The organism is Spirillospora sp. NPDC048819, from assembly GCF_040650055.1.
Classification (GTDB): domain Bacteria; phylum Actinomycetota; class Actinomycetes; order Streptosporangiales; family Streptosporangiaceae; genus Spirillospora.
In genome coordinates, this window is the sequence record NZ_JBEZGN010000048.1 from 1 (window position 1) to 54,357 (window position 54,357).

Annotated in this window: 61 protein-coding genes (1 of these 61 only partly in view); 34 read left to right on the top strand and 27 right to left on the bottom strand. The window is 70.4% G+C overall.

Annotated elements, in window-relative coordinates:
• The 3 genes from AB0C35_RS40440 to AB0C35_RS40450 all read left to right on the top strand — a co-directional run.
• Positions 1-1,062 (top strand): ATP-binding cassette domain-containing protein (locus AB0C35_RS40440; protein ID WP_358467978.1); only part of this gene is annotated, 1,062 nt, incomplete at its 5' end.
• Between the two features lie 350 nt (positions 1,063-1,412).
• The gene (locus AB0C35_RS40445; RefSeq protein WP_358467981.1) at positions 1,413-2,021 is read left to right on the top strand and encodes an RNA polymerase sigma factor; all 609 of its coding nucleotides are present in this window, start codon (positions 1,413-1,415) and stop codon (positions 2,019-2,021) included.
• Positions 2,018-3,064 carry a CU044_5270 family protein gene (locus tag AB0C35_RS40450; protein WP_358467984.1) on the top strand — a complete coding sequence of 349 codons (1,047 nt, stop codon included), beginning with the start codon at positions 2,018-2,020 and terminating at the stop codon, positions 3,062-3,064. The genes AB0C35_RS40445 and AB0C35_RS40450 overlap by 4 nt, the downstream gene beginning before the upstream one ends.
• Positions 3,065-3,535: 471 nt before the next feature.
• On the opposite strand, the gene AB0C35_RS40455 is transcribed toward AB0C35_RS40450, so the two are convergent.
• Positions 3,536-4,117, bottom strand: a complete 582-nt coding sequence (locus AB0C35_RS40455) for a barstar family protein (protein WP_358467987.1) — start codon at positions 4,115-4,117, stop codon at positions 3,536-3,538.
• 1,127 nt (positions 4,118-5,244) lie between these two features.
• The gene (locus AB0C35_RS40460) at positions 5,245-5,733 is read right to left on the bottom strand and encodes a hypothetical protein (protein WP_358467990.1); all 489 of its coding nucleotides are present in this window, start codon (positions 5,731-5,733) and stop codon (positions 5,245-5,247) included.
• Between the two features lie 590 nt (positions 5,734-6,323).
• Between AB0C35_RS40460 and AB0C35_RS40465 the strand changes: the two genes are divergently transcribed.
• Complete coding sequence (locus AB0C35_RS40465) at positions 6,324-6,518, top strand: hypothetical protein (protein WP_358467992.1); 195 nt, start codon at positions 6,324-6,326, stop codon at positions 6,516-6,518.
• Positions 6,519-7,283 (top strand): Crp/Fnr family transcriptional regulator, encoded by a 765-nt coding sequence (locus AB0C35_RS40470; protein WP_358467995.1) that lies wholly within the window; start codon positions 6,519-6,521, stop codon positions 7,281-7,283. It begins immediately after the preceding gene.
• Between the two features lie 175 nt (positions 7,284-7,458).
• On the opposite strand, the gene AB0C35_RS40475 is transcribed toward AB0C35_RS40470, so the two are convergent.
• The 4 genes from AB0C35_RS40475 to AB0C35_RS40490 all read right to left on the bottom strand — a co-directional run bounded on the left by AB0C35_RS40475 (position 7,459) and on the right by AB0C35_RS40490 (position 10,254).
• On the bottom strand, positions 7,459-7,731 hold the full coding sequence (locus tag AB0C35_RS40475) for an antibiotic biosynthesis monooxygenase (RefSeq protein ID WP_358467998.1): 273 nt from the start codon (positions 7,729-7,731) through the stop codon (positions 7,459-7,461).
• 175 nt (positions 7,732-7,906) lie between these two features.
• Entirely contained in the window at positions 7,907-8,149 is a 243-nt protein-coding gene (locus AB0C35_RS40480; protein ID WP_358468001.1) for a hypothetical protein, read from the bottom strand.
• A gap of 18 nt (positions 8,150-8,167) precedes the next feature.
• Positions 8,168-8,863: an NAD(P)H-dependent oxidoreductase gene (locus AB0C35_RS40485; protein WP_358468004.1), complete on the bottom strand. Its 696-nt coding sequence runs from the start codon at positions 8,861-8,863 to the stop codon at positions 8,168-8,170.
• Positions 8,860-10,254 carry an MFS transporter gene (locus AB0C35_RS40490; protein WP_358468006.1) on the bottom strand — a complete coding sequence of 465 codons (1,395 nt, stop codon included), beginning with the start codon at positions 10,252-10,254 and terminating at the stop codon, positions 8,860-8,862. The genes AB0C35_RS40485 and AB0C35_RS40490 overlap by 4 nt, the downstream gene beginning before the upstream one ends.
• Positions 10,255-10,331: 77 nt before the next feature.
• Here AB0C35_RS40490 and AB0C35_RS40495 point away from each other — a divergent pair, with 77 nt between their 5' ends.
• The gene (locus tag AB0C35_RS40495) at positions 10,332-10,961 is read left to right on the top strand and encodes a helix-turn-helix domain-containing protein (RefSeq protein WP_358468009.1); all 630 of its coding nucleotides are present in this window, start codon (positions 10,332-10,334) and stop codon (positions 10,959-10,961) included.
• 285 nt (positions 10,962-11,246) lie between these two features.
• Here the strand turns inward: AB0C35_RS40495 and AB0C35_RS40500 are convergent, their stop codons facing one another.
• From AB0C35_RS40500 to AB0C35_RS40510, 3 genes are all read right to left on the bottom strand, one after another.
• Positions 11,247-11,579 (bottom strand): hypothetical protein, encoded by a 333-nt coding sequence (locus AB0C35_RS40500; protein WP_358468012.1) that lies wholly within the window; start codon positions 11,577-11,579, stop codon positions 11,247-11,249.
• Positions 11,580-12,131: 552 nt separating this feature from the next.
• Positions 12,132-12,827: a response regulator transcription factor gene (locus AB0C35_RS40505; RefSeq protein WP_358468015.1), complete on the bottom strand. Its 696-nt coding sequence runs from the start codon at positions 12,825-12,827 to the stop codon at positions 12,132-12,134.
• Between the two features lie 108 nt (positions 12,828-12,935).
• Positions 12,936-13,970, bottom strand: a complete 1,035-nt coding sequence (locus AB0C35_RS40510; protein WP_358468018.1) for a histidine kinase — start codon at positions 13,968-13,970, stop codon at positions 12,936-12,938.
• Between the two features lie 242 nt (positions 13,971-14,212).
• Here AB0C35_RS40510 and AB0C35_RS40515 point away from each other — a divergent pair, with 242 nt between their 5' ends.
• The 3 genes from AB0C35_RS40515 to AB0C35_RS40525 all read left to right on the top strand — a co-directional run bounded on the left by AB0C35_RS40515 (position 14,213) and on the right by AB0C35_RS40525 (position 16,836).
• Positions 14,213-15,268, top strand: coding sequence for a hypothetical protein (locus tag AB0C35_RS40515; protein WP_358468021.1), 1,056 nt, complete (start codon positions 14,213-14,215; stop codon positions 15,266-15,268).
• Between the two features lie 159 nt (positions 15,269-15,427).
• The gene (locus tag AB0C35_RS40520; protein ID WP_358468022.1) at positions 15,428-15,592 is read left to right on the top strand and encodes a hypothetical protein; all 165 of its coding nucleotides are present in this window, start codon (positions 15,428-15,430) and stop codon (positions 15,590-15,592) included.
• Between the two features lie 179 nt (positions 15,593-15,771).
• Complete coding sequence (locus tag AB0C35_RS40525; RefSeq protein ID WP_358468025.1) at positions 15,772-16,836, top strand: DUF2330 domain-containing protein; 1,065 nt, start codon at positions 15,772-15,774, stop codon at positions 16,834-16,836.
• Positions 16,837-16,918: 82 nt separating this feature from the next.
• Here the strand turns inward: AB0C35_RS40525 and AB0C35_RS40530 are convergent, their stop codons facing one another.
• Positions 16,919-17,575, bottom strand: a complete 657-nt coding sequence (locus AB0C35_RS40530; protein WP_358468028.1) for a hypothetical protein — start codon at positions 17,573-17,575, stop codon at positions 16,919-16,921.
• 337 nt (positions 17,576-17,912) lie between these two features.
• Between AB0C35_RS40530 and AB0C35_RS40535 the strand changes: the two genes are divergently transcribed.
• Complete coding sequence (locus AB0C35_RS40535; RefSeq protein WP_358468030.1) at positions 17,913-20,168, top strand: esterase-like activity of phytase family protein; 2,256 nt, start codon at positions 17,913-17,915, stop codon at positions 20,166-20,168.
• Between the two features lie 290 nt (positions 20,169-20,458).
• Here the strand turns inward: AB0C35_RS40535 and AB0C35_RS40540 are convergent, their stop codons facing one another.
• From AB0C35_RS40540 to AB0C35_RS40555, 4 genes are all read right to left on the bottom strand, one after another.
• Entirely contained in the window at positions 20,459-21,304 is an 846-nt protein-coding gene (locus tag AB0C35_RS40540; protein WP_358468033.1) for an LLM class flavin-dependent oxidoreductase, read from the bottom strand.
• Positions 21,305-21,525: 221 nt separating this feature from the next.
• Complete coding sequence (locus tag AB0C35_RS40545) at positions 21,526-22,107, bottom strand: dihydrofolate reductase family protein (protein WP_358468036.1); 582 nt, start codon at positions 22,105-22,107, stop codon at positions 21,526-21,528.
• 68 nt (positions 22,108-22,175) lie between these two features.
• Complete coding sequence (locus AB0C35_RS40550; RefSeq protein ID WP_358468039.1) at positions 22,176-22,991, bottom strand: helix-turn-helix domain-containing protein; 816 nt, start codon at positions 22,989-22,991, stop codon at positions 22,176-22,178.
• Positions 22,992-23,040: 49 nt separating this feature from the next.
• Entirely contained in the window at positions 23,041-24,048 is a 1,008-nt protein-coding gene (locus AB0C35_RS40555; protein ID WP_358468042.1) for a LysR family transcriptional regulator, read from the bottom strand.
• A gap of 108 nt (positions 24,049-24,156) precedes the next feature.
• On the opposite strand from AB0C35_RS40555, the gene AB0C35_RS40560 reads away from it, so the two are divergent.
• Both AB0C35_RS40560 and AB0C35_RS40565 read left to right on the top strand, forming a co-directional pair.
• On the top strand, positions 24,157-25,389 hold the full coding sequence (locus AB0C35_RS40560; RefSeq protein WP_358468044.1) for an MFS transporter: 1,233 nt from the start codon (positions 24,157-24,159) through the stop codon (positions 25,387-25,389).
• 19 nt (positions 25,390-25,408) lie between these two features.
• Entirely contained in the window at positions 25,409-27,067 is a 1,659-nt protein-coding gene (locus AB0C35_RS40565) for an MFS transporter (protein WP_358468047.1), read from the top strand.
• Between the two features lie 73 nt (positions 27,068-27,140).
• Here the strand turns inward: AB0C35_RS40565 and AB0C35_RS40570 are convergent, their stop codons facing one another.
• From AB0C35_RS40570 to AB0C35_RS40595, 6 genes are all read right to left on the bottom strand, one after another.
• On the bottom strand, positions 27,141-27,878 hold the full coding sequence (locus AB0C35_RS40570; protein ID WP_358468050.1) for a glucose 1-dehydrogenase: 738 nt from the start codon (positions 27,876-27,878) through the stop codon (positions 27,141-27,143).
• Positions 27,879-27,903: 25 nt separating this feature from the next.
• A complete protein-coding gene (locus tag AB0C35_RS40575; RefSeq protein WP_358468053.1) occupies positions 27,904-28,992 on the bottom strand; it encodes a dihydrodipicolinate reductase in 1,089 nt (362 codons plus the stop codon).
• Between the two features lie 73 nt (positions 28,993-29,065).
• A complete protein-coding gene (locus AB0C35_RS40580) occupies positions 29,066-29,248 on the bottom strand; it encodes a hypothetical protein (protein ID WP_358468056.1) in 183 nt (60 codons plus the stop codon).
• A gap of 146 nt (positions 29,249-29,394) precedes the next feature.
• Positions 29,395-29,805 (bottom strand): VOC family protein, encoded by a 411-nt coding sequence (locus tag AB0C35_RS40585; protein WP_358468059.1) that lies wholly within the window; start codon positions 29,803-29,805, stop codon positions 29,395-29,397.
• 5 nt (positions 29,806-29,810) lie between these two features.
• Entirely contained in the window at positions 29,811-30,275 is a 465-nt protein-coding gene (locus tag AB0C35_RS40590; protein WP_358468062.1) for an AraC family transcriptional regulator, read from the bottom strand.
• A 62-nt stretch (positions 30,276-30,337) separates the two neighbouring features.
• On the bottom strand, positions 30,338-30,964 hold the full coding sequence (locus AB0C35_RS40595; RefSeq protein ID WP_358468063.1) for a glyoxalase: 627 nt from the start codon (positions 30,962-30,964) through the stop codon (positions 30,338-30,340).
• A 164-nt stretch (positions 30,965-31,128) separates the two neighbouring features.
• On the opposite strand from AB0C35_RS40595, the gene AB0C35_RS40600 reads away from it, so the two are divergent.
• On the top strand, positions 31,129-32,055 hold the full coding sequence (locus AB0C35_RS40600) for a Rieske 2Fe-2S domain-containing protein (protein WP_358468065.1): 927 nt from the start codon (positions 31,129-31,131) through the stop codon (positions 32,053-32,055).
• Between the two features lie 175 nt (positions 32,056-32,230).
• Here AB0C35_RS40600 and AB0C35_RS40605 read toward each other — a convergent pair whose 3' ends face one another.
• The 4 genes from AB0C35_RS40605 to AB0C35_RS40620 form a co-directional block, all read right to left on the bottom strand.
• Positions 32,231-32,443, bottom strand: coding sequence for a DNA-binding protein (locus tag AB0C35_RS40605; RefSeq protein WP_358468066.1), 213 nt, complete (start codon positions 32,441-32,443; stop codon positions 32,231-32,233).
• A gap of 2 nt (positions 32,444-32,445) precedes the next feature.
• Positions 32,446-32,940, bottom strand: coding sequence for a hypothetical protein (locus AB0C35_RS40610; RefSeq protein WP_358468067.1), 495 nt, complete (start codon positions 32,938-32,940; stop codon positions 32,446-32,448).
• 63 nt (positions 32,941-33,003) lie between these two features.
• On the bottom strand, positions 33,004-34,527 hold the full coding sequence (locus AB0C35_RS40615; RefSeq protein ID WP_358468068.1) for an MFS transporter: 1,524 nt from the start codon (positions 34,525-34,527) through the stop codon (positions 33,004-33,006).
• A gap of 108 nt (positions 34,528-34,635) precedes the next feature.
• Positions 34,636-34,998 (bottom strand): nuclear transport factor 2 family protein, encoded by a 363-nt coding sequence (locus AB0C35_RS40620; RefSeq protein ID WP_358468070.1) that lies wholly within the window; start codon positions 34,996-34,998, stop codon positions 34,636-34,638.
• 91 nt (positions 34,999-35,089) lie between these two features.
• On the opposite strand from AB0C35_RS40620, the gene AB0C35_RS40625 reads away from it, so the two are divergent.
• Positions 35,090-36,112 (top strand): RNA polymerase subunit sigma-70, encoded by a 1,023-nt coding sequence (locus AB0C35_RS40625; RefSeq protein WP_358468072.1) that lies wholly within the window; start codon positions 35,090-35,092, stop codon positions 36,110-36,112.
• A gap of 18 nt (positions 36,113-36,130) precedes the next feature.
• On the opposite strand, the gene AB0C35_RS40630 is transcribed toward AB0C35_RS40625, so the two are convergent.
• Positions 36,131-36,511: an MmcQ/YjbR family DNA-binding protein gene (locus AB0C35_RS40630; RefSeq protein ID WP_358468074.1), complete on the bottom strand. Its 381-nt coding sequence runs from the start codon at positions 36,509-36,511 to the stop codon at positions 36,131-36,133.
• 106 nt (positions 36,512-36,617) lie between these two features.
• Here AB0C35_RS40630 and AB0C35_RS40635 point away from each other — a divergent pair, with 106 nt between their 5' ends.
• The 4 genes from AB0C35_RS40635 (at position 36,618) to AB0C35_RS40650 (ending at position 39,306) form a co-directional block, all read left to right on the top strand.
• Complete coding sequence (locus AB0C35_RS40635) at positions 36,618-37,526, top strand: NADP-dependent oxidoreductase (RefSeq protein ID WP_358468076.1); 909 nt, start codon at positions 36,618-36,620, stop codon at positions 37,524-37,526.
• A gap of 60 nt (positions 37,527-37,586) precedes the next feature.
• The gene (locus AB0C35_RS40640; RefSeq protein ID WP_358468078.1) at positions 37,587-38,090 is read left to right on the top strand and encodes a MarR family transcriptional regulator; all 504 of its coding nucleotides are present in this window, start codon (positions 37,587-37,589) and stop codon (positions 38,088-38,090) included.
• 24 nt (positions 38,091-38,114) lie between these two features.
• Complete coding sequence (gene accB, locus AB0C35_RS40645) at positions 38,115-38,618, top strand: acetyl-CoA carboxylase biotin carboxyl carrier protein (RefSeq protein ID WP_358468081.1); 504 nt, start codon at positions 38,115-38,117, stop codon at positions 38,616-38,618.
• A gap of 67 nt (positions 38,619-38,685) precedes the next feature.
• Entirely contained in the window at positions 38,686-39,306 is a 621-nt protein-coding gene (locus AB0C35_RS40650; RefSeq protein WP_358468084.1) for a DUF1707 domain-containing protein, read from the top strand.
• A 160-nt stretch (positions 39,307-39,466) separates the two neighbouring features.
• Here AB0C35_RS40650 and AB0C35_RS40655 read toward each other — a convergent pair whose 3' ends face one another.
• Together AB0C35_RS40655 and AB0C35_RS40660 are read right to left on the bottom strand one after the other, a co-directional pair.
• Positions 39,467-39,907, bottom strand: coding sequence for a MarR family transcriptional regulator (locus AB0C35_RS40655; RefSeq protein ID WP_358468087.1), 441 nt, complete (start codon positions 39,905-39,907; stop codon positions 39,467-39,469).
• Positions 39,908-40,010: 103 nt separating this feature from the next.
• On the bottom strand, positions 40,011-40,295 hold the full coding sequence (locus AB0C35_RS40660; protein WP_358468090.1) for a hypothetical protein: 285 nt from the start codon (positions 40,293-40,295) through the stop codon (positions 40,011-40,013).
• Between the two features lie 779 nt (positions 40,296-41,074).
• On the opposite strand from AB0C35_RS40660, the gene AB0C35_RS40665 reads away from it, so the two are divergent.
• The 16 genes from AB0C35_RS40665 to AB0C35_RS40740 all read left to right on the top strand — a co-directional run.
• A complete protein-coding gene (locus AB0C35_RS40665; RefSeq protein WP_358468093.1) occupies positions 41,075-43,102 on the top strand; it encodes a BTAD domain-containing putative transcriptional regulator in 2,028 nt (675 codons plus the stop codon).
• A 135-nt stretch (positions 43,103-43,237) separates the two neighbouring features.
• Entirely contained in the window at positions 43,238-43,474 is a 237-nt protein-coding gene (locus AB0C35_RS40670) for an acyl carrier protein (protein ID WP_358468095.1), read from the top strand.
• Positions 43,449-43,805, top strand: a complete 357-nt coding sequence (locus tag AB0C35_RS40675) for an antibiotic biosynthesis monooxygenase family protein (RefSeq protein WP_358468098.1) — start codon at positions 43,449-43,451, stop codon at positions 43,803-43,805. The genes AB0C35_RS40670 and AB0C35_RS40675 overlap by 26 nt, the downstream gene beginning before the upstream one ends.
• 140 nt (positions 43,806-43,945) lie before the next feature.
• The gene (locus tag AB0C35_RS40680) at positions 43,946-45,370 is read left to right on the top strand and encodes a multicopper oxidase domain-containing protein (RefSeq protein ID WP_358468101.1); all 1,425 of its coding nucleotides are present in this window, start codon (positions 43,946-43,948) and stop codon (positions 45,368-45,370) included.
• Positions 45,371-45,524: 154 nt separating this feature from the next.
• On the top strand, positions 45,525-46,718 hold the full coding sequence (locus AB0C35_RS40685) for an SDR family oxidoreductase (protein ID WP_358468104.1): 1,194 nt from the start codon (positions 45,525-45,527) through the stop codon (positions 46,716-46,718).
• A 1-nt stretch (position 46,719) separates the two neighbouring features.
• Complete coding sequence (locus AB0C35_RS40690; RefSeq protein ID WP_358468107.1) at positions 46,720-47,064, top strand: antibiotic biosynthesis monooxygenase family protein; 345 nt, start codon at positions 46,720-46,722, stop codon at positions 47,062-47,064.
• A 14-nt stretch (positions 47,065-47,078) separates the two neighbouring features.
• Positions 47,079-47,600: a hypothetical protein gene (locus AB0C35_RS40695; protein WP_358468109.1), complete on the top strand. Its 522-nt coding sequence runs from the start codon at positions 47,079-47,081 to the stop codon at positions 47,598-47,600.
• A gap of 337 nt (positions 47,601-47,937) precedes the next feature.
• Positions 47,938-48,393, top strand: a complete 456-nt coding sequence (locus AB0C35_RS40700; protein ID WP_358468112.1) for a DUF1772 domain-containing protein — start codon at positions 47,938-47,940, stop codon at positions 48,391-48,393.
• Positions 48,394-48,411: 18 nt separating this feature from the next.
• A complete protein-coding gene (locus AB0C35_RS40705) occupies positions 48,412-49,332 on the top strand; it encodes an NAD(P)-dependent oxidoreductase (protein ID WP_358468114.1) in 921 nt (306 codons plus the stop codon).
• 92 nt (positions 49,333-49,424) lie between these two features.
• The gene (locus AB0C35_RS40710; RefSeq protein ID WP_358468118.1) at positions 49,425-49,805 is read left to right on the top strand and encodes a SchA/CurD-like domain-containing protein; all 381 of its coding nucleotides are present in this window, start codon (positions 49,425-49,427) and stop codon (positions 49,803-49,805) included.
• Positions 49,806-49,841: 36 nt separating this feature from the next.
• Entirely contained in the window at positions 49,842-50,738 is an 897-nt protein-coding gene (locus tag AB0C35_RS40715) for an AfsR/SARP family transcriptional regulator (RefSeq protein WP_358468121.1), read from the top strand.
• 77 nt (positions 50,739-50,815) lie between these two features.
• Positions 50,816-51,100 (top strand): antibiotic biosynthesis monooxygenase, encoded by a 285-nt coding sequence (locus AB0C35_RS40720; protein ID WP_358468124.1) that lies wholly within the window; start codon positions 50,816-50,818, stop codon positions 51,098-51,100.
• A 112-nt stretch (positions 51,101-51,212) separates the two neighbouring features.
• Entirely contained in the window at positions 51,213-51,512 is a 300-nt protein-coding gene (locus AB0C35_RS40725) for an antibiotic biosynthesis monooxygenase family protein (protein ID WP_358468126.1), read from the top strand.
• A 71-nt stretch (positions 51,513-51,583) separates the two neighbouring features.
• Complete coding sequence (locus AB0C35_RS40730) at positions 51,584-52,768, top strand: FAD-dependent monooxygenase (protein WP_358468129.1); 1,185 nt, start codon at positions 51,584-51,586, stop codon at positions 52,766-52,768.
• Positions 52,768-53,241, top strand: coding sequence for a DUF1772 domain-containing protein (locus AB0C35_RS40735; protein WP_358468131.1), 474 nt, complete (start codon positions 52,768-52,770; stop codon positions 53,239-53,241). Before AB0C35_RS40730 ends, AB0C35_RS40735 begins: the two co-directional genes overlap by 1 nt.
• Before the next feature lie 143 nt (positions 53,242-53,384).
• Positions 53,385-54,357 carry the beginning of an MMPL family transporter gene (locus tag AB0C35_RS40740; RefSeq protein WP_358468134.1) on the top strand. 1,121 nt of this gene lie beyond the right edge of the window, so only the first 973 of its 2,094 coding nucleotides appear in the window; its start codon is at positions 53,385-53,387; its stop codon lies off the right edge, out of view.

Consider the following 54,357-nt stretch of genomic DNA (forward strand, 5'->3'; position numbering starts at 1 on the left):
ACGATCGTCGCTCCGATGTCGATCCTGACCAGCGCCCTGGGGCTGCTCGTCGCGGTGGCGCTTCGCGGCGGACTCGGCGTGGAGGCCATCGTGGTGACGTTCTCCTACTACACCAACGCGACACGGATCATGTTCGAGTTCAACCAGATCTACCGGCGGCTGGAAAGCACGCTCACCGAGAGCGCGCAGTTCACCGAACTGCTCGCGATGCCGCCGACCGTCGTGGACCCGCCCGACCCACAGCCGTTGCGCCCCGTCGACGCCGCGGTCCGATTCGAGCGCGTCCTCTTCGCGCACGGCGACGGCCCACCCCTGTTCGAAAAACTGGACCTGGAGATTCCCAGCGGCACCAAGATCGGCCTGGTGGGCCGGTCCGGTGGCGGCAAGACCACCCTCACCCGGCTGCTGCTGCGCCTCATGGACGTCGACGGCGGCCGGATCCTCATCGGCGGCCAGGACATCGCGCAGCTGCGCCAAAGCGACCTGCGCAACCTGATCGCCTACGTCCCGCAGGAACCCGCGATGTTCCACCGATCCGTCCACGACAACATCGCCTTCGCCCGGCCCGGCGCCACCGAGACCGAGATCCGCCAAGCCGCGCGGGCGGCACACGTCACCGAGTTCGTCGAAAGCCTCCCGGACGGGTTCGACACGCTCGTCGGCGAGCGAGGCGTCAAACTCTCCGGCGGCCAGCGGCAGCGCGTCGCCCTCGCCCGCGCCATCCTCCGAGATGCCCCGATCCTGCTACTGGACGAGGCGACCAGCGCACTGGACTCCGAAAGCGAACTCCTCGTCCAACAGGCCCTGTGGCACCTCATGCGCGACCGCACCGCACTGGTCGTCGCCCACCGTCTGAGCACCGTCGTCCGCATGGACCGCCTAGTCGTTCTCGACCGCGGCCGCATCCTCGAAGAGGGCACCCACCGGGAACTCCTCCAGTCCAAAGGCCCCTATGCCCGGCTCTGGAATCACCAGTCCGGCGGCTTCCTCACCGAACAAGCCACCCCGGACACCGCGAGCGCCGGCCAGCGTGACCGCAACTCCCAACCCGCAACCGGCTGACCCAACCCGCCGCCAGCGGCCACACTGATGAACCCGTCATCGCCAACGACGATCGAAAGCGCAGGCCCATCCCTCGGCGGACGCCAGAAGCTTCGAGTCCGATGACCGATCTCCAGCCCACCCCCTGGCCACCCGGATCGCGGCATTTGCGGGCGATGATGCTTCGGCAGATGGCCGGGAGCGGGCCGTTGTAGAGCTTGACGGGTACGGGGACCCGGCGGGTGAGCTCGGGCCGCAGGGAAGGGCGATCCGCCGGGGAAGGACGATCCGCAAAGGGAACCGTTCCGGGGCGACCGGTCGAGTACCGGGTGACAGCCACCCGAAAGGATCCCTATGAACGGACGGGGCATATGTTGACCGCGCCTTCCGGGACGGAACCCGACGTCCCTCCCGGCCCGGTCTCCGACGCCGTGGTCCTGCAGGAGTCGCTCCAGCGGCCTGACAGCTTCGCGGCCCTCTTCGACCGGCACGGCGACGAGATCCACCGCTACGTCGCCCGCCGCCTGGGCTCTGGCATGGCCGAGGACGTCGTCGCGGAGACGTTCCTGACCGCCTTCCGCAAACGCGGGCAGTACGACTTCGCACGTCCGGACGCGCGTCCGTGGCTCTACGGAATCGCCACGTACGCCCTGCGCGAGCACCGCCGCGCCGAGGTCCGCCGCAACCGCGCCCTGGCCCGTGCGGCGCCGGACCGTCCGCAGGAGCCGTTCGACGAGCGCAGCGCCGCCCGGGTGGCGGCGCATCGGCTCCGGCCCGAACTCGCCGCGGCGCTCACCCGGCTCTCGGCCGCCGACCGCGACCTGCTCCTGCTCATCGCCTGGGCGGAGCTGACCTACGACGAGGCGGCCCAGGCCCTCGGCGTCCCCATCGGAACGATCAGGTCCCGCCTGCACCGGATCCGCAAGAAGATCCGCCGCGCCCTCGGCGGCGTCAACCCCCTTGAGGAGAACGCGACATGACCACCGAAGAGATCACCCTTTTCCGTGAGGGCCGCCCGGACGTCGCCGAATACGACCCCGTGGCCAAGGCCCGCCTGCGGGTCCGTCTGCTCGGCGAGGCGCCCGCCCCCGCCGCCCGGCCGTGGCCCGGCCACCGGCGCCTCCTTCTGGCCGGCGCCCTTGCCGCGGCGGTGGCCGCCGCCGGTGTCGTCGTCGGCGTCCACGGTGACCAGGATTCCGAACCCCTCGCCCTGCGCCCGCTCGGCGGCCCTCAGGACCTGGCCCACAACGCCGCCCTGGTCGCGGCGAGCAAGCCCGTCCCGGAGATCGGCAAGACGCAGTGGGCCTATCTGAAAACGGTCTACGCCGAAACCCAGGAAGGCGGCGGACGACCTGTCTTCGGCACCCCGAAGAAGACCCTGACCCGGGAACTGTGGCGCCGGACCGACGGCAAGCGGTTCGCCGTCGTCCAGGACGGCCGGCTGCGCGTCGCCGAGGGTTCGAAGTACGACCCGACCTATCCGGAACTGCTCTCCCTGCCCACCGACCCCAAAGCGGTACTCGCCACGGTCTACAAGACGATCGACGCGGAGTACACCCGCCGGCTCGCCGAGTGGAGCAAGCCGATCCCCGACGACCTGCCGGAGCGGACGCGCGAAAAGCACGCACGGATGAAGAAGAGGAAGCCGGAACCGCCGACGACCGAGGAGCGCAACTCCCGGGCGTTCGAGCTCATCACCCTCTCGATGCGCGACGCCGTCCTTCCCCCGAAGATCGAGGCGGCGCTGTACGGTGCCGCCGCCGCGATCCCCGGCGTCCGGTACGAACCCAAGGCCGCCGACCTCGGGCATCGCCGCGGCGTCACGCTCTACCGCGTCGAGAACGGCTATCTGCGCCGTGAGATCATCGTCGACCCGAAAACCTACGCCTACCTGGGTTTCCGCGCCATCGTCGTCAAGGACCACCGCGAACCCGGCCTGCTGCCCGTGAAGCAGGGCCAGATCACCGGCTGGGGCGCCCTGATGACCGCGTCCTTCGTCCCAAAGCCGGGCAGCCGCGGCTGACACCAGACGCCACCCCGCCCGGCCGACGAGCCTGCCCGTCGGCCGGGCGAGTTCCCCCTGGACGACGCACCTCCGCCAGCCGTGATCGGGTGTCGCCATGCCCGGCCCCGCCAGGGCCTCGCCCCATTCAGCTCCGACGCGGCTTCCAGATCACCCACACGGCCGGGAACCAATTCGCTTAGACCACCGAAATGGTTCCGTCGGCCTGATCCGCGGGTGTCGGCCGCAACGCACACCCGAGCCACACATCCACGCTCAAATCGCTATCAGCACGCCCACGACCTGCGGCAGAGCCGCACCGTATGCGGCATGTGCGGACGTTAGATCGTCGGCTGTGGCGGCGTCTTGGAAGATGGCGGGTCACCAGCCGTGCCCGTCCTGGTGTGCCCGCTGGCCTCCAACGTGGAAGTCGGCGATGGTCCTGGCCGTTGGTGGAGCGCGGGCAGATGGATCGTCGGTGAGGCGAGGCGTTCAGCGCAGTTCGACATCGATGAGGTGTGCGGTGAGCATCTGCACGAGAGTGTCGAGGGTGACCGCCGGCGCGTGTCGGTGCCGGTCGTGTCCGGCGGCGAGGTGTTGGCGGGCCACCGCCGAGTTGTGCCAGAGCAGTCGGAAGGGAGCCGCAGCGCCCCACGTCCCGCTCAGGCAGTCGTCGAGAGCGCCGAGGTTCCAGCCGAAGTAGCCTCCCGGGCCGTTGATCGCCTCACCGATGGCGCAGTAGAAGCCCTCGATGTCGGCGACGAAGCGGCCGTCGAGGTGAAAGACGGTTCCGGCCGGCTGGTCGGGGCTGCGGCGGTGATGGGCCAGTGCCACGCCGGCCCACTCGTGCCGCAGCTTCCGGTCATAGCGCGCCCACCGGTTGAGGGTGGTGGGCCGACCGGTGAACCACAGGTCCAGAATGCCGCGGGTTCCGGCTGGGCGTGGTTCACGTGCGTCGCTGGCGATGGTGACGTCCAGGAGGCCGGTGTCGAGCCGGGACGGGACGCTCGACAGGACCGTGCCGGACACGGCACCGGCGACCACCACGGAGCCGTCGGCGGCGACGGCTCCCACGTCCGCAGATACCCGGCGGCGGCGCAGGCCGGCCTTGGTCGTCTGGTGCGCCGCGGCGGCTCGGCCCGGCAGCCGACCAGGGTGATGCGCGGTACCGGCGGCCCGGCGGGTTCACGAAAGAGGCCGGTGATGTCGGCGCAGACACCGCATGGAGCCCCGTCCGGACCGCTCAGCACGAATCCGGTGACGCCATCGGGACGGGCGACTCCGTCGGTGCGGTCGTCCACATCGACCAGGCCCTCCAGGTTGATGTCGACGTGCTCCGGGGAGGTCTGCGACGGCCGGTGATCCAGGACGGTCACGTCCAGCAACTGCTCGCCGATCCAGCCGCGGCGCGCCGCAGGATCGTCGGGCCTCGCCGACAACCAGAGGTTGCCCAGCCACGCCCGTTCGGGCTCTGCCGTCCTGGACGCCCTGTCGTAGAGCATCGAGGCGAGTGCGCCGTCCGGCGCGCAGCCCAGAAGGGTGAAGCGTTCCCGTGGCCGAGGCGGCAGATCGACGAACAACCCGTCGATGTCGGCGCACAACGCCACGGCATCCTCGCCGGGATACTGCGGTGTGCCGGTGTGTCCGACGAGCAGCCAACGCGGCGGAAACCGCCGATCCCAGGCCCACCGCCGATCCCAGGCCCACCGCCGATCCCACGGATCGTCGGCTCGGCCCAGACGATCGGTCATCACCCTCCCGACCGTACCGGCGACCAAGAATCGCCTCCCATGCACACGGACCATCGCAGACGGCAGGCCTCTCGGCCGTTGACAGCCGCCGTGCACGCCGGACCACCACCGCCCCACAAGCCAGAAACACCCACTCGTTGCCCCACCCAGCCAGTGCCCAGGGGCTGCATCGAGCGCCCGCCCGGCGGCAGAAGAGGATGTTGCCAGGTGCCGTTAGGCCCTTTCGCGGTGTGATTTCGTCGCTGCCGGACTCTGCGGCGACATGGACACCACTGCTGCCACCGTCGGCGGGATCATCGCCACTGGAACCGGGCATCGACGGCATCCCACCCGACTGGCTCGACTTCCGCGAACCCTTCCCAGGAGGCGTGAGACAGCGTCCAGCAGATTGGCGTCTCTGATTCCACATAGGGATCAAGCTCTTCAGCGGCACCATCTCGGGGTGAGCCGTCAGGTGGAATACTCGCCGTCCCAGGGCGGGCAGAATCCAAGGCGGTCGGGATAGAGCTCGGCCCAGTCGTCTTCGTCCTCATTCTCGCCGTGCTGCTCGATGACAAGGCCGAAGAGCACGTCATCTACGGTCAGCTGGAATGGGCGGATCCCGATGTCCTGGTACTTGCGTTGGGACAGGGCGTTGAGAAGCTCGGCCATGCGCGCTTCGGCGCGGGCGAGGACCGAGTCTGCCCTGCCGCGGTGTTGTTGCTGTTCACGCCATGTTCCAGCGCACCAGATGTCGGAGTCGACGTGGTGGCCGTCGAAGTCGAACCGGTGGAGTACGACGTAGAGGCGTTTGGCGTCTTCCCAGCCCTCGCCGCGGCGCAGTCCTTCTGGGGAGGCGTAGGTGATCGAAGCGAGGAACTGGCCGTCTTCGTATCGGCCGATCATGTCGGTCCGGTAGTCCGGCTCGTAGGCGATGGGGATGATCTCGGGGACTGCCATGGCGGAACCCTAGTTGGAGATCAGCGAACCAGATCCTGAAGACTGCCCCCGGCCGGCGCCGGTGGAACCGTAAATCGGCCCAGGTCGTTCCGATCGCGGCGATGTGGTCTTCGGCGGCTCATGACGCCTCACAGCCAGGCGTCGCCGGCCGCTGAGCGAATGGCTGAGCGACGATCCAGAAGTGTATCCTGCGGGTTACCCCCGCCTCCGGTTCAGCAGATCGGCGAAGACTTGCGCCTGACTTAGTGACCTGGGGTCACAGTCTTCAGGGCGAAGCGCCTGTTCAATAGACCTGTTAGGCGTGACTTGTGTCCGGTGCCTGGACCTTGATCGCCAGCCGGAAGGCGGGTCTACGGGGTGGAGCCCGTGGACGTACCGCCTTTTCGGCCTGCCTACGGACCTACCGATCTTCCTTCACTGCGGGCTATTTTCCAAGATAACTCGCTGTTTGTCGCTCGCCGGAGGGCGAAGGAGGCTCCACCCTCCGATTCCCTCAGCACCCGTGGGCATCAGCGGCGGGCCAGCCCCGCGTCCGATTGTCCAGGCACCGGCACAAGAGGAGATCGCCCTTGGCCCCACAAGATCCGAGCATGGGCGTGGTCATCGCCGTCATAGTCATCGCACTGGGGCTCTTCACGCTCATCGGTTTCATCGTGCACCGCGCTCTCACCACACCGGCCTTACGGCCCGTAGCGGTACTCGCGGCCTCCGCCGCCGTCCTGACAGCGGTCGGCAGCGTCATCGCCGTTCTCCCGATCATCATCCGCGCCCTCAACGGCGGCTAGATGGCCAAGGAGGTCTCACACCAGGGAGGACGCGGACGCGGCCCTGCGGACGCGTCCTCCCTCCGGCGCGGATTCTGGTTTGCGCTCGATTCCGAGCAGCGAGCCGCGCTTGGCGAGGCGGCACGCCCACGCTCCTACGCTCCCCGTGCACCCTTGGTGTGCCAGGGCGATGAGTCCGACCACGTGATCATCATCGAGGACGGCTGGGCCAAGGTGACCGCGACCACCGAAGACGGTCATGACGTCGTCCTGGCCGTTCGTGGACCCGGCGACCTCATCGCCGAAAGCGCGGTGCTGGGCAGCCGGACCCGTTCGGCGACAGTCACGGCACTCTCCCCGCTCCGCGCCCTGATACTTCCCGCAGCCCGGTTCACTACTTTCTTGGATTCCCACCCGGAAGCATGGCGACTGGTCAGCGGGACCTTCGTCCAACGACTCGATGAAGCCGACCGGCGCCTAGAGGCACACCTGACCAGCACAGGGACCCAACGCCTGGCACTGCTGCTCGTCGACCTGGCTGAGGAATCAGCCCTGCGCAGCCCGCCAGGCGCAGACGGCAGCATCGATATCGCCCCACCGCTGTCCCAGACGGAGATCGGCAGTTGGGTCGATGCCTCCCGCGAAACCATCGCGCGAGGCTTGGCCCTCCTACGCCGCAGAGGCCTGATCCGCACCGGCTGGCGGAAGATCACCGTAATTGATCGCCATGCGCTACGGGCCTTCGCCCAAGGCATTCCGACCGCGAGTCACCACGACGATCACTAAGGCCACCTGCCGATTTCTGCGTCCCTCGAAACCCACGAGGCAAGTACCGCGGCCCACTGTGCTCTTCGGCACAGCGGGCCGCACCTACCGCCACAAGCCTGATGGGTGCCTGGCTCACCACCGGTGACACCCAGGGACGGGCCGACCGTTCGCTGGGGAGTCCTGGGCGGCGTCGCTAGTCGACCGGAGTCACCGGGAGCTTGTCCGTCGTGCTGTGCACGCCGGCCTCGACCCAGGTCTCGGCGAGTTCGGGACTGGCCATGTACGCCTCGGCTTTCCGCATGTCGGTGAACTCGAAGAGGACGAACACCTCGTGCGGATCGAGGTCGTTATGCAGGACCTGGGCCGAGACGCACGAGGCTTCGGCGCGCAGTTCGACGTTCTGGTGGCAGGCGGTCTTCCAGCGGTCGAAGGCGTCGAACCGCTGGCGTATGAGCAGGTGGGGCATGGAACGTCCTGAGAGCGGGAGCGTAGTACGGCTGGTCAGTCCGGGGCGTCGGGAGCATGTGCGGTTGTGAGGGCGGCTTGGTCGAGGACTTGGCAGGCCCAGTAGAGAAGGTCCTTTCCGGCGCGTGCGGCTGCCTGTTCCCAGCGTTGCTGTCGTTCCGGGGCGACCTGCATCTTCAGGACGAGGGGGATCTGCGCTGCGACGCCTGGACGGTGGCCTGGGCGCGCAGGCTGGTGCGCAGGCGGAGTACCGGCCATTGCTCCTGTTCGGCGCGGTCGAGCCATCGTTCTTGCTCGTGGTCGCTGAGTGCGGCGACTTCGGCGTGGTGCTGGAGGGTGAGGGTGTCGCGTCGGCGGGAAACCGGGAAGCGGCGGGCGATCCAGGCATAGTTACGCAGAGTCTTCTCGCCTTCGGTCATCTATGCCCTCCGGTCCGGTCATCGGGAGCGGGCCCGCCCTGGCGAGGTCTCTCGCCAGGGCGGGCCCATGTCTTCGCGCCCGCGAACTCGGCCGCCATGTTGCGGTCGTCGGTTCAGGCGGCGCGGCCGGCTGTGAGCGTGGTCGCGGTCTGGGTGAGGCGGCGGGCCTGGTAGCGGGCGCCTTCCAGCACGGTCTCGTCCGGCTCCCCGTTGCCGCCGACGTGGGAGACGCCGTAGGGGTTGCCGAGCTGGAGCTGTATGTCGTCGGTGTAACCAGGTGGGACGATCGCCGCCCCAGTGGTAGAAGATGTTGTGCAGGGACAGCAGGGTGCTCTCGTGGCCGCCGTGCGCGGTGCCTGCCGAGCCGAAGGCGCCGTACACCTTGTCGGCCAGCAGGCCCTTCCTCCAGACGGGTCCGGTGATGTCGATGAACTGCTTGAGCTGGCTGGCCATGGCGCCGTAGCGGGTGGGGGTGCCCAGCAGGACGGCGTCGGCCCAGAGCAGATCGTCCACGGTCGCCTCGGGGACGTGGGCGGTACGTTCGGTGTGCGCGGCCCAGGCGGGGTTGGCGGCGATGGCCTTGGCCGGGGCCAGTTCGGCGACCTTGCGCAGCCGTACGTCGGCGCCGGCCTTCTCCGCGCCTTCGGCCGCGGCGACGGCAAGGGCGTGCACGTTGCCGGTGGCGCTGTAGTAGACGATCGCGACGTTGGTCATTGCATGGACTTCCTCTCTTGTGTCCGCGCGTCAGCGGTTGCGTGGTCATGGCGTACTGGGGATCGGATCAGGAGGACTGCGAGGCTGAAGACGGCCAAGACGACCGCGGTACCGAGGGCCAGGCGGATCCCCTCGAACCGGTAGCCGGTCATAGACCAGGTGAGGGTGGCCAGTGCGGGGCCGAGGGCGACGCCGAGCTGGCGGGCCAGGCTGGTGGACGCGCCGGTGGTGCCCATCAGATGCTGCGGGGACAGGCTCATGGCCATGGTCTGATTGGGCCCGGCGAACAGCCCGGCGCCCACGCCCACCACGGCCAGCGGGCCGACCAGTTCGGCCGGACCCCACCCGGGCCCGAACCCGGCGATCTCGAACACGGCGAGGCCGGCGAACAGGACGCAAAGCCCTCGGACAGCGGTCCGCCCCGCCCCCCACCGGTCGGACAACACCCCTCCCGCCAGCCCCGCGACCATGATTCCGATCGGCAGGGCCAGCATGGTCAGCCCGGTCGCGCTGGGTGAGGCGCCGCCACGCAGCAGGTGAAACGGGATGAGGAACTGGACGGCCATCACCGCCGCCATCTCGGCCAGCAGCGCGAGATGGACACCGCGCATGCCCGGCACGGCGATCAGCTCACGGACCGGCCGTCCGGTCGGCAGCCGCCACCAGGCCAGCACGAACGGCACGGCCACCGGGGCCAGGAGCAGCCAGGCGGGGCCGTCGGAGGCTCCCAGCGAGAGCGCCAGCATGACCACGATCGCGGCGGCACCGAGCAGGCCCGCCTCGGCGGCCCACGCCAGGCTCGGTGGACGCAGCCGTCCTCCACGGCTCAGCTGCGGCCAGGCGATCGCGATCACCAGCGTGCCGACCAGGACGTTCAGGTAGAAGATCCAGGGCCAGCCGAACGACTCGACGATCAGCCCACCCAGCCCGGGCCCGGCCACGCCGCCCAGCGGCCCGAGTGTCATCACCACCGCCATCGCCCGCCCGCGCGCCTCGGGCCGAACCGCGATCGTGGTCAGGACGGGGACGATCGCGAACAGAATGCCACCGAACGCACCCTGCGCGGCCCGCATGGCCAGCAGCCAGCCGATACCGGGCGCGAGCCCTGCCGCGATGCTGGCCACGGCGAACCCGGTGACCGCGAAGACCAGTGCCTCGCGGCGGCCGACCCGATCCAGCCATCGGCCGCTGGGCAGGCTGAGCGCGATCAGCGGCAGCACGTAGGCGAGCACCACCCATTCGGTAAGGCTCGGGCTGGTGCCGAAGTCGTGCTCGATAGTGGGGAGTGCGACGTTGACGACGGTCACGTCCAGTTGCGCCATGAACACCGCCAGGCCGCTGGCGGCGACCAGCCACCAACGGTCAGGCGGGCGGGCACCGTCCCTGCGCATCCGCTTCCCCCCGAGAAACTTGTCAGCGTGTCAACTTGGTAAAGTAGACATCACGACAACTTTCCGCAAGGGGCCGCATGACGAGGGCTATCGGAGATCCACAGAACGCGCGGAGCCGCCGAACGCGGGACGCGGTGCTGGCCGCCGCCCGGAACATCCTGGAAAGCGACGGTTTCGAGGCGCTGACCATGGCGTCGGTGGCTGCTCGAGCCGGGATCTCACGTCAGGCCGTCTACCTGCACTTCCGCTCCCGAACCGAACTGGTGACCGCCCTGTACAGGTACATGGGCACCCGTGAGGGCCTGGACGAATCCCTCAGCCCTGTACGGAACGCCCCCGACGCGGTCACCGCGCTCCGCGAGTGGGCACGGCACCTGGCGGTCTTCCATCCGCGGCTGATGGCGATCGACCGCGCGATCGACCGCGTTCGCCACTCCGACGCCGACGCGGCCCGCTACCGGGAGACCATCGACGCCGGACAGTTGGCCGGCTGCCGTGCTCTGGCCCAGCGGCTGGCGGACGAGGGGCGCATGGCAGACCCCTGGACGGTCGACACCGCCACCGACATGCTGTGGGCCCTGATCGCCACCGACCTGTTCGAACGCCTGCTCGCCCGCGGCTGGTCCACCGCGGTCATCACCCAGCACCTCCAAGCGATGTTCGAAGGCACCTTCGTACGGCCAGAAAATCCCGTTCAAGACCGATGAAGCATTGGGAGGTTGCCAACCCAAAAATTCGAAGGTGAAGGGACTGGTTTGGGGTGGTTTGGTGTGAGTGGGCTGGTTGATGTTGGGTGCTGGCGACCCAAGATCGTCTGCCGGGAGGGTGCTTGCTGTTGCGAGCACGGCGGCCGGCGCAGGCGGACGTAGCGTCCGGACGCGACCGGGCGGTGTTCCCCGGTGGCTCGTCCAGCCCCATGCTGGTCGGGGCGCAGGGGGTGGGCGGCGGTGGTTATCCGGGTGCCGGGGGCGGCGGGGTCTGGGCGCCACCGCTCACCCGACCGCGTCGTGGGTGACCCAGGCGGCCCGGAACCTGGTCATGGACCTCGAGGACGCCGGCAGCGCGTGATTGTTGAAGCCGCTACACCGCAGCGTGCCGCTCTTGATGCCCGTGAAGACGAGGGCATCGTCACCTTTCTTGGTGTACTTGGTCAGGTGCGCGACCAGGTGGGGGACGATCGCGTCGGGAATCGCGACCGTGCGCAGTCCCGCCCGGGACTTGGTCGGCCCGAGGATCATCTGTCCGTTCGCCCGCTCGATGTAAGCCCCGCGGACCCGGACCGTGCGGTTGACGATGTCGATGTCACAGCATTTGGGGACAAGCACCCGCCGCGCCACCTCGGCTTCCCCGAGGCCGCCCCATCGTGGGAGACGGCCTCGTCCGGTGATGGCGGCGGGGAAACCAGACCACCATCACCAGGCCCTTTTGATCACCCGGACGGCCCGCACGCTGCCGCTCCAACACGAGCGCCTCACACAGCGTCAACGACGGACTCGCCCCGATCACGTTCGAGCGTCAGATGGCAGAAGCGCGGAGAGCATCAACAGCCCAGTTCTCAGGGCCGAAGTGGCATACGTCCCGTGGACACGTAGGCGGACTCCAGGACCCCCCGTCCCGCCCAAAGTGGACACCCTCGGCAGCACCCCGCTCTGCTCCTGTAGTGGGCTGCGGATCGTGGTTGCCAACGGCCACTTCCCGGTCCACTGTAACGATCATCTTGGCCAAGAACGCCGCCGCGTTCGCGCGCGGCGCTAGGCCACTACAACCTGACCGTGTGATTGGCTTTCTCCTTCCAGAGGAACCACACCCCGGACTGTGTTCCGCCGGCCGGGGAAAGTTTTTCCGGTCCGCCTGAACGAAGCGATGGGTCTGTCCGGTTAGCGGGTCTGGCGTTCTTTTCCGTGCAGTCCTGCTAGGGGCTCGACATGGCCGGTTGCCCAGACCCAGGCGGCGATGCCGACTCGGTTGCGGGCGTTGAGCTTGGCCTGGATGCTGGCGATGTGGGTCTTGACGGTGCCCGGTGAGATGAACAGATCGGCAGCGATCTCCGCGTTGGTCTTGGCGTGTGCGACGCCGCGGGCGATGTCGAGTTCACGCGTGGTCAGCACGCCGGCGTCGGGGCGGGTGGCGGCCGGCGGCGGGGTGAGCCGGCGGAGCAGCCGTACGGTGATCTGCGGGCTGATCATCGTGTCTCCGGCCATGGCCGCGCGTGCGGCCTCGATGAGCAGCATGGGGCCGGAGCGTTTCAGTAGGAATCCGCAGGCGCCGTTGTGCAGGGCCCTGGTGACGTAGTCGTCGAGGTCGAAGATGGTCATGACGATGACGCGGATCGGGTCGGATGCCTGCGGTCCGGCGAGTTGCCGGGTGACCTCCAGACCGTCCACGCGGGGCATGCGGATGTCGGCGAACACGATGTCGGGTCTCAGGTGACGGGCCATCTCGATCGCCGCCGCGCCGTTGGCGGCCTCACCGACGACGGTCATGTCGGGCTGGGCGTCCAGCACGAGGCGCAGGCCGCTGCGTATATCGGCCTGGTCGTCGGCGATGAGGATGCGGGTCGTTGCCGCGGTCATGCGGTTCTCACCTGGTCACGGAGTCGGAGGTGGTCAGCGGCAGGAGGGCGGTCACGCGCCAGCCGTCGAGGGCTTCGCCGCGGCGCTGACTGGAGTAGGGCCCGGCGGTCAGTGTGCCGCCGAGTGCCCGCACCCGTTCGGTGAGGCCAGCCCGAAGCCACCGTGGCGATCGGCTCGCGGCACCGACGCCCGGACGGGGGAGGTGCCGTTGTTGCTGACCGTGACCTCCAGTGCTGAGCCGCCCGAAGGCCGGATGGTGGTGGTGACCGTGGTCGCGGTAGGGGCGTGTCGCCGTACGTTCGTCAGTGCCTCGGCAACGATCCGGTACGCCGTGGCGCTCAGGTCTCCTGGTAATGAGGCGGCGAGATCCGGGGCGAGATCGAGCCGGACGGTCGCCGTCCCGGCTGCCGAGAACTGTTCGGCCAGTTCGGACAGGTCCGTCAGGCCTGGTAGGGGTGCGCGAGCCCCGGGGCCGGCCGCCGATTCCTCCCCGGTTGGCGTGCGAGGGTCGGCGGCGTCGGATTCGTGGAGCATGTGCACGGTTCGGTCCATCGACGCGAGGGCTCGGAGTCCGGCTGCCTCGATGCGTTCCAGGGCGGCGAGCGTCCGGTCGAGGTCGTGGTCCTGGTCGGCGACGAACCGGGTCGCCTGGGCTTGGACCACGATGCCGCTGATGTCGTGGGCGACGAAGTCGTGCAGGTCCCTGGCTATCTCCAGGCGTACGGCCTGGCGGGAGTGCGCCAGCGCGCGGCGGCGGCGCACGTCGGTCCACCGCAGGCACCCGCCGATGAGCGCCGCGCCGATCGCGAACATGGTCCAGAGCGCGCTCCAGGCCACCGCCTGGAGCGGGTGCGACGCCGGTGGCCGGTCGCCGAATCGCCACACCCACACGCTGACCGCGACGCCCAGCAGCGTGCCGGAGACGATCGCCTGACGCCGCGGCGCCGCACGGACCACGATGGCGATGAGGCTGAGGAGCGCCATCGCCTCCACCGTGGCTTCCGTCCGGGCGGTGTCCCCGAGCGCTGGCCTGTAGACGATGACGGCGGCGGTCGTCGCCGTGGACACGGCGGCCGCCGACCCCGCGATCCACGCGATCTTGGGCCGAGCACGCAGTCGCCACCACTCAAGCCGGTCTCGCATGGGCCCGACAGTAGCCGGATGGTGGACGCCGCCCCTTCCCCCGAACGGGGGAGATGACCACGGCACACCGACCTGGAACCTCCCGAACGGCAGATGGTCGTGCGCATCGGCGGACACCGAAGGTTGAAGCCATGAGCAGCACAGGAGATGTGACAGCGTCGCGCTCAAGCTTGGCGCGGCCCCTGTCGGCCACGGTCGGCGGATCGGCCACCGGCTCATCCGGGGTGCGGTCCGGCAGGCCCATGTGGGTCGCATACGTGGCGGCGAGCTGGTCGGTGCTGTACGGCCTGCTCGGGTTGTACTGGTCCTTCGGTGGGGCGGGCTTCCCGTTCGGGACGGTGGACGATCCGCTCGGCGCACGGGTATCGATCCTTGAGTCGGCCCGGCGGGACGTTGCCGCACCGGTGATCGCCGCCTTGGGACTGGTGGGTGCGCTGTCGGCGATGCTGATGGCGCGTACCCGCATGCGAGGGCTGCCCGGTGGGGCGCTGCTGGGCTTGGCCTGGACGGCGGCGGTGACGCTGACCCTCGTGATCCCTGATTACCGACCGCTGGCGGCGGTGGGTCGTACGCCGGTGTTCCTGGTCGGCCGGTCGTTGTTCGATTGGCCGAAGGGAGTCGAATTCTTCGGGCCCGGCATGTTCGAATGGCCGGTTCTCAACCAGTTCATGCTGATCGGTGGCGGGCTGGCCTGGGCGGCCACGGCGGTCGCCTACCGCCGGAGGGGCCGCGGCGCTTGCGGTGACTGCGGCCGTATCGGGGACGTCCTGACCGGGTGGACGACACCCGCCGGAACAGCCCGGTGGGGGCGTTGGGCGGTCGCAGTCGCAGTCGCGGTTCCACTCCTGTACGCGCTGACCCGCTGGGCCGTCGCCCTGGCCATCCCGCTCGGCTATGCCACTGAGGACATCCGGCAGGAGGCGCGTGAGTCTCCCGGTATCTGGTGGGCCGGTGCAGGGCTGGCGACATTCGCGGCGGCGGGCGCGGTTCTCACACTCGGCCTCGTCCAGCGCTGGGGCGAGGTCTACCCACGCTGGATCCCGTACCTGCGCGGCAAGCCGGTGCGGCCCCGCACGGCGATCGTCCCCGCCTCGCTGGTCACGGTGATCGTGACGGAGGCGGGACTGATGTTCAACCGCGCTCTGATTCTCGGCCACGCCCCCACCGACGGCGTCGCCGACCTCGTGCTCTCCGCGCCCAGCCAGCTCTGGACGCTGTGGGGCCTCGCCCTCGGCGCCGCGACCTTCGCGTACCACCTCCGCCGCCGCGGCCGGTGCGGCTCCTGCGGCCAACGCTAGCCCGCCATTTGATGACCCCCTGCGGGTCGACTCCTGCCCGGCGAGGCCCCGCCCGGCACCACCATTCGTGGGTACGGCCTCGGTCTGATCAAGCATGAGATCCCCGGCTGCGGACAATTCTGGGGCCACAACGGAGCCTTCGCCGGCACCCACGCCAATGTGCTGGTCAGCGACGACGGCCGACGCCATTTCACCTATGTCCTCACCTTGAGCGGCTATCACCAAGCGGACTCGAACGGCAACGAAATCCCCACACCGATCGGCCGGGCACTGGAGAACCTCCAAGAACAAGCCGTCCGCCAAGCACTTTGCCCGTCCCGGTGACGACATGAGACGCTCAGCAGCCCGTCCCCGGGTGCGCAGCCTCTTCGGAGTTCGCTCTGGTCGACCGGTCCAGGCGATGGTCTTCCCGATGATCCGAGCGGAACCAGGCGGTGGTGCCGACGGTCCAACCCCTTCGGGACGACGATTCAGGAGTGTCGGGGTTGCAAGCATTTACGCGTGTGGTGACCGTGCTGGCGCTGTTGCTCGTCTCGTCGGCGGCCTCGGTGGCGCAGCCGGCGTGGGCGTGCGGCTGCGGTGCGATGATCTCCGACAGCTCGGTCACGATCTCCGCGGAGACGTCGATCGTCCGTTATGACGCGGCGGCGCGCACCGAGGAGATCGTGATGCGGTTGTCGGCCGAGTCGGAGGAGAAGGACGCGGCCTGGCTGCTGCCCACGCCGTCCGAGGCCGCGGTGCGGCTCGGTGAGCGCGGCTGGTTCGAGGAGCTCGAAGCGCTCACCGAGCCGCGCGTGGTCACCCGGCGGGTCTGGTTCCCCGACCTCGGCTTCGGCGACGGCGACGGCGCGGGCGCCGAGGCCGGGTCGGGCGGACGCGGCGGGGCCGTCGAGGTGCTCGGTGAACGCGACCTCGGGCCGTTTCGCGTGGCGACGCTCGACGCCGACGATCCGGAGGCGCTGGCCGACTGGCTGTCCGGCAACGGCTACCGGCTGCGTCCGGACCTGGAGAAGGCACTCGGCCCCTACGTCGAGCAGGGATGGAAGTACGTCGCGGTGAAGCTGCGAGCCGGTTCCGGAACCCTCACCGGCGAGCTCGACCCGCTGCGCGTCTCGTTCGCCTCGGACGAGCTCGTCTATCCGATGCGGCTGTCGAGCCTCGCCGAGAACACGCAACGGCTGCACCTGTACGTGCTGGGCGAGCATCGGGTGCGGCAGACGACCGGTGCGCGGATGCGGCTGGCCTTCGCCGGGCAGGTGACGCCCGGGCAGGTCGACTCCCCGCAACTGCGGACATTCCTCGGGCAGGGCCTGTTCATGACCGAACTCATCGACGGCGGGATCGATCCCGAGCAGATCGTCGACGACTACCGCTTCACCGCGACCGACGACGAGCCCTACCGGCAGGTGGTCTACAAGCGGGAGGTCGTCCGGTTCCTGGGCATGCCGGCCGGCTGGCTGATCGTCTTCACCACCGGCGGTCTGGCCGTGGCGCTGGGCGTAGTGCTACTGATGCGTCTCCGCTCCCGAGGAAACCTGGCCCGGCACCCCCGCCGGCCGAGTCCGTGAGGACCGGACGCGCCAGGGTGCCGTGCGGGTTCCCCGACTCGGCGGGTCGCCTCGGCGGAGGTGGGTCAGGACATGTCACTCATCACGGCGAACCCCGGTGGGGCGGCGCACCGGGAATGACGCTCGGCGGGAGCCATTCGGTGGTTCGGTAATCGCCCTTGTCGACGTAGGCGAACGGTGCCGGGCCCTGGCACCGTTGTGAAGAGGTCGTGTCGCCCGGGTCCATGAACCAGGAGAAGCCCAGCCGGTCTGGACGGCCCTTGCCCGAGTCGTGGACGGAGAATCCGCGGCGGACGCCCTTCAGCCCGGAGACGTCGGGCTGGCCGGCGCCGAAGGCGACGGCTCCATCGATCACGCCGGTGAACGTCGCGGTCCGGCCGCCGACGAGGAGGCAGTCGACATGCCCCCAGAACTTGACGCCGTTCTTGTGGCTCTTGTCGCTGTAATGGGCGACGGAGAACGTACCCGTGGTACCGGGCACCCCTGAGGGCGGGTATCCCTCCACGGCCAACCCCGAGGCCTTGAACGCGAACTCGCGGTCCTGGTCGTCGCCGAAATAGATGTGGCCCCAGCCGGAGATCGAGGGACCTTCAGGGTCGGTACGGTCCGCGGGCGCGGCCCATGCGGCGGTGCTCGAAGCGGTGGTGGCCAGCGCCGCCAGCAACGCACCGGCGGCGAAGGCGCGGCGACGCGGTTTTCCGGGCTTGTCGGCGGCTTTGCGGATCGCTCTATCGAACATCGGACCCTCCTCGGATTCCGGGTTTGCCTGCTCCGCCAACTTTCGCGCTGCGGGCGCGATCCCTCCTCCCCATGGCAGGGGAGGCAGGTCCCTCGCATGGGGGAATCTCTCGCGGAATGCCGGCAGGGACGTGCGGGTCACGACTCGCGGTTTGCGACGACGTCAGGATCCGCGCTACGGGCTGATGTGACCGGTGACCGGTGACCGGTGACCGATGACCGATTACCGGTGGCTGTCACCTGCGATCTTCACCGGAGGTACGCCCGGGGTTCGCCGTCAGGACGCCGTGCGCTGCCAGGTCGCTTCTAGATCATCGGCGAACGGACGGGGAGTCTGGATGAAGTCACGCGTCGGACGGGTGGGTCTGGGCACCGCCGCCATCACGATCGGGCTGGCCGGATTGGTCGCCGCGCCCCCGGCGGAGGCGGGCCCGAGGCGGCTGTTCGAGCGGACGGCCACCTACCCGGTCTTCCAGAACCGTCCCGCCGGGACGCCCGCCGAGGACGAGACCGTGGCCGAGATCAGCGCGGTCAGCCGGGACGGGCGGACGCTGGTCTACACCGACGCGGCGGCCGCGAGGCTGGGGTTCCTGGACATCTCCGACCCGGACAGGCCGCGCGGGCTCGGAACAATCCAGCTCGCAGAGGGAGAGGAGCCCACTTCCGTCACCGTGGCCGGGCCGTATGTGCTGGCCGTCATCGACACCAGCGAAAGCTACACCGACCCGTCCGGCCGGCTGGACGTGATCCGGCTCGCCGACCGTACCCGGGTGCGCAGCCTGGAACTGCGCGGGCAGCCCGACTCGATCGCGCTCAGCAAGGACGGGCGCTACGCCGCGCTCGCCGTCGAGAACGAGCGGGACGAAGACGCGGGCGACGGGGGTCTGCCGCAGGCCCCCGCCGGGTTCCTGCAGATCCTCGACCTCGATGGCCCCGACCCCGCGGGCTGGGGGCTGCGCAAGGTGCCCTTCACGGCGGCGGACGGCACCGCGCTGCCGGCGTTCGTCCGTGCCGGGCTGGACACCCCGGCCGACCCCGAGCCCGAGTACGTCACGATCAACGACGCGGGCAAGGTCGCCGTGACGCTGCAGGAGAACAACGGCGTCGCCGTCGTCGCTCTGCGCACCGGAAAGATCGAGCGGGTCTTCTCGACCGGCACGATGACCGTTGACGGCATCGACACCGGCGACGACGGTTCGGTGAACCTCACCGGGTCCATCAGGGACGTTCCGCGTGAGCCCGACGCGGTCGCCTGGATCGACGACCGCACCCTGGCCACCGCGAACGAGGGCGACTGGAAGGGCGGCAGCCGAGGCTGGACCGTCTTCAGCGACACCGGCGAAGTCCTCTGGGACGCGGGCAGTTCCTTCGAACACCTCGCCGTCCGTTACGGCCATCACAACGACGACCGCGCGGGCAAGAAGGGCACCGAGCCGGAAGGGCTGGCCGTTGCGACCTACCGGGGCCGCCGGTACGCCTTCGTCGCCTCCGAGCGGGCCAACTTCGTCGCCGTCTACGACGTGTCCCGGCCGTCCAGGCCGAGGTTCGTGCAGTTCCTGCCGGCCAACGCCGGGCCGGAGGGGCTGCTGCCGGTGCCGTCGCGGGGCCTCCTCGTCGTCTCCAGCGAGGAGGACGACGCCGAGGCCGGACTGCGGGCGGGCGTTCAGATCTTCCGGCTGGGCAAGCCCGAAGTGCCCGGCCTCGTAGCCTGGGAGCCGATCGGCTGGGGCGCGCTGTCGGGCTTGTCGCCGGTGCCAGGCGATCGCCACGGGCTGTACGCGGTGTCCGATTCGTTCTACACCCCCACCCGGATCTACCGGATCGACACCAAGGGCCGCCCGGCCACGATCACCGGGGCCGTGACCGTCACCAAGGACGGCGCACCGGCCGGCTACGACGCCGAGGGCGTCATCGCCCGGCCCCGCGGCGGGTTCTGGATGGCGTCCGAGGGCAACGCCGACAAGACCGGCACCCTCTACCGGCGGAACCTGCTCGTCCGGCTGGACGGGCGGGGCGCCGTCCAGCGGGAGATCCCGCTGCCGGACGACCTCGCCGCACGGGTGGGCAAGCAGGGTCTTGAGGGCATCGCGGTGACCGGGACCGCCTCCGCCGAGCAGGTCTGGGTGACGATGCAACGCCCGCTGCCGGGCGATCCGGCCGACGTGGTGCGGCTGGGCCGTTACAGCGTCGCCACCGGCGCGTGGGCCTGGTTCGGCTACAGGCTGGAGCCGTCGGCCTCATCCGCCAACTGGAACGGGCTGTCGGAACTGATCGTGGCCGGCGACCGGCTCGCGGTGGTCGAGCGGGACAAGGCCGGCGGCACGGCCGCGGCGCACAAGAAGATCTACTCCGTGCCGCTGCCTTCCGGGACGCCCGAAGCGGGAACCCTTCCGGTGCTGCGCAAGCGGCTCGTCCGCGACCTGGTGCCGGACCTGCGGGGCTTCGGCGGCCAGGTCCAGGAGAAGGTCGAGGGCCTGGCCGTCACCGGAGGCGGCCGCGTCTGGGTGGTCACCGACAACGACGGTGTCCAGGACGCGACCGGCGAAACCGTCTTCTACTCTCCCGGCACGGCCCGGAAGCTGTTCGGTCGCTGACGCCCGGCCGGAACGACGGTGTCGCCCCACGCGGCGACACCGTCGTTCCGGCCGCCGCGCCGCGGGGCGACAGTGCCGGGCGCTGACCACCGACCGCACCCACCGGATGCCGCGACCATGGCCTTGGTCAGCGGGGAATGGTCGGGGTGTACGGCTAGGCCGCTCGGAGCGTGCGGCGTGGGCGCTGGTCATTAGATGGCCGTGCCGGGCCGCCGCCGCTCCGTCCGCCAGGCGCTGGCGGTCACCGGGTCGGCGCGGCCGTGCGAGCCGTCGCCTCGGGCACTCGGGCCTCACATGATTTCGGTGAGGCGGTCGACCTGGGTCGGGTCGAGGCCGTAGCAATACAGCATGACCTCGTCGGCGCCGAGGTCGGCGAAGGCGTCGATGGCGTCGCGGATCTGGGCGGGTGTGGTGAGCATGCCGGCGACCATCTGGTCGGCCATGCCGGTGAAGGCGTAGTAGGCGTGCATGTTGGCGTGGGCGTCGTCGATCACGCTCTGAGGGCCGAGCGCAACGTTGACCTGCGCGATGATGCGGGGTTCGCCGTCGCGGCCGTGTTCCTTCCAGGACGTGCGGACGGTGTCGAACAGGCCGCCCGCCCAGGAGGGTGCGGCGGCGGCCAGGAAACCGTCGCCCCAGCGCGCGACGCGTTCGAGCGCGGCGGGTTTGAAGCCGCCGAACAGCACCTCGGGACCGCCGGGACGGGCGGGCGCGGGGCCGATCGGGCCGACTCCCTCGCCGTACGGTTCGCCGGACCAGATACGGCGCATGACCGTCATCTGCTCGTCCAGGCGGCGGCCCCGGGTGTGCAAGTCGACGCCCGCGGCCTGGTGGTCGTCGTCCCGGCCGCCGACACCGAGGCCGAGGACGAGGCGGCCGCCGGTCAGCCGGTCCAGGGTGGCGGCCTGCTTGGCCAGCAGGGCGGCCTCGCGCAGCGGGGCCAACAGCACCTCGGTCTGGACGCGGACGCGGGACGTGGCACCCGCCAGAACGGCGAGAGTGACCAGGGGCTCGGGGTTGTGGAAGACGAGTCGGTCGAGCAGACCGAGTGTGCTGAAGGGGCCGGCGTCGGCGCGCCGGGCCCAGTCGAGCAGGTTGGCCGGATCGCCGATGGGCAGGCCGATACCGATGTTCATGAGCGAGACCTCCGTGGGAAGGGACGGCGAAAACTGCTGCCGCCCCTCCTGGCACCTCAGTGAGGTGGGACGCTTCCGCTCTGCGGCGTACTTCGGGGGAAGCGCTCATCGAAGTGATCATTACAGTACGGCGAACGCCGTTTGTTCGGCAAGTCAGATGATCCGATCTGCGTCGAAGGGCGCCGGCAGTGCGAGAGTCTTCGCCTGCCCGCTCAGGTTGGTCAGCGGTGTATCCGGTAGCGCAGGTGGAGGACGCGGTTGCCCTGGATCACCACGTCGGGATCCTCCAGCAGGTGCTGTGCGTTGACCGAGCCGAAGTAGCGCTTGCCGGACCCGAAGACCACGGGCGCCACGTCCATGGCGACCTCGTCGACGAGCCCTGCGGCCAGCACCTGGCCGCCGACGTCGCCGGCGGCGACCTCGACCGTGCGGTCGCCCGCGAGCTCCTGTGCCTTGGCCATGGCGGTCTCGACGCCGTCGACGAAGTGGAACGGGGCCTCGGGTTTCCAGCCCTCGGGCTTCGAACGGTGCGACACGACGACCACGTGGTCGATTCCGCCCGGTGGCGTGCCGCCCCAGCCGTCGGTCATGTCGAAGACGTGGCGGCCGACGAGGGTCACTCCGATCTGGTCCCAGTACTGCCGGGTGTGGTCGTAGGACGCCTGCGACACCTTCACCGCCCCGGTCTCGTCCAACGGGACGTCACCGCTGGACATCCAGTCGAACAGCGGTCCGACCTGGTCGTCGTCGTCCGCGATGAAGCCGTCCACCGACACCGTGCTGTACATGACCACCTTGCCCACGGGCTCTCTCCTCTCTCCGGGAAAGTGCCCATACTGGCGCGTCAGGAGTCGTCGGCTCTTGTAAGAAATCAATCGGCCGGCAGCGGCCCGACGTCGAGCGCATGGCCGGGATGCTCGCGCAGGAACCGCCGCCTGACCTCGATGTACCGGGTCGGCGTGAGCCCGGTGAACGTCCGGAACTCGTGGCCGAAGTGGGCTTGGTCGAAGTAGCCGGCGCGACCGGCGAGGTCGACCCAGTCGACCGGGCCGGTGGGGTCGATCGCGCGCACGGCGGCGGCGAAGCGGTAGGTGCGGGCGAGCCGCTTCGGCGTGATGCCGATGAGCTCCTTGAACCGCTGTGCCAGATGGGTGTTGCTGACGCCGGCCGCCGCGCTCAGGTCGCCGATCGCCACCGCTCCCCCGGCCGCCGCGATGACGCCGCTCGTGTGGCGGACCAGCCCCAGGCCGACGCTTTCGGAGAGCCGTCGCATCAGTTCGTTCTCGAGCAGCGTCAGCATCCCGTGCGGCCGGGCCGCCGCGGCCAGCCGCTCCCGCAGCCCGGCGACGGGCCCCCAGACCTGCTCCACCGTGACCGGCCGGTCGCACAGCTCGGAGGCGGGCATCGGCAGGAACGGCGCCGGCCCCCACGGCTTGAAGTGCACGCCGACCGACCGGGTCCCCGGTGGGTAGCCGAACTCGACGGCGCGGGTGGGCGTGGTGATCACGCAGCCGTCGGCGTACTCGGTGTCGGTGCCGGCGCGGATGCGGAACGGCGCCCCGAGGTTGAGGATGAGCACCGCGGACGGCATCGGCGGCAGCGTCAGCCGGGGGTACGGCGGCGCACCCTCCAGGTAGTAGAGGTCGTCGATCAGCCCGTCCAGCGGCGGTCGCGGCACTCTGGACACGTACTCCACGCGACACGGCATCGCCGACGCGCCGGCGGGCAGCCGGCCGTCACGGCCGGCCGAAGAGGTAGAAGAGGACCGCGCCCTCGCCGTTCTGCCGGACCGGCTCCGCACTCGATCCGGGCGACGGTCCTTTGCGCTGCTCGGCGATCCTGGCGGCCACCTCGATCAATGCCGTGATGGCGTCGTTCACGTGCCCTGCCGACCACACTGGTCCAAGGCGCAACATCGGTTCCTCGTCCAACCGGACGAAGACGAGGTCGCCTCGGTGGTCGTATGCACGTGCGACCGATAGGGCGGTCGGCTTGACCGCGTCGGACCTGGCCAGCGAGTCGACGATCTCGCTCATCGACCGGCAGGGCGGTCCGACCCGCGGAATCGGCCGGCCTCCGGGAGTCTTCGACGGCCAGAGAATGTGCTCGATCGAACTCGGTCCCGAGACATCGGCCATGTCCGGGATCCCGTAGGTGGCGAGTTCTTCGAGGCTGACCGTCTTGCGACGTCCGAGCGGATGTCCGTTGCGCATGGCCAGCACCATCGGCTGCTCCTCGATCACCGGGCCGCACGCGAACTCGGCGGTCTCCTCCGGGAGCCATGAGACCAGGACGTCGACCGTGCCGCTTTGGAGCGTCTGGTAGGGGCGGTTCAGCGGGACCTCGTGCACCCGGACGCGGTACTGGGGCCGGCAGGTCTCGAAGTCATTGATGAGCGAGGTCAGCGCCGGACCGGCGCTCGTCGTCGTGCAGCCGACCACGAGCGTCTCCCGAAGTCCCGCCGCGAAGTCCCGGGCCCGGTCCACGGCTCGTGCCAGCTCATCGTAGGTTCTGGTCAGTTCGGCATGGAACGACTTGCCGAGCGGGGTCAGCGTTACCCGGCGGCTTGTGCGATCGAGCAGACGGCCGCCGATTCTGCGCTCGAGAGCGGAGAGGGTGCGGCTCACGTACGGCTGGGTGAGCAGGAGGCGATCGGCCGCGCGGCCGAAGTGGAGTTCTTGGCCCAGGACGAGGAAGACGCGTAACTGCTGCAGGTTGAGGTCTGCCGGGGTGCGTTCGGCCATGAGCGTGCCTCTGCTTCCTGTAATCGTTCCAATGATGGGGCCGCTCTGGAAAGGGCGGCAAGGCCTGGATCGATGCCTCTGAGACATCGGCGCCCGCCCGATCGTGCATTGCTGGAGGGCGCCATTGCTCCGGAAACTTCGGTCATGGCTGTTGAATCCCATGTCGCCGCGGCGACGAATCCCAAGCCGACCACGGGAACATCGAGACGGTTGGCGACTCTCGTGCTCGCGCTCGGCGCCTGCGTGATCGGAATCTCCGAGTTGGCCGCGATCGGCGTGCTCGGTCTCGTCGGTGATGATCTGGGCACGAGTGTCGGGGCGGCCGGCTCCATCGTCACGGCGTACGCCCTCGGCGTCTGCGTGGGCGGACCGCTGCTCGCCGTCGTGACGACCAGGAGGGACCGGCGCTTCACTCTGGTGCTGGCACTGGCGCTGTTCGCCGCCTGCAACGGCGTGATCGCCATCGCGCCGACGCTCGTCGCCGTCATGGTGGTGCGGCTCGTCGCGGGCTCGGTGCACGGGCTGTTCATCGGCCTGGCGACCTCGCATGCCGCCGACATGGCGGGGGAGCGCCGGGGCGGCGCGATCGCCCTGGTCTTCGGCGGCATCGCGGTCGCGACCGTGCTCGGTGCACCGGTGGGGCGGGTGGTCGGCGAAGCGTTCGGCTGGAGGTCCGCCTTCTGGGCGGTGGCCGCGGCCGCGGTGGTGGCGCTGCTCGCGGTGCTGCGCTGGGTGCCTTCCGTCGGTTCTGAGGCGGGTCCGGCGGGCAGTTCGCTGCGACGTGCGTTGAGCATGTCGGTGCTGGCGTTCCTCGTATTGATCGTTCTCGTGATGGGCGGGGTGTTCAGCATGTACACCTACGTCACGACGCTCCTGGAGGACCGCACGGGCGTCACAGGTCCGGCGATAAGCGCCATCCTGCTGGCGTTCGGCCTGGCCTGCGCCGTGGGGACGTTCGTCGGAGGCCGGCTGGCCGATCGGTCGGTCGCCGCCACGATGCTGGCCGCCAGCGCAGCCGTGACCCTTGCGCTCGTGTGCCTGACCCTGTTCGGCTCGGCCGTCGCGGCCACCGTCGTCTCTCTGGTGGTCTGCGGGTTCGCGGCCTTCGCCTTCATTCCGGCCTTTCAGCTTCGCCTGATGCGGCTCGCCGAGCCGGCGACCGACCTCGCCGCGACGCTCGGCGCCTCTGCCGCCAACGCCGGGATCGCGATCGGAGCCGCCGTCGGCGCCGCCGCAATGGCCCGCGGCGTCGACGCGCTGCTCATCGTCGCCTGCTGTCTCTCCGCGGCGGGATTCGCCGGCACCGCCGCGGCCGGCCGAATTCGGTCACGAGCGTGCTGAGCGTTGACACGGAGTGGCTGTGACCACGCGCCGTCGGCAGTCACTCGTCCGAAAGCCGGCGGGGACGGGGGGCCGGTCGGAGCGGCTGGTGATGGCGGGATGCGTCCTGGCGTCCTCGATGGTCGGCCTGGACGGGATCATGACCACGGTCGCGCTGCCGGCGATCACCGCGGATCTCGATGCCGGCCTGACGACCCAGCAGTGGATCGTCGCCGCGTTCCTGGTCGCGCTCGGGGGACTGTTGCTGGCCGGCGGCTCGCTCGGCGACGTCCATGGCCCGTCCCGAGTCCTCGCGCTGGGGGTCGCCGGGTTCCTGGCGGCCACGCTCGTGGTCGCGCTCGCCCCCACACCGGGAGTCCTGGTCGGAGGCCGGCTGCTGCAGGGTGCGGCGGTCGCGCTGATCCTGCCGACCGTGATGGCCGTGCTCACCACGACGTTCTCCGGAGAACGCCGAACCCGGGCGATCTCGTTGTGGGCGGCTTGGAGCGGGGTACCGGTCTTCGCCGGTCCGCTGATCGGCGGCCTCCTCATCGACGCCGTCGGTTGGCGGGCGGTCTATCTGGCCGAGCTCCCGCTCATCGCGTTGACGCTTCTGCTCCTCCTGCGGGTGCTCAGGCCGTCGCCGGACCGGGGTCGTGGCGGCGCGGTCGACGCGGCCGGAGCGGCGTTGTCCGTTCTGACGATCGGATCCGCGGCGTTCGCGCTGATCCAAGGACCGCGACTCGGGTGGTCGCATCCGGCCCTGGCGGCTGCGACGGCGGTCGGATTCCTCACCGCCGCCGCCCTGGTCGCCTGGGAACGGCGGGCCGCCAACCCGGTCCTGCCTCTCGGACTGTTCCGGAACCGCGGATTCGCCGTGCTCAACCTCGTGACGTTCCTGCTCTACGGCGGGCTGATCGCGAGCGGCACCTACACCGTGATCTATCTCCAGAACGGGCTCGGTCTTCACCCGGCGGCGGCCGGTGTGATCGGCGGGATTCCGCTCATGGTGCTCTCCCTGCTCTCGGGCAGGCTCTCCGTGTACGCCGATCGCTGGGGTGGTGATCGCTTCGTGGCCGCCGGCTCGACGCTGGCGGGGGTCGCGATCCTGCTTCTGCTGAGCGTCGGCCTCGACACCGGCGCCGCCGTCGTCCTGGTGCTGATCTCGGTCGTCGTCCATGGCCTCGGACTGGCGATGCTGGTCGCTCCGCTCACATCAGGGGTCATGTCGGCCGTCCCGGACGGGCGTGCCGGAGTCGCCTCCGCGGTGAACAACGCGGTCGCCCGCATCGGATCCATGGTCGCGATAGCGGTGGTCGGCGTCGTGATGACCGCGCAGTTCACGGCCACACTCGATGCGGGGCTCGCAGGCCGTCCCATGGCTCCCGGGTCTCACGCCGCGATCGCCGAGGCCGCCGATCGGCCCCTCTCGACGGAACGCACCGCCGGGTTGCCCGGCGAGGAGGCGGCGAGGCTCGACCGGGCACGCGCCCAGGCATCGGTCGCCGCCTTTCACACTGGGATGGCCCTGTCCGGAGGGCTGACGGTCGCGGCCGGGATCCTCGCGCTCGCCGGGACGCGACGACGCCGGGGCACCGTCCGGTACCGCTCGGCGGACACGGTGGGCTGCCCGATCACCGGAATGCGCTCCCATCCCGGTCACCGGCCCTGGTTCAGTGACCGGCAGCCGTCGCGGTAGCCGACGCTGGGCCAGGTGCCTCGGACCGAAAAGCGCCTCCCGGCAGGCGATCGCCTGTCGGAGGCCGGCGTGGTCAGGCTTTGTGGGGGATTTGGTTGACGGTGCCTCCGTCCATGACGAACTCGGATCCGGTGGCGTAGGAGGACTCGTCGCTTGCGAGGAAGACCACGAAGGAGGCCACCTCTTCAGGCCGGCCGGGGCGTCCGAGCGGGATCGGGATCATGTCGTCGGGAATGCCCTCGGTGATCGGGGTGCGGATCAGGCCGGGGTGCAGTGAGTTGACCCGGACGCCGTGCGGGGCGAGTTCCACGGCGACCGACTTGGTGAGGCCGCGCAGACCCCACTTGGAGGCGACGTAGCCATGGGCCCAGGAGGTGCCTCGAAGACCCTCGATGGAGGAGTTGTTGATGATCGAGCCGCCTCCGGCCGCGATCAGCGCGTCGGTGGCCGCGCGGATGCCGAGGAACGGGCCGGTGAGGTTGATGTCGATGATCTGCTGCCACTTCTCCAGCTTGAACCGGTTGATGGCCGCGCCGTTGGCGATCCCCGCATTGTTGAAAAGCACGTTCAGCTTGCCGAAGCGGCTGACGGTGGTCTCGACGGCGGCCGTCCAGTCCTCGGCGCTCGTCACGTCGAGGTGCACGTAGTGGCCGGCGTCGCCCAGTTCGTCTGCGACCTTCTCGCCTTCGTCGTCGAGGATGTCGCCGATGACGACCTTGGCGCCCTCGGCGGCCAGTGCCCGCGCGGCGGCCGCTCCGATGCCGCGCGCACCGCCGCTGATCAGGGCGACCTTCCCGTCCACACGTTCCATCGCTTGTGTCCTCTCTTGTGCGGGCTCAGCCGGCCAGTGTCGTCGCGAAGACGCCACGGGCGGTGTTGAAGGGCAGGTCGAGCGGGGTCCGAAGGCCCGGCGGCGCCGCGATGACGTCGGGGATGGAGTTGACGATGCGGCCGGCGCCCACGGCGATCGCGGCGTAGTTGTGGTCTCCCTTGGCGCTGCTCGGGCAGACGTCGACGCGGTAGGACGGTTCGCCGACGATCTCGACCCGGTAGGAGCCGCCGTCCTGCGCCGGCTGCGGCCAGTCGGGACGCAGGTCGCCGCGGAGCCGGTTCGTGTGGTCGATGACCAGGACCTCCTTGCCGCCGACGACGCCGCGGATCTGGAATCGCACGGCCGCCACACCGCCCGCGGGGATGTGCCCGGCGGCCACGTCGAACGCCTCGGGCGCCGGTTCCTGTTCGAACCACTCGGTGATCTCGTCGAGTTCGAAACCGAAGCCCCGGGCCAGCATCCGGAGGCTGACCCCCCAGGACGCCGCCAGCATCCCCGGCTTGAACATCTTCGGCAGGTCGCCCACGGGCCGGCCGAATCCCATGAAGTCGAACAGGACCGGGCCGCCGTCATAGCTCGCATAGTCGGCGATCTCCGAGCAGCGCACCTGCTCCACTCGCTGGCACGTGCCGGCGATCGCGAACGGCAGCAGGTCGTTGGCCCACCCCGGGTCTATTCCGGTGGTGAAGATGCTCACTCCGCCCGCCCGGCAGGCGTCCTCGATGGGGTCGATCATGCGGTCCGGCAACAGTTCCCACGGGTAGATCAGGGGGACCGGCGAGGAGGCGACGACGTTGCTGCCCGCGGTGAGGATCTTCTGGACGTCGTCGAGCGCCTCGAACAACCGGGTCTCCCCGATCGCGCAGTACACCGTGCACTCCGGCCGCGCGGCGGCGAGTGCGGCGTCCAGGTCGTCGGTGGCCGCGACACCCGTGACCACGTCGAGGCCCGCGAGCTCGCCGGCGTCCCGCCCGACCTTCTTGGGGTTCGACACGACAAGTCCGGCCAGGTCGAAGCGGGGGTCCTCGATCAGCTGCGACAGGGCGATGCGGCCGACGTTGCCGGTCGCCACGTGAAGGACGCGGATGGCCATGGTGCTCCTTGAGGGGGGCGGTGCCGGTCATACGGCGAGGTCGACCTGCCGGGGGCGGCCCGAGTCCGTGAGGTCACCGGCGGGCTCGGCTCGTCGCGGGGGCCGGCGCGGCGGCGGCCTCGACGTTCGCGGCCGTGCTGACGAGCGCATGACCGTGGCCACCGGGTTCGCCGGCGATGGACGGCCGGGTGGGCGGGGTGTCCTGCCGGGCATCGAGCCCTCGGCGCCGCGCTGGACTGGTCACCTGACTGGACACATGTCCACTTTAGGGTCGGCCGAGCACCGCCGCAATAGCCGCCTCCGGATTGATCCGGGCCCATGCCCGCGGCCACGCCGGGCCTCGCGTCCTCAGGCTCACCCCAGGGCCATCGGCGTCAACCTGGGAGAACCCGTCCTGCCGGCTCAGGCCAGTTGTTGGATGCGGATCAGGTTGCCCGCGGGGTCGCGGAACGCGCAGTCGCGGACGCCGTACGGCTGCTCGGTCGGCTCCTGGACGACTTCTGCGTCGCCGGCCTGGACCTTCTCGAAGGTGTCGTCGAGGTCGTGGGTGGCGAGCAGGATCCAGCCGTAGGTGCCCTTGGCCATCATCTCGGCGATGGTGCGGCGTTCGTCGTCGGTGATGCCGGGGTCGACGGCCGGGGGCGCCAGGAGGATGGACGTGCCGGGCTGGCCGGCGGGGCCGACGGTGATCCAGCGCATCGTGCCCCTTCCGACGTCGCTGCGGACTTCGAAGCCGAGGGTGTCGCGGTAGAAGGCCAGGGACGCCTCCGGGTCGTCGTGCGGAAGTACGGTCGTGTGAATGCTGAGGTCCATGACGGTCACGCTAGTTGCGGCTCGGCAATCGGTGCTTCTCGATTCCTGACCGGTCGGGTCACCTGTTTCGCGACGCACGGCGGCATTCCCGCCGTCGCGCGTGCGGCCCGGCGCCGGTAGACGCTGGGCGGCACACCGACCAGCCCGGTGAAGCGCGTGCTGAAGGTGCCCAGGGACGAGCAGCCGACCGCGAAGCAGACGTCGGTGACGCTGAGGTCGCCACGGCGCAGCAGCGCCATCGCCCGCTCGATGCGTCGTGTCATCAGGTAGGCGTAGGGGGATTCACCGTAGGCGAGGCGGAACTGGCGGCTGAGGTGACCGGCCGAAATGTTCACGCCGCGGGCGAGGGCCTCCACGTCCAGCGGCTGGGCGTACTCGCGGTCGATCCGGTCGCGGACGCGGCGCAGCCGCGCGAGGTCGCGCTGGCGCTGCGCCGCGGTGAGGGCGCGGCCCCACGAGGGGTGACACATGGGGTGACTCCGTTCTGCCGCGGCGATGTGGGCCCGCGGCCGGTCCGTACACGAGGGTCGGCTCAAAGCGATGCGGTCTCGGACGTGGTCTCCCACGCGAACCCGTCCGGGTCGGTGAAGGACTGGGCGTCGGTGCCGATCACGAGGCGGTGCGATCCGGTGCCGTCAGGGGAGACGCCGGCGTCCTTGGCGAGGGCCTTGCGCCCGTAGAGCGCCAGCTTGACCGGACCCGACGAGGGGGCGAACTCGACGTACTTGCGGCCGTAGCTCTTCGCCACGGCGAGGCCGCGGTCGACGTAGAAGCGCTTGGTCGCCGCCACGTCCGCGACCCCCAGCAGGAGCACGATGTCGTCGTACTCCCGGGCGGCCGGGCCCGTGTCCTTCTTCTTCGACGTCGCGACCTTCCAGATCGTCCCGTCGGGGGCCTGTACGGTCCCGCCGTAGCCCCAGAAGGACTTCGCGGCGGGCTTGATGGCCGTGGCGCCTGCGTCGAGAGCGGCGTCGATGAAGGCGTTGACGTTCCCGGGCTGGGCCACTGTGAGCGACATCGTGAAGCCGCGGAATCCGCTGGTCGGTGCGTCCGAGGCCCGCAGGAGCACCTGGGAGCCCAAGCCGAAGGCGGTGGCGTAGAAGCGGTCGGCGGCGTCGAGGTCGGACGCCTCAAGGGTGATGGATTCGATGGAAGTCATGACGGTGACGCTAGGCGCGGCCCCGTGGCCGGCGCTTCTCGATTCCTGACCGGTTTGTACCGGTGGCGACGCCGCCGGCCGGGGTGATCGGTCCATGGACGGTTTCGAGGGGTGATGCGGGGATAGGGAGCGGACGAATGGAGTCGTGCCTTGGGGGAGGCGTTATGAGCATGCCGCACAGGGCGGTGCGTCGGTTGGAGAAGGCGGAGACCTTGGACAAGGTCGCCAAGCCGGTGAGTTCAGGGGCCAAGCGGGTGGTTCGGCCGCGGCTCGTCCGGAATCTGCTCAGCGGGACCAATCTCGGGCATCCGCTGCACCCGGCGCTCACCGATGTGCCGATCGGCGCCTGGACCATGGCGGGGCTCCTGGACGCCGTGGGCGGACGTGAGGCCGAACCGGCGGCCGACCTGCTGGTGAAGGCCGGGATCGTCGCGGCCGTGCCCACCGCCGTCACCGGGCTCAACGACTGGTCCGACACGATCGGGCCGGAGCGGCGCGTGGGGCTGGTCCACGCCACCGCCAACAGCACAGCTCTGACGCTGTACATCGCGTCACTCGTCGCCCGTGCCCGCGGTGACCGCCGCAAGGGCAAGGCCCTGGGGTTCGCCGGGTTCGGGGTGATGGCGATCAGCGCCTACCTCGGCGGTCACCTGACGTTCGTCAAGGGCGTCAACGTCAACCGCACCGCGTGGCAGCAGGGCCCGGACGAGTGGACGCCGGTACTGGCGGCGGCCGAGCTGGCCGAGGGCGAGCACCGCACGGCGGACGCGGACGGCGTGCGGATCCTGCTCCACCGGACGGACGGGACGGTGCACGCCCTGGCCGCCACCTGCAGCCACATGGGCGGCCCGCTGGGCGAGGGAACGTTCGAGGGCGGCTGCGTCACCTGCCCGTGGCACGGCAGCACGTTCCGGTTCGCCGACGGCGGCATCGAGCGCGGCCCGGCCAGCACGCCACAGCCCTGCTACGAGACCCGGATCCAGGACGGGCGCATCGAGGTTCGCGTCCCTCCGGCGGCCGCCCCCGCCGAGGTGGCCGAGCACCGCGCCCACCGGGCACGGCGCCGCCTTGCGCGAACCCCGGCCACCTGACAAGTCCAGGCCATCACTGACCCACACCGAGCCCGGCTCAGGCAGCCCGTTCCTGCCATCGCTCAATGGCCTCACGAGCGAACGGCGGCATGGGGCCGGGAAGGCCGTCGAGCGCGAAGTAGCAAAGCTCCTGCCCTTCGCCAAGCACGAGCACGGCCGAGGCGGGTTGGCAAGTTCACGGGGTGTTGTCGGTGTGGAAGGACAAGCCGTGGGCTTGGAGGGCCTTTCGCAGGGTGTTCATTGCGTTCGGGCCCATTCCGTGAAGTGCTTCGACGTCGGCTTCCCTGGCTTGGGCGAGTTGTTCGAGGGTGTCGTAGCCGGCGCCTGCGAGAGCTCGCCTGGCAGGGGCGGCGAGTTTCGGGAGGTCGGTGCCGTTTTCGCTGCTCATGGTCAGGCTGATTCGTCGAGCAGGTGTGCGTTCCAGACGGCGGCCGCCTGCTCGTGGGAGTCGACTCCGGAGAAGAATGAGTCGGCCAGCGCGGCGATGTCCGGCTCATCGATGCCGGTGACCTCGAGGAACTTGGGACGGTAGACGGCGAACCCCTGGGCGGTCGGCTGCGGCCGGTAGGGGATGGCCATCTTCAGCGATCGCCGCGTTGGGAGATATTCGACGGCATCGACGATCAACGCATCGGTTTTCCCCGCCTCCAGGTGAAGGTAGGCGTCGATGATGAGAACCGCGCGAACCCAGTCGGGGCGGCCCGTCTCCAAAGCGTCCTGGCCTGCTTTCGCGCCGACGGCGATATCGTCGGACACGAGGCGCTCCATGCCTTGGCTGCCGTCCGGATGCCCATAGCCGAGCATGGGAACCAGCGTCTCCCCTCCGGAGACGCTCCACACACCGTGGGCACCGTAAAACCCGGCCATCCTGGCGATCTCATACATGACCCGCCAGCGTAGTGGACGGGTGTTCCCGAGAAGCACGACTTGGGCGGCCGGAAGTCGCGTTCAACTCGGCGATGGGGATGCCGGGTGGTTCCGGTCGAGGCCTTTTGCGGGGGAGAGGAACAGCGCGACGATGGCGCCCAGTACGGCCATTGCGGCGCAGCCGAGAAGTGCGGTGCCGGCCGCGTCGGTGAACGTGGCTTCGGCCAGTTCGCGCAGGTGCTGCGCGTCCGGCCCGGTGATGTCCGCGGCGGGATCTCCGCTGACTCCGTCGCCGGCCCCCCGGAGGGCCTGGCCGGCCTCGGTGATGAATCGGTTCTGCCAGACTGCGGAGACCACCGCTACGCCTGCGGTGATTCCCAGCAGGTAGGCGACATAGGAGATGTCGCGGCCCGTGATCGTATGCGTGGCGGGGACGTCTCTGAGGGCGGTGGCGGCGGTGGGGTCCTCTTGGAGGCCGAATCCCGCGCCGGCGATGACCAGTGGGGCGAGGAAGAACGGCCAACTGGAATTCGGCGACGAGTGCGCGACCCAGAAGGTGCCCGCCGCGATCAGCAGGAAGCCGGGGGTCACCAGCAGCCGGACGTCGACCTTCCCGGTGAGCGATTCGGAGACGGGCGCGACGATGACCGCTCCGGCGATGACCGACATCAGCAGGGCCCCGGCCGCGAGCGCCGAGTAGCCGTGCTGGACCTGCAGGACGTGTGACAGGGCGAAGAACAGTCCGAGGCTCGCGAACTCGCCGATCCCGCGGGCGATGTTGCCGAGGGTGAACCGCCGCGACTTGAGCAGGGTGCGAGACACGAGCGGGTCGTCGGCGCGTCGCTCGTTGAGGATGAAGAGGGCTGGGAGCGCTGCGCCGGCGGCGGCGAAGCCGATGATGAGCGGGGAGTCCCAGCCGAAGCGGGTGCCCTCGATGACGGTGAAGGCCAGGGCGAACACCGCGAGACCGCCCAGGAGGGTGCCGGGGACGTTGAGGGAGCGTCGTGGACGGTCTCCGCGTGTCGCGGGGATCAGCCTGCTGCCCGAGAAGAGCACGGCCGCGCCGGTGAGGACGTTCAGGAAGAACATGAACTCCCAGGACAGGCCCCAGGTGATGAGCCCGCTGAGGAGAGGCGCGGTGAGTGCGGCGGCGGCGAACGCCGCTCGGTGCGCGGTGGCCGCGCGTTCTCTCGCCTGTCCCGCGAAGGCCGTCTTCGTCAAGGCGAAGGCGGCCGGCTCGGCCATCGCCGCGCCGAGCCCCTCGACCGCGCGTGCGGCCACCAGGAATTCGATCGACGGGGCGAGGGTGCACGCCAGAGACGCCGCGGTGAAGATCGCCATGCCGGAGAGGAGCGACCGGCGGTGTCCCTGCCTGTCGGCGAGCCTGGCCGAGGGCAGCAGGAACACGGCGAATGTAAGGATGAAGGCGCCGTACGCCCACGTCGCCATATCGAGCGTGCCGCCGAGGTCGTCCAGGATCGCGGGCAGCGGAATGACCATCCCGGCGGTGTCGAACACCACGATGAACGTGCTCAGGAGGAGGACGGCGAGGAGTCCGTGCGGCGGCTGAGCCGGCTCAGCGTCCTTGCCGTCCTGCGGTGTCATGCCGAGGGCTCCACCGGCGTTGCCTTGAGAGATGGGCGTCTTCTCAGCATGGTGGGTGGTTTGCCGGGGCGGCAAGGGCGTCGGAGCGCGGCCGTTCGGGCGGGCGGGTCAGGTGGATGCGCGGCGGGCGGCCTCGAAGGGGACGCGGTCGAAGATGAACCGGCTGTAGGTGATCTTGCCGTCCTTGACGGTGACGCATTCGGCGCCCGGCGCTCGTTTCACCGGGACGGTCTCGGTGTCGTACATGAGCAGGGCGGTCTCGTCGTCGCCGTAGGCCGCGATCATTTCCGCGTGGACGAGCAGCTCCACGAACGGGCCCATGAACGCGCGGTACGCGGCGGCGCCCTCGATCCGCCCGGCCGGGGCGTCGCAGACGATGTCGTCGGCGATGTAGGTCATGGCTCGTTCGAAGTCCTTGCCGGTCCACGCGTCGTGGTACGCCAGCGCTGTCTTCAGGGCGGTGCTGTTCATCGGTGTTCCTCTCGTGAGTGAAGGCCTGTCGCGTGGTACGCATGTGTTGAGACACCGGTGTCGGCCCGAACGGAACGGTGAGGACGCGAACGTGACCGAGGCCACACTCGCCCGTGCCCGGGCCGGTGACGCGGAGGCGTTCGGCGAGCTGACCGGCCCGTACCGAGGTGAGCTGCGGCTGCACTGCTACCGGATACTCGGCTCGCTGACCGACGCGGAGGACATGCTTCAGGAGACGCTGCTGGCGGCCTGGCGCGGTCTGGACGGTTTCGAAGGACGGTCGTCGCTGCGGGCCTGGCTGTACCGGATCGCCACCAACCGGTGCCTCAACGCGCTGCGCGACGCGAAGCGGCGCGTCCCGCCTGAACCGGTTCCGCCGTTCGAGCCGCCCGAACCCACCCGCCGCGGTGACGTGACCTGGCTCCAGCCGTACCCGGACGCGCTGCTCGACCAGGTGTCCGAGAGCAGTCCCGGGCCGGAGGCGAGGTACCAGAGTAGGGAGGCGGTGGAGCTGGCGTTCGTCGCCGCGCTCCAGCGGCTGCCGCCGCGCCAGACCGCGACGCTCGTGCTGCGGGACGTCCTCGGCTACTCCACCGCCGAGGTCGCGGAGATGCTGGACACCACCGAGACCGCGGTCAAGGGTTCGCTGCAGCGTGCCCGTGCCGGGCTCGGTGAGCGCCGCGGCCCGGTGTCTCCGCGACCCGGCTCGGCTCAGGAACGCGACCTCACCCGGCGCTTCGCCGAGGCGTTCACGGCGGACGACATCGACGGCGTCGTCGCGCTGCTCACCGACGACGCGTGGCTCGCGATGCCGCCGGCGCCGCACGAGTACCAAGGCACGGCGGCGACAGCGGCCTTCCTGCGGGCCGGGGCGCTGTGGCGGGACGGCCGCCGGTTCCGTCTGGTGTCCACCCGGGTCAACACCCAGCCCGCGTTCGGCTGCTATCTCCCCGATGCCTCCGAGCCGGTCGCGTACCCGGCCGGGCTGATCGTCCTGACTCCGGGGCCCGGCCGCATCCTCGCCATCACCCGCTTCCTCGACGGGGAGGTGCTCTCCCGGTCGGGGCTCCCCGCGACGCTCCCCGTGCATGCTCAGGGACACCCCGGCCGATGATCTGTGCGGCCTCGCCCGTCAGTCGGGTTCCGCGCCCCCCGAGGAGGTCTTGGGGGACGGTCGTGTCATGTCGATCGTGCTGGTGAGGCGTTTGGGGGCTGACAGGCGCCAGGCTTCGGTGACGAGTTCGGCCAGCTCTTCAGGGTCGACCTTTGTGAGGTTGATCTCGACCCAGGCGAAGCGGCCGCCCGCCCAGGAGGGGGCGAAGACCTCGGGGGCCTCGGCGACCAGGGCGGCCTGTTCTTCGCGGGTGGCCTTGAGCATGAGGGTCTCTTCGGCCTCGTCGAGGTAGCAGAAGCCCTTGTCGCGTACCCGGAAGCCGGTCAGTTTCGGATGCCCGTCGTTCTGCGTCACCTCCGGCAGCGCGAGCACGATCGTCAGGAACTCGTCAACGCCCATATCCGAGGTGTACCAGCCGCGTCGGACGATTCATCCGTCCGTCACATCGGGCCCGGTCACGTGGTCTTCCTGGCATGAAAGGCTTTGAGCAGGAGGGTGATCGACCATGAGAGCAGTGCGCATCCATAAGCCCGGTGGGACCGAGGGCCTCGTTCTGGAGGACGCGCCGGTGCCGCAGCCGGCCACCGGCGACGTGATGGTGCGGGTGCACGCGGCGGGTTTCGTCCCGGACGAGCTGGAGTGGCCCGGCACCTGGGTCGACAGGGCCGGGCGGGACCGGACGCCGTCCATTCCCGCGCACGAGGTGGCCGGTGAGGTGACCGAGGTCAGGTACGGCACGACGGGTCTGGCCGTCGGCGACCGGGTCTTCGGCCTCACCGACTGGCATCGCGACGGGGCGGCGGCGGAGTACGTGGCGGTCGAGGCGCGCAACCTTGCGCGGATACCGCAGGCGCTGACCTATACCCAGGCGGCCGCGTTGCCGATTGCGGGGCTGACCGCCTGGCAGGGGCTCTTCGTGCACGGCGGCCTGGAATCCGGCCAGAGCGTCGTCATTCACGGGGCGGGCGGTGCGACCGGCACGCTCGCGGTCCAGCTGGCCCGCGAGGCGGGGGCGCACGTCATCGCCACCGGGCGGGGACGGGTCGCCGGCCTCGCGGCGGAGATGGGTGCGCAGACCTTCGTCGACCTGGAGCGGCAGCGGTTCGAGGATGCCGTCGAGCCGGTCGACCTGATCTTCGACACCATCGGCGGCGACCTGCTGGCCCGTTCCGCGCAGAAGATCAAGCCGGGCGGCGCGCTCGTCTCGATCACGGCGCCGCCGCCGGTGCTGCCGGAGGCGGGACGCGCCGTCTTCTTCATCGTCGAGCCCGACCGGGAGCAGCTGCGGGGACTCGCCGAGCGAGCCGAGGCGGGGCGGCTCCGGCCGCACATCGGCGCCGTCCATCCGCTGGCGGAGGCGAGGGAGGCGTTCGACGCCAGAGGCGTCCCCGGCAAGGTCATCCTGGAGATCTGAGACCGCGAGCCGGGAGACGTGCGGCGGTCCGGACGAATAGTAAACAAGTACACTGTTCGCATGGCGAAGCAGTTCGACGGTCCCCCGAGCAGCGGCTACCTGCTGTGGCACGTTTCGCTGCGCTGGCGGGTCGCCATGGACCGCGTGCTCGGGCCGCTGGGGTTGACGCACGCGCAGTACGCCGTGGTCGCGTCGCTCTACAGCATGGAGCAGAGCGGTGTGCGGCCCAGCCAGCGGCAGCTCGCCGACTACAGCGGGCTGGAGCCCATGTACGTCTCCCGGCTCGTCCGCCAGGTCGAAGGCAGCGGCCTGGTGGAACGTAAGGACAATCCCGCCGATCCCCGTGCCTTCCAGGTGACGCTCACCGGCAAGGGCGTCGAGACGGTCAGGTCCGCGCTCGCCGTCGTCCGCGAACTCGAGGACCGCTACCTCGAACCCCTCGGCGGCGCGGACAGTCCCGAGAACCTCGAGCTGAGACGCCGGCTTCAGGCGCTGCTGGAGCACGCCGACGCGATGAAGGGCGCGGCGGCGCCCGACCTTCAGCCGGACTCCAGCGGGGATTGAGCCGGTTCGGCCACGCTCGACGATGTGACGAGCGGGAAGGCCGGGGTGCCGATGAACGAGGAACAGACCGTCCTTGACGACCTGTGTCGGCGGGCGGCCGATCTCATCGGCGCGACGCGCGGGCCGCTGAAGAGCGTGCGCCTGCGGGTGGGCGAGATGAGCGTCGAAGTCGAATGGCCCGAGGCGCCGGCCAACGGCCGCGAGCCGGTGGGGACGGGCGCCGCGCGAGAGCCGGCGGAGACGGGCGTGCGCGCCGAGGAACCCGCGCCGGAACGCGAGGACGGTGCCTTCGTGGTGAACGCCCCGCTGGTGGGGACGTTCTACCGCGCCCCGTCGCCCGACGCCGGGCCCTTCGTCGAGGTCGGCGACAAGGTGGAGGCGGGGCAGCAGGTGGCGATCGTGGAGGCCATGAAGCTGATGAACGCGGTGACCGCCGAACAGGGGGGCCGCGTCGTCGAGGTCCTGGTGGACGACGCCACGCCGGTCGAGTACGGCCAGCCGCTGTTCGTGCTCGCGCCGTCCGACTGAGGCGGGACCGTTGCTCCAATCCGGAAGAATCTCGCGTTCCGAGACTTCAGTGATTAGGATGCGGGGTATGAGCGAAGGGCTGGAGCCGGGGCATGCCGAGCTGCGCGCGTCCCACGAGGACCGCGATCACGTCGTCGACCGGCTCAGGGATGCGGCGGGCGACGGCCGCCTGAACGCGCAGGACCTCGACGAGCGGCTGGAGCTGGCGTTGACGGCCCGCACCCACGGGGAGCTGCGGGCGCTGCTGCGCGACCTTCCGGCGCCCGCCGCCCCGGACGTCCCGGAGCTGCTGCGGCTGGAGGCCCGCCAGGGCAACATCGAGCGGGCCGGGAGCTGGGTCGTCCCGCGCCGCCTGGAGGTCGAGGCGCACAGCGGGAACGTGGTCATCGACTTCACCCGGGCCACGCTCGTCCACCCGGTCCTGGACATCGAGGTCACGGTCAGCCACGGGAATGTGCGGCTCATCGTGCCGCCCGAGGTCGAGGTCGACATCGGCAGCGTGACGGTCCGCAGCGGCAACGTGCGGCCGTACCGGGCGCGCGGCGCGACCGGTGCACCGGCCCGGCTCCGTGTCGCCGTCACGGGCAGCGTCCGGCACGGGAACGTCATCGTGCGGGGTCCGCGCAGAAGCTTCCTGGAGTGGCTGCTGCGCCGGCCGGCGCGCTCCCGGCCCCAATTGCTGCCCTGAGACGCCGCCGCGCAGCAGGGCCCAGCGCACAGGCGGTGCAGGCCCGGTGCTGAGCGGTGCGTTGCGCGAGCGGTGCTGAGCCCGGCGTTGAGCGGTGCGTTGCGCAGCCGGTGCTGAGCCTGGCGGTTGGCGGTGCGTTGCGCAGTAGCCGGTGCTGCGCTCAGCCGGTGAGGTCCTGGGCGGCGGCCGCGTTCTGTTCCTGCAGCCAGCCGAGGAGAAGCGAGAGCTCGCCGTCGGACAGGCCGTCCGTGCGCGCCGCGAGCCGGGCGGCCCGGTCGAGGTGGGCGAGGAGCACGGCCAGATTCTCCGGGACGGGTTCGAGGATGACGCGGCGTCCGTCATCGGGGTCCCGGGTGCGGCGGGCCAGGCCGGCGTCCTCCAGGCGGTCGGCGACGCCGGTGACCGCGCCGCCGGTCGTGACGCTCAGCAGCCGGGCGAGGCCGCCGGGGGTGCGGGGGCCGTCGAGCGCCAGTGCGGCGCCGCCCAGCGCGTCCTTCAGGGACAGTCCCAGCCGGTCGGCGAGGGCCTGGTAGAGCAGGACGCTCCACAGACTGTGCCGGATGATCTCGGTGCGCATGTCCTCGTACCGGGGGCGAGCCATCACCTTGCTTCCCTCCCTTGTAGAGGAACACTAAATATGAGTAACTCTACTTTAGAGATTACTGCCTGAGGGTGGCGGTGGCTCGCTCGGCAGGGTGCGGCTCCTACTCCTCCTTCTCCCGCTTGAGCTGTTGCTCGAGCTCCAGGAGGAGGAGGCGCTCCGTGTCGGGCAGATCGTTGAAGGGCGTGACCTTCTCCGGGGACGCCCGCAGCGGCCCCCCGCGTCGTGCGTGCCCCGCAGCCCGGGCGGTGGACTCGGCGGACGCGGCCCGCACCGCGGCTATCAGCTCGGCCGTCGGCCAGGCGTGCGTCCCGCAGTACATCAGGCCGACGTAGAGGTGACTCATGACTCGTCGCAGCGCCGCGATCGTGCGGCTCGTCTTGCGCATGGGGGCCCTCCGCCCTCGATCCTGCGTCCGAGCGTGGCCCGCGGCGCTCTCCGGCCGGTCGAGGGCCGCTGGACCGGCGGCGCCGGCGCGGGCGCCGGGGCCGCCGCCGCGCGGTCGTGCTCCGCCGGGTGGCGGTGAACCGACGGGCCAGCGGCTTTTCGGACAACATTTCGCCACCGGAACATTTCGACATGACCGATTAGCATTAGTTGCCGAAAGCCCTTGGTTTACAGATGTCTGTCATGGTCGGTCCAGATCCGGCCAGCCGAACCCCGTGCATTGTTAACTAAGATCGAACGGTCGATGAATCACACTGGGGGTTCAGTTGTCAACGATCGCCAGGCTTACCTGCAAGATCATTCCGCAGGTAGCGGGCAGAAATATATCTGGTGCCAGCTATTGGAGTGCAGGTGGCTTCGCCCGGTCGCTGCGCGAGCAATCTTCGAGTGCAGCCCAAGGCGCCGCTGTGCATGGTGTGGCGGTCATTGACGCAGGCGGCCGCAGGCCGGCGATTCGAGGGAATGCACAGAGTAGCCGCCTAGTCGCATGATGTGCGACGTGGACTGATAAGCCTATGGAGTGATCGTCTTGAAATCAAGAGTGCTCCGCTTCTTTTGTGAGTGAGATATCTATGGCCAGTCGTCTAGGCGGTGACTCATTGCCTAATTCACTGATCACGCTGACAATCCTTGGGTGTTGATCGTTCTGGGGTTAGAGGGTGTCCATGATGAACGGGATCAGGAGGTGAATGGCGCATGCATTTTCGGATTCTCGGCCCAATGTGGGTGGCCAACGGCGGGGTGGAGATAACTCCGACCGCGCCCAAGGTGCGGCAAGTGCTCGCGTTCCTGCTGGTGCGGTCCGGAAAGCTCGTCCAGGTGGGTGAACTGATCGACGAGCTGTGGGGGGAGGAGCCGCCCAACAGCGCGATGACGACGCTGCAGACGTACATATACAAGCTGCGGAAGGACGTCCTGGAGCACTGCCCCTCGGCCGAGCTGCACACGAGGATCTCCGGATACCTGCTCGACGTTCCCGCCGAGCTGGGCGACCTGCTCCGGTTCGAGCGCCTGGCTCAGGAGGGACGAGCGGCGCTGGAGGAGGGGGACGCGGCCAGCGCCTCGGCCCTGCTGTCGGAGGCCCTGACCGTGTGGCGCGGTCCGGCGCTCGCCGACGTCTCCGTCGGGGACATCCTGTCGGCCCATGTGACACGTCTCGAAGAGGAGCGGCTGCGCGTCCTGGAACAGCGGATCACCGCCGACCTCGAGCTGGGGCGGCACCAGCAGCTGGTGAGCGAGCTGAAGATGCTGGTGTCCGAGCAGCCGCTGAACGAACGCTTCCACGGTCATCTGATGGTCGCGCTCGACAGGTCCGGGCGCCGCTACGAGGCACTTGAGGTGTATCAGGGGTTGCGCCGGATGCTCGTCGACGAACTCGGCATGGAGCCCTCGGCGACGGTGCAGCGGCTGCACCTGACCCTGCTCAACTCCGAGGAGGCGGAGGAGCCGGAGGACAGGACGCCGTCCGGACCGTCCGCGATGGTGGCGGTGTCGTCCGGTCCGCTGCCGTCACCGGCCCAGCTCCCCGCGGACATCCCGGACTTCATCGGCAGGGCGGACGTACTGGAGAGCGTCTGCACCGGCCTGCTCGCCGCGGGCAGGGAGGGCACGGCCGGCCGGACGGTGTGCGTGTCCGGCATGCCCGGCGCCGGGAAGACCACGCTGGCGTTGCGCACGGGTCACGCGATCCGCGCCGAGTTCCCCGACGGCCAGCTGTACGCCGACCTCCGCGGCACCGCCGAACATCCCGCCGACCCGCGTCCGATCCTGGAGGGCTTCCTCCGCGCGGTCGGGGTGCCGGCCCGGGAGATGCCGGACGGCCTGGAGGAGCGCTCCAACCTGTTCCGCACCTGGACGATGGGCCGGCGGATCCTGGTGGTGCTCGACGACGCCTCCTCGGTTCCGCAGGTGGCGCCGCTGATGCCGGCGTCGCCGGGCAGCTCGGTCCTCGTCACCAGCCGGTGGGGCCTGTACAGCCTGCCCGGCGTGCGGCACGTGCTGCTGGAGGAGATGCCCGAGGACGAGGCGGTCGAGCTGATCGAGTCCGCGAGCGGACGGCGGTACGCGGGTGCCGAGCGGCGCTTCGCCGAGCGGGCCGCCGCGCTGTGCGGCCGGCTGCCCGTCGCGATGCGCAGCCTGGGCTCCCGGCTGGCCGCCACCCGCAACTGGCCGATCGGCAAGCTCGTCAAGCGGCTGGAGCCCGACGCCGGGCGCCTGGACGTGCTCGCCTTCGCCGACCTGGACGTCCGCTCCCGCTACGCGGCCAGCTACCTGCGCCTGGAGCCGCAGGACCGCAGCATCTTCCGGCTGGTCAGCCTGCTCCCGCCCACCGAGTTCACCGCCGACGTCGCCGCCCGGCTGGTCGGCTCCGGAACCGATCTGGTGGAGGCCAAGCTCGTCCGGCTGGCGAGCTGCAACCTGCTGTCGGTGGCCGACGCCAGCGCCGGCGAGATCCGCTACCGGATGCACGAGCTGATCCGCCTCTACGCCCGCGAACGCCTCGACCAGGACTTCCTGGAGCCGATGCGCGCGCAGGCCCACACCGAGGGCATCCCCCTCGGCCGGTCGCTGCCCGGTCCGCGAGCGGGTGAGGTCCCCGCGCTCGAGGCCGGCGAGCCGCAGCGCGGGGACGGCTACGAGCCGGCCCGCGACGACGGCTACGAGCAGCAGCTCCGCCGGCGGCTCCAGCGCAACGGGGAACCGCGGCCCCATCACGCCAACGGGCTGGCCGGCCAGGGCGCCGGGTAGCCGGGCGGGCGTCCGCCGATCGGACTCGAGCTGTATCCGGCCCGGCCTCCAAGCCGGATCCAGCGGAGTTCAAGTCCGCACCGCGACAGTGACCCCATCGGCTCTGGAAAGGTGAGGACATTGTCCAGATTCACGGTGGATGACATCAGAAGGATCCTGCGGGACTGCGCGGGCGAGCCGGACTCCGTCAGCCTGGAGGACGACATCGGCACCATCAGCTTCGAGGAGATGGGCTACGACTCGCTGGCCGTGCTGGAGATGGCGGCGAGGATCCAGCAGGAGTTCCTGGTGGCCATCCCCGACGAGACCGTCTCCGAGCTCCCCACCCCCGACGCCGTCGTCGGCTATGTCGGTCCCCGCCTCGCCGCGTGAGCGCCGGGCCGGCGACGCTCTCGGCCGGGTGCACGTCCTGGTCTACGCGAGCGCGCCGGGCGGCGACGCACGGGCGGTCGAGGACGCCTACCACAAGATCAGCCGTGATCTCGAAGGGACGCCCGGGCTGCTGGGCAACGTTCTGCTCCGGTCGCTGGCCGACCCGGGTTCCTTCGCCGTGATGAGCGAATGGCGCGACGCGGCGGCGTTCAGCGACTGGGAGAGGACGGCCTCCCACCGCGACACCACCGCCCCGCTCCGCCCCCTGCAGAGCGCCGACGCGGGCGCGGCCGCGACGTTCGGCGTGTACGAGGTGGTCGCCGCGTACTGAGCTCGCCCGCCCATTGAGCCGTCCGCGACCCGAGCGGCCTTCCCGGGTGGCCGGGGACACCAGCCGTCCTCAAGCGGGCCGGGGCACGGTGTGCCCGTTCCGATCGAGAAACCATCTGGGAGGGCTGCTCATTGGACGGGATGCTGAAGCGACGGGACGCGCTGAAACTGGGCGCGGTCGGTGTCACGGGACTGGCCGTGCCGGGCGGCCTCGGAGCGGCCTCCCTGCGCCGGCTCCGCGAGACGGCGGCGCCGGAGGCGTTCTCGGTGCCGCTGGCGCTGCCGCCCCGGGCCAGGCCGGTCCGGCGGACGTGGACGACGGACTACTACGAGATGACCGTCCGGGAGGCCCAGGCCGAGATCCTGCCCGGCGTCCAGACGAAGATCATGGGCTATGACGGCCGGTTCCTCGGCCCGGTCGTCCACGCCCTCAAGGACCGCCGGGTCGTGATCCGGCAGACGAACGCCCTGGACATGGAGACCAACGTGCACCTGCACGGCGGGCACACTCCGGTGAGCAACGACGGCTATCCGTCCGACCTGATCGAGCCGGGCGCCTCCCGCGACTACGTGTACGCGAACGACCAGCCCGCAACGACCCTCTGGTACCACGACCACACGCACCACATGTCCGCCGACATGATCTTCCGGGGCCTGTCGGGGACGTACATCATCACCGACCCGGCGGAGCTGCGTCTCGGGCTGCCCGCCGGGCGCCACGACGTCCCGATCATCCTGCGCGACATCCGGTTCGACGACGCGGGGCAGATCGTCTTCGAGATGGACGACTTCCAGTACCGCAACACGGTCCTGGTCAACGGGCGTCCGCAGCCGTACTTCGAGGTGTCCGCGCGCAAGTACCGGCTGCGCCTCCTGAACACCTCCAACCTGCGGTTCTTCTCCCTCGGGCTGAGCACGGGCACGGAGATGACCGTCGTGGCGTCCGACGGCGGGCTGCTGCCGGCGCCGCGGCCGGTCAAGAACATCATGCTGTCGCCGGGCGAGCGCGCCGACGTGGTCGTCGACTTCGGCGCCCACGACCCCGGGACGCGGATCGTCCTGGTCAACGAGTTCGGGACGGACGACGCGACGCGCAACGTCATGCGGTTCGACGTCGGGCGGCGGGTCTGGGACCCCAGCCGTATCCCGGAGTCGCCGGTGAGCGCGCCCGACCTCGGGGAGGCCCAGGTGACACGGGACGTGCACTTCGGCTTCGACCCGCAGAAGGGGGGCTGGCTCATCGACGGCAAGACCTTCGACATGGACCGCGTCGACATGAGGATCAGGCGCGGCGACACCGAGATCTGGCGGGTGCACAACACGGGCGCCGGCCCTTCCGTGCCGCACAACATGCACCTGCACGGCACGTCGTTCGAGGTGCTGGACCGCGACGGGCAGGCGGTGGCGGCCCACGAGACCGGGCTGAAGGACACCGTGTACGTCGGCCACGGCAGCACCGTCCGCATCAAGGTGCGCTACGACCGCTACCTGGGCCGCTACCTCTACCACTGCCATCTGCTCGACCACTCGTCGATGGGGATGATGGCGCAGGCGGAGATCGTCTGATCGGGATCGAGATCGGGATCGAAATCGGGGACGGGGGCCGGGCACCGGCGACCGGCGGGCGCGGACCGGGGACACCAGCGGTCCACCAGAGCGGTTCTAGGCCGGGTCGGCAGCATTCGAGCGACCACGACCACGTCCATGGAGGGACACCAGCATGGCTGGACACACCGACAACGAGATCGTCATCAACGCGCCGATGGACCTGGTCTGGGACATGACCAACGACATCGAGTCCTGGCCCGGCCTGTTCAGCGAGTACGCCGCCGCCGAGATCGTGGAGCGGGACGGGGACAAGATCCGGTTCCGCCTCTCGCTCCACCCCGACGAGAACGGAACCGTCTGGAGCTGGGTGTCGGAGCGGACGCCCGACCCGCAGACGCGGACCGTCCGGTCCCACCGCGTGGAGACCGGCGTGTTCGAGTACATGAACCTGTTCTGGGAGTACGAGCACGTCGACGGCGGCGTCCGGATGCGCTGGCAGCAGGACTTCACGATGAAGGCCGGCGCCCCGCTGGACGACGAGGGCATGACCGCGCGCCTCAACCGCAACACCGCCGTCCAGATGCGGCGGATCAAGCGGATCGTGGAGGAGGCGGCGGCGCGGGCCGAGGGCGGTGTGCGCCTCGACCACTCGGGCCGGCGCGTGCTGGTCACCGGCGGCACCCGCGGCATCGGCCGGGGCATCGTGCTGGCGTTCGCGCGGGCGGGCGCCACCGTGGTCACCTGTCACCGGACCGACGGGCCCCTGGTGGACAGCCTGGTCAAGGAGCTGAGCGAGACCGAAGGCGACCACCGGGTCGTCAAGGCCGACGTCGGCGTCGAGGCCGACATCGACCGGCTGATGACGGTGTGCCGCGAGCACCTCGGCACCATCGACGTGATCGTCAACAACGCCGGCAGCATCAGCCACATCCCGTTCGGCGAGCTGGAGGTCGCCGAGTGGCGCCGGGTGCTGGACGTCAACCTCACCGGAACGTTCCTTGTCGTGCAGAAGGCGCTGCCGATCCTGTCGCCGGGCGCCTCGATCATCAACATCGGCTCCAAGGTGGCCACGGTCGGGATCCCGCTGCGGTCCCACTACACCGCGTCCAAGGCGGGCCTCATCGGGCTGACCCGCTCGCTGTCGAAGGAGCTCGGCCCGAAGGGGTACCGGGTCAACCTCGTCGCGCCGGGGCCGGTCGAGACGGAGGAGGAGGTGACCCCGGAGATCCGCGAGCGGTACCAGCGGCTCACCTCGGTGGGCCGCCTCGGCGTGGTGGGCGACATCGCCGGACCGGTGCTGTTCCTGGCCAGCGACCTGGGCGCCTTCATCACCGGAGAAACGATCAATGTCGACGGAGGGATCTGAGATGCGGGACGAGGCGGGCATCTTCCGCGTCATGCTCCGGATGTGCATTCACCCGGGCATGGAGCGCGAGTTCGAGGACACCTGGCACCGGGTCGGCCACGCGATCACCGAGCACCCCGCGAACATCCGGCAGTGGCTGTCGCGGGAGGACGGGGACGACAACGCCTACTTCGTCGTCAGCGACTGGGTCGACGAGCCGGGATTCCGCGAGTTCGAGCAGAGCGCACAGCATCTGGAGCACCGCACGAAGCTGCATCCGTTCCGGGCGTCGGCGTCCATGGTGACGATGCAGGTGGTCTTCGAGATGACCGGCCAGGCGACCACCGCTGAGCCGGTGCGGCCGTAGCCGAGGGGAGAGCCATGACAGAGAACGCGGCGGAGGCGGGGCGCGTGGACCGCAGGGAGATGCTGCGCAAGGGCGGCCGCTGGCTGCCCGCTGCCGGGGCGACCGCCCTGCTCGCCTCGGCGGTGGCCCCGGACCGCGCGAACGCGCAGACCTGGAACGCCCATCCGCTGGTGGGGACGTGGCTGACGGAGGTCATCGTCACCGGGTCGGGCCGTCCGCCGGAGAAGGGGATGTTCTCCTTCGGGCAGGACGGCATGGTTTCCGGCACCGACGCGTCCACGGTCACCGGGTTCGGCACCTGGCGGGCCACCGGTTCGCGGACGTTCGAGATCGAGTACCGGCACTTCGTGATCGCCGACGGTCAGATCGGCGGGATGGTCGTGGTCGCGATGTCCGGGACCGTCACGTCCACCACCCTGCTGGAGGAGAGCGGAACGGCGCAGTTCCTCGACCCGGCCGGCAACGTGGTGCTGACCCATGAGGCCACCGCGACCGGGACCCGGTTCGGGTTCCCGCCGTGGAGGCTGGGCTCCTGACGGAACCTCACCGAGGCCGGGCGCAACCGCGCCCGGCCTCGACACATGCCCACCCGCGAGCCAACAGCCGCCCCGGCCCTGTTGCCGGGCGGCCGACCGGCCGCCGGTCTCGGCGGCTGCCCGGTCCTTGGCCTGCCTGGTCCTTGGCCTGCCCGGTCCTTTCGGGCCGGTCGACGGGGGGCCGGGGCGGGGGCTCGATGGTGGGCTGATCTCGCCTCGACGGCGCGTCCGGGCCGCCGAGCCTCCCTCGATCACGCGTCGAGCACACCGGTGGAGGGTGCCCGGTAGGTGCGGACGCCGCCCGGGTCCGCGGTGGTGAGCCGAATCGGAGGAAGCCGTGCTCGAGAACGCGCTGGTCGTCGTGGGCCTCACGGGGAGCGGGATCACCGCGGGCGTGCTGCTGGCCGTCGCCATCAGCGTTGTGCCGGCGATGGCGGCGGTGTCGCCGCTGATGTACGTGCGCTTCCACCAGCTGCTCGGCCGCAACTGGGACCCGACGATGCCCGCGATCGTCCTCACGTCCGCGCTGACGTGCGTCGCTCTCGCGGTGGTCGCGGGCGGAAACGGGTCCCGGGTGCTGTTCGGCTGCGCCGCGGCGCTGCTGGTCGCCGTCTCCGGGGTGTCGCACCTGCTGAACGTGCCGCTGAACCGGCAGGTCAAGGGGCTGGACCCGGACGCGCCGCTGCCGGCGGACTGGCGGGACCCCCGCGCGGAGTGGCGCCGGTGGCATCTGCTGCGCACCGGGCTGGCGATCGCGGCCCTGCTGCTGAACGCCCTGGCCGTCGTGGCCTGAATCCCAAGGAGCGAGCTGATGAGCACTGCGCCGGAGAACACCGCGCTGGAGAACACGGGCGGAAATTCGGGAAAGAATCGTGAGGTCGCGTTCATCGGGCTGGGGGTGATGGGCGCCGGGATGGCGACCCGGCTGGTGGAGACCGGCCGTTCGGTTCGCGTCTACAACCGCACGCCGGAGAAGGCGGCGCCGGTGGTCGAGGCCGGGGCGCGGGCCGCGCGGACGGCGGCGGACGCGGCCCGGGGCGCGGACGTGGTGATCGTCAGCCTCGCCGACGAGGCCGCGGTCGAGAAGGTGCTGTTCGGGGACGCGGTCCACGGGCTCGCCCCGGGAACCCCGGTCATCGACACCTCCACCGTCACCCCCGCGTTCGCCCGGGAGGCCGCCGGCCGGCTCGCCGACCTGGGGGCGCGCCGGGTCGAGGCGTGCGTGCTCGGCAATCCGATGCAGGCCAGGTCAGGCGAGATGCGGGTGATGGCCGCGGGCGAGCGGGCGGACGTGGACGCGGTGCACGACGTCCTTTCCGACCTCGGCCATGAGGTGCGCTACTTCGGCGGCGCGGGCGCGGCGGCGACGATGAAGCTGGTGCTGAACGTGCTGATCGGCGCCGAGATCGCGGCGCTGGCCGAGGCGGTGTCGCTCGGCGAGAGCGGCGGGCTGGACCGCGACGAGGTCCTCGACTGCATCGGCGGCAGCGGCGTCAGCTCGATGGTGATGACGTTCCGCGCCGCCATCATGCGCGAGCGCCGCTACACCCCCGCGGCGTTCCGCAGCAGCCTCATGGCCAAGGACCTGCGGTACGCGATCGAGCTGGCGGACGGGGCCGGGGCGGAGCTCCCGCTGGCCGAACGCGTCCTGGAGATCGTCGCGAAGGCCGTCGAGCGCGGCGACGGCGACCGGGACCTGGCCGTCCTGGCCGAGCACACCGGCCGCGGCTGACCCCGCCGGGACGTGCCCGCCCGTCCAGCGAGCCTCAAGCGGGCGCGTGTGCGATGAAGACCGACAGAACACCTCGGACACTGGAGGTTCCGATGCCGTACGCAGCGATCCGCTACCGGGTCAAGGTGGGCAGCGAGGACGCCCTGGCGGAGATCTTCGAGGGTTTCCAGCGGGTGGACACCCCGGACATGCGCGATGACAAGGGCGAGGACGTCGGCCGGCTGCTCGGCACGGCGGTCTTCGTCAAGGACGAGTTCATGGTGCGCATCATCCATTACGAGGGCGACTTCATCGCGATCGCCAAGCACATGGCGCGCCAGCAGGGCGTCCACAACCTGGAGGAGAAGCTGGCGCCGTACCTCACGGACCGGAAGGCGGCGTCCTCGCCCGAGGAGTTCCAGGAGAACTTCCGCAACGCCCTGATGCGCTGCGTCTCGGAGCTGTCCGTCGAGACCCATCCGGCCGGGCACTGAGCCGGGCGGGCACCGGCGAATCAGGGGGCGGAAACGATGAGAACCTCAACCGCCATCACCGAACCACCCGCCGTCTCCCCCGCGGACGCCGGTGTGGGCGCGGACGCGGTCGCGCCGGCGCGAGCCCCGCTGATCCAGGCGGGGCCGCGGTTCGTGGTGCTGGGCCCGCTGGAGATCTACGAAGGGCCGCGCGTCCGGACGCCGCGCGCGCACAAGCCGAGGGTGCTGCTGGCGATCCTGCTGGCCCGCCGCGACACCGTCGTCTCGACGGACGCGCTCATCGCCGAGCTGTGGGGCGACCGCCCGCCGCGGACGGCGCTCAAGGCGCTGCGCGTCTACATGACGCAGCTGCGCCAGGTCCTGGCGGGCCTGGGCGCCGGCCCCGGCGTGCGTCCCGCGATCGTGACGCGGGCGCCGGGCTACCGGCTGGAGATCGGCGACGCCGACCTCGACCTGTCCCGGTTCCGGCGGCTGTGCGATCTCGGGCGGGCCGCCCGGGAGGCCGGTGAGCTCGCGGACGCGCTGCGGCACTACCGGAGCGCCACCGCCCTGTGGCGGGGTCCGGCCCTGGCCGACGTCCGGTCGTCCCCGCTGCTGGAGGGGGTCGCGGCCCGGCTGGACGAGTCCCGCGTCACCGCGCTCGAGCGGCGTCTGGAACTGGAGACCCGGCTCGGCGGGAACGCCGACGTCGTCTCCGAGCTGCGCGCCCTCGCGGCGGACCATCCGCTTCGCGAGCGGATCCACTACCAGCTGATGGTCGCGCTGAGCGAGGCGGGACGGCGCGGGGACGCGCTGCAGGTGTTCCGCGAGCTTCGCCGCGACTTCGTCACCGAACTCGGCGTCGAGCCCGGCCCCGATCTGCAGTCGCTGCATCAGGCGATCCTCGCCGCGGACGGGCGCGCCCTGCCCCAGTGGGGCGCGTGGGACCGATGACCTGGGACGCCGATTCTCCGCCAACCGAATTACACGGGTCGTTTCGACGGCGTTGTCCCGCCGGAGAAGGGAGAACCATGATCCGCGCCGTGCTCACGATGATGGTGCGCGAAGGCTGCGAGAGCACTTTCGAGGAGGTCTGGAGAAACGCGATGGCCGCCCCCGTCCAGGGCAGCCTCGGCCAGGCCATGATGTGCGACGCCGAGCAGCGCCGGCTGTACGTCATCACCGGCGACTGGGAGAGCCGCGACGCCCTGCGGGCGTTCGAGCGGAGCGCGGGGCGGCAGGCGATGTCCGCCGCGTTCGAGCCGCTCCGCGAGTCGGCGAGCAAGCAGGTACTGGAGATCATCGCCCGCGCCTGAGCGTGACCGGGCGGCTGGGCGGCCCGGCGAATCATTGCGGCGAGACAGGCATTGCAGCAGGACAGGCATTGCGGCAGGACAGGCATTGCGACCGGAGAGGAAGGCGACGGCGATGACCGTACGGGTCCTGGTCAGAGCGACCCCGCGTGCGGAGGACAGGGAGAAGTTCGAGGAGGCGTACCGCACGGTGACCGCGACCGTGCGCGGCACGCCGGGCCATCTCGACGACGAGCTGCTCCGCGACGGCGACAGCTACATCCTGCTCGCGGAGTGGGAGAGCGAGGAGAAGTTCCGGGCCTGGGAGGACGCCCCCGAGCACCTGCAGATGGCGGCGCCGATGCTCCCGTACTGGGGCGACGGCGGCGTGGAGCGGCGCATCTACGAGGTCCGCGCGCGGCTCGACAACCTGTGACCAGGGGCCGCCAGGGTCACCACAGGCTCACCTGACACCCGACACCCGACACCGAACAGGGAGGGACCGGCATGGCCGCCGTGCGGAACGCGATCGTCGCCGGCGCGGGGATCGGCGGTCTGACGACCGCGATCGCGCTGCGCCGGGCGGGCATCGACACCGTCGTCCTGGAACGCCGCTCGACCCCGGACCGGCTGCTGACCGGCGGCGGGTTCATGCTCTGGCACAACGCGCTGCTCGCCCTGCGCGAGCTGAAGCTCGACGAGCCGGTCGCCGAGGCCGGGGTCGAGATCGTCCACCACGAGTTCCGCTCCGACCGGAACCGGCGGCTCGCCCGCTGGGACGTCGCGTCCGAGGCCGAGCGCCACGGCGCGCCCGCCCTCGGGCTGCGGCGGTCGGCCCTCAACACGGTGCTGATGGAGGCGGCGGGCGACTGCGTCCGGCTGGGGACCCGCTGCGCCGGGTTCACCCAGGACGGCGACGGCGTCACGGTGCGCCTTGACGACGGCGCCGAACTGCGCGCCGACGTGCTGATCGGCGCGGACGGCGTCCGCTCCACCGTCCGCGACGACCTCCGCAAGGGGCACGATCTGCCGCTGCGGTACGCCGGTTACACGGCCTGGCAGGCGATCACCCGGCTGCCGGGCGAGGACGTCGTGCCGACCGGGACGTTCTTCAACCTCTGGGGCCGGGGCGGGCTGCGCTTCCTGTACATGCGGCTGAACGAGGACGAGGTGTACTGGGACGCCATCACCGCCGACAGCGCCGGCGCCTCGTTCGACATGCTGGCGAAGAGCCGCCGCGAGGTGATGATGGAGGCGTACCGCGACTGGCCGGACCCCGTCCCCGGCATCATCGCGTCCACGACGGAGGAGGCGATCCTCCCGATCGGCATCTTCGACCGCCCGCCGGACCGCTGCGGCGGGTGGGGGCGCGGCCGGGTGGTGCTGGTGGGCGACGCCGCGCACCCGATGACGCTGAACCTGAGCCAGGGCGCCGGGCAGGCCATCGAGGACGCGGTCGGCCTGGTGCGGATGCTGTCCGAGCACGACGACGTGCCCGCCGCGGTGGCCGCCTACGAGGAACTGCGCCATGAGCGGGTGGCCGGCATGGTGCAGACCGCCTGGACGATCGGCGCGATGGGGCACTGGCGCAGCCGTCCGGTGTGCGCGGGCCGTGACCTGTTCATGCGCGCCTTCTTCGACAGGGTGGGCCGCAAGCAGAGCTACCAGCAGATGATGGACGTGCGGTTCTGATGACCGCCGGCGTGCTCCTCAACGTGCTCCTCGCGGTGTTCCTGCTGCTGTCGGGGACGCTGGCCGGGGTGCTGTTCGCGGTGGAGGTGGCGATCGTCCCGGCGGTGGGCGCGCTGCCGGGTGAGCGCTACGTGCAGGTGCACCGGCTGCTGGACCGGCGGTTCGACCCGCTGATGCCGAGGGTGAACAAGGTGGCGCTGGCGGTCTGCGTGCTGCTGGTGATCGTGGCCGGCGGGCTGTGGCCGCGGGTCGCGATCGCGCTCGCGGGGCTGTGCATCGTCGGGGTCGCGGTGGTGTCGGAGCGGTGGAACGTCCGGTTCAACCGTGTCGTCGACCGCTGGGACGCCGAGGCCCCGCCGGACGGCTGGCAGGGCCTGCGGGCGAGGTGGGCGGCCGCCAACCGCGTGCGGACGCTCTTCGCGCTGGCCGGATTCGGCGCCGCCATCCTCGGCGCGGCGCTGGTCTGGAGCTGAGCGGGCACTGAGCCCGGGCCGGGACGGGGGCGGCGCCTTCCCGGGTCTCGTTTCCGTGCCCCGGGCCCTTCCCATCCGATGATAGTCATGACAATAATAGCCATGTATATGATCTCGCCTCGACGTCGTCTTCGGAGGTCTGGATGTCTCGATATCTAGCGTTTCCAGCGGGCCGGCGGGCCAAGTGGCTCGTGCTGGTGGCCTGGATCATCATCCTGATGGCCGCGGCGCCGTTCGCCGGGCAGCTGTTCGACGCCGTCAACAACGACCGGCTCGGCTACCTGCCCAAGAGCGCCGAGTCCACCGCCGTCCTCGAAGCCCAGCAGAAGTTCCCGCAGGGCAGGGTCAACCCCGCCATCATCGTGTACCAGCGGGACGGCGGGCTGACCGACGCGGACCGGCAGCGCGCCGCCGCCGACCAGCAGGCGCTGATGCGGAAGTACACCCCGGAGGTCAAGCCGGAGCAGCCCGCCACGGCCCGCGACGGTGAGGCGCTGTTCTACCAGATCCCGCTCGTGGCGCCGGAGAACAAGCAGGAGGGCGCCTACATCCTCGACTCGGTCGACGCGATGCGCGCGCAGCTCGGCGAGCCGGCCGCCGGACTCGAGATCAAGGTGACCGGACCCGCCGGACGCGACGCCGACCAGTTCCTGATCTTCCGGGACATGGAGTTCACGCTCGTCGTCATCCCGGTCATCGTCGTCGCCGTCCTGCTGCTGGTCATCTACCGCAGCCCGTTCCTGTTCCTGGTGCCGCTGGTGTCGGTCGGGGTCGCCAACCAGCTCGGCAGCGCGTTCATCTACGGCCTGATCAAGAACACCGACCTGGTCATCAACTCGATGTCGACGGGTGTGCTGAGCATCCTCATCTACGGCGCGGGCACCGACTACGCCCTGCTGCTGATCGCCCGATACCGGGAGGAACTCGGCCGCCACGAGGATCGGCACGAGGCGATGGCCGAGACGCTGCGCCGCTCCTCCGGCACGATCATCGCCTCCGGCGGGACCGTCGGCCTCGGGCTGCTGTGCCTCGGGGTCGCCGACCTGAACGCCACCCTCGCGCTCGCGCCCGTCGGGATCATCGCGGTCGTCTCCGCCGTGCTCGCCATGCTGACGC

Excerpts from the sequence above, each read along its gene's own strand:
- AB0C35_RS40445 (WP_358467981.1), top strand. The coding sequence starts at position 1,413 with ATGTTGACCGCGCCTTCCGGGACGGAACCCGACGTCCCTCCCGGCCCG.
- AB0C35_RS40450 (WP_358467984.1), top strand. The coding sequence starts at position 2,018 with ATGACCACCGAAGAGATCACCCTTTTCCGTGAGGGCCGCCCGGACGTC.
- AB0C35_RS40460 (WP_358467990.1), bottom strand. The coding sequence starts at position 5,733 with ATGGCAGTCCCCGAGATCATCCCCATCGCCTACGAGCCGGACTACCGG.
- AB0C35_RS40465 (WP_358467992.1), top strand. The coding sequence starts at position 6,324 with ATGGGCGTGGTCATCGCCGTCATAGTCATCGCACTGGGGCTCTTCACG.
- AB0C35_RS40470 (WP_358467995.1), top strand. The coding sequence starts at position 6,519 with ATGGCCAAGGAGGTCTCACACCAGGGAGGACGCGGACGCGGCCCTGCG.
- AB0C35_RS40475 (WP_358467998.1), bottom strand. The coding sequence starts at position 7,731 with ATGCCCCACCTGCTCATACGCCAGCGGTTCGACGCCTTCGACCGCTGG.
- AB0C35_RS40480 (WP_358468001.1), bottom strand. The coding sequence starts at position 8,149 with ATGACCGAAGGCGAGAAGACTCTGCGTAACTATGCCTGGATCGCCCGC.
- AB0C35_RS40485 (WP_358468004.1), bottom strand. The coding sequence starts at position 8,863 with ATGACCAACGTCGCGATCGTCTACTACAGCGCCACCGGCAACGTGCAC.
- AB0C35_RS40490 (WP_358468006.1), bottom strand. The coding sequence starts at position 10,254 with ATGCGCAGGGACGGTGCCCGCCCGCCTGACCGTTGGTGGCTGGTCGCC.
- AB0C35_RS40495 (WP_358468009.1), top strand. The coding sequence starts at position 10,332 with ATGACGAGGGCTATCGGAGATCCACAGAACGCGCGGAGCCGCCGAACG.
- AB0C35_RS40505 (WP_358468015.1), bottom strand. The coding sequence starts at position 12,827 with ATGACCGCGGCAACGACCCGCATCCTCATCGCCGACGACCAGGCCGAT.
- AB0C35_RS40510 (WP_358468018.1), bottom strand. The coding sequence starts at position 13,970 with ATGCGAGACCGGCTTGAGTGGTGGCGACTGCGTGCTCGGCCCAAGATC.
- AB0C35_RS40515 (WP_358468021.1), top strand. The coding sequence starts at position 14,213 with ATGTGGGTCGCATACGTGGCGGCGAGCTGGTCGGTGCTGTACGGCCTG.
- AB0C35_RS40530 (WP_358468028.1), bottom strand. The coding sequence starts at position 17,575 with ATGTTCGATAGAGCGATCCGCAAAGCCGCCGACAAGCCCGGAAAACCG.
- AB0C35_RS40535 (WP_358468030.1), top strand. The coding sequence starts at position 17,913 with ATGAAGTCACGCGTCGGACGGGTGGGTCTGGGCACCGCCGCCATCACG.
- AB0C35_RS40540 (WP_358468033.1), bottom strand. The coding sequence starts at position 21,304 with ATGAACATCGGTATCGGCCTGCCCATCGGCGATCCGGCCAACCTGCTC.
- AB0C35_RS40555 (WP_358468042.1), bottom strand. The coding sequence starts at position 24,048 with ATGGCCGAACGCACCCCGGCAGACCTCAACCTGCAGCAGTTACGCGTC.
- AB0C35_RS40570 (WP_358468050.1), bottom strand. The coding sequence starts at position 27,878 with ATGGAACGTGTGGACGGGAAGGTCGCCCTGATCAGCGGCGGTGCGCGC.
- AB0C35_RS40575 (WP_358468053.1), bottom strand. The coding sequence starts at position 28,992 with ATGGCCATCCGCGTCCTTCACGTGGCGACCGGCAACGTCGGCCGCATC.
- AB0C35_RS40585 (WP_358468059.1), bottom strand. The coding sequence starts at position 29,805 with ATGGACCTCAGCATTCACACGACCGTACTTCCGCACGACGACCCGGAG.
- AB0C35_RS40590 (WP_358468062.1), bottom strand. The coding sequence starts at position 30,275 with ATGTGTCACCCCTCGTGGGGCCGCGCCCTCACCGCGGCGCAGCGCCAG.
- AB0C35_RS40595 (WP_358468063.1), bottom strand. The coding sequence starts at position 30,964 with ATGACTTCCATCGAATCCATCACCCTTGAGGCGTCCGACCTCGACGCC.
- AB0C35_RS40600 (WP_358468065.1), top strand. The coding sequence starts at position 31,129 with ATGAGCATGCCGCACAGGGCGGTGCGTCGGTTGGAGAAGGCGGAGACC.
- AB0C35_RS40605 (WP_358468066.1), bottom strand. The coding sequence starts at position 32,443 with ATGAGCAGCGAAAACGGCACCGACCTCCCGAAACTCGCCGCCCCTGCC.
- AB0C35_RS40610 (WP_358468067.1), bottom strand. The coding sequence starts at position 32,940 with ATGTATGAGATCGCCAGGATGGCCGGGTTTTACGGTGCCCACGGTGTG.
- AB0C35_RS40615 (WP_358468068.1), bottom strand. The coding sequence starts at position 34,527 with ATGACACCGCAGGACGGCAAGGACGCTGAGCCGGCTCAGCCGCCGCAC.
- AB0C35_RS40620 (WP_358468070.1), bottom strand. The coding sequence starts at position 34,998 with ATGAACAGCACCGCCCTGAAGACAGCGCTGGCGTACCACGACGCGTGG.
- AB0C35_RS40630 (WP_358468074.1), bottom strand. The coding sequence starts at position 36,511 with ATGGGCGTTGACGAGTTCCTGACGATCGTGCTCGCGCTGCCGGAGGTG.
- AB0C35_RS40635 (WP_358468076.1), top strand. The coding sequence starts at position 36,618 with ATGAGAGCAGTGCGCATCCATAAGCCCGGTGGGACCGAGGGCCTCGTT.
- AB0C35_RS40640 (WP_358468078.1), top strand. The coding sequence starts at position 37,587 with ATGGCGAAGCAGTTCGACGGTCCCCCGAGCAGCGGCTACCTGCTGTGG.
- AB0C35_RS40650 (WP_358468084.1), top strand. The coding sequence starts at position 38,686 with ATGAGCGAAGGGCTGGAGCCGGGGCATGCCGAGCTGCGCGCGTCCCAC.
- AB0C35_RS40655 (WP_358468087.1), bottom strand. The coding sequence starts at position 39,907 with ATGGCTCGCCCCCGGTACGAGGACATGCGCACCGAGATCATCCGGCAC.
- AB0C35_RS40660 (WP_358468090.1), bottom strand. The coding sequence starts at position 40,295 with ATGCGCAAGACGAGCCGCACGATCGCGGCGCTGCGACGAGTCATGAGT.
- AB0C35_RS40665 (WP_358468093.1), top strand. The coding sequence starts at position 41,075 with ATGTGGGTGGCCAACGGCGGGGTGGAGATAACTCCGACCGCGCCCAAG.
- AB0C35_RS40675 (WP_358468098.1), top strand. The coding sequence starts at position 43,449 with ATGTCGGTCCCCGCCTCGCCGCGTGAGCGCCGGGCCGGCGACGCTCTC.
- AB0C35_RS40680 (WP_358468101.1), top strand. The coding sequence starts at position 43,946 with ATGCTGAAGCGACGGGACGCGCTGAAACTGGGCGCGGTCGGTGTCACG.
- AB0C35_RS40685 (WP_358468104.1), top strand. The coding sequence starts at position 45,525 with ATGGCTGGACACACCGACAACGAGATCGTCATCAACGCGCCGATGGAC.
- AB0C35_RS40690 (WP_358468107.1), top strand. The coding sequence starts at position 46,720 with ATGCGGGACGAGGCGGGCATCTTCCGCGTCATGCTCCGGATGTGCATT.
- AB0C35_RS40695 (WP_358468109.1), top strand. The coding sequence starts at position 47,079 with ATGACAGAGAACGCGGCGGAGGCGGGGCGCGTGGACCGCAGGGAGATG.
- AB0C35_RS40705 (WP_358468114.1), top strand. The coding sequence starts at position 48,412 with ATGAGCACTGCGCCGGAGAACACCGCGCTGGAGAACACGGGCGGAAAT.
- AB0C35_RS40710 (WP_358468118.1), top strand. The coding sequence starts at position 49,425 with ATGCCGTACGCAGCGATCCGCTACCGGGTCAAGGTGGGCAGCGAGGAC.
- AB0C35_RS40715 (WP_358468121.1), top strand. The coding sequence starts at position 49,842 with ATGAGAACCTCAACCGCCATCACCGAACCACCCGCCGTCTCCCCCGCG.
- AB0C35_RS40720 (WP_358468124.1), top strand. The coding sequence starts at position 50,816 with ATGATCCGCGCCGTGCTCACGATGATGGTGCGCGAAGGCTGCGAGAGC.
- AB0C35_RS40725 (WP_358468126.1), top strand. The coding sequence starts at position 51,213 with ATGACCGTACGGGTCCTGGTCAGAGCGACCCCGCGTGCGGAGGACAGG.
- AB0C35_RS40730 (WP_358468129.1), top strand. The coding sequence starts at position 51,584 with ATGGCCGCCGTGCGGAACGCGATCGTCGCCGGCGCGGGGATCGGCGGT.
- AB0C35_RS40735 (WP_358468131.1), top strand. The coding sequence starts at position 52,768 with ATGACCGCCGGCGTGCTCCTCAACGTGCTCCTCGCGGTGTTCCTGCTG.